Consider the following 47,164-nt stretch of genomic DNA (forward strand, 5'->3'; position numbering starts at 1 on the left):
CGCTTCTTCTTCTGATGCGGTGCGCAGATGGCGTGCCAGAACGCGTGACAGCGGTAATGAACGCTCACCGTTGTCGCGCAGAATATTAAAGAAACGGAACAGCGCGCTATCCGAATCGTGAGCGGCCACCACCGTTCCCTTGCCTTGATAACGAATAACCACGTTACTGCTGACCAGCTCATTCAACGCTTTGCGTAAAGTGCCAATACTGACGTTATAGGTTTCTGCCAGGCTCGCTTCACTGGGGATATAAGTGCCTGCGGGCCACTCACCAGAAGCGATTCGCTCCAGTAGTAGCTGGCTGATTTGCAAATAGAGGGGCTGAAAAATCGCAGACTTCACATCCGGTGACGCCGGTAATTCAGAATTCATGATTCACTCCTACAACATACATACGCGAAAATCATATTTATTTTACTATGACATATAGAGGAGTGTAGAACAGAAAAATCCCCACCAATACTCAATTTTGATGAGTTTTGTGAGGGATATCCAGTTTGCAACAAGGCTTAAACTCGGTAGCGGTATACTGGAGGGAATATTCTAAATGTCACATTGTATTGATTCATAGATTATTTTTTCATTTCCCTCGCTTGCCGTCGCGAATACAAAGAAATATTAACCGCCACTCCCCATGCTTCGCTCATCTATAGTGGGAAAATCATGACACCATTACTCATCACACTGGAATACCCTAGTCCTATAGAGGATGAGAGTGAGAACTTAATGTTAATAAGGCATTGCAGTTAAGCAATGCCCTAATCGGGTTTGTAGGCCACGATAGCTCGAAAACACTAAGAATTCTGGCCTTGAGGTGACAGTTTGCGCAAGCAGACCACACTAAAGGCCGACAACGTCATACTTTCATTAGCGGCAGCTACCTCGCCAAGAGAGAAATCCTCTATCCACTGTGAAGGCATGGCTTCAATACCCTGTTCTGCCGCACTGAGGTTGGCAATCAGGTGATAGCCTGGCTCCCCGGTGAACACCAATTGAACGATATTAGGATTGTCTAATCGTTCAAGGGTGAACGATTTACCCTGCTGGGCTGCCAGGAACTGAACCAGCTGCCATGCAGGATATTCGGTTACCGTGCCAGCGAAGATATCGCCCAATCCCAGGCTGCCAAACAGCCCCGCCGGACACCAATGGGTAATGTCCGCCCCACGCAACTGAGACAGATAACCTACCAGCCAACTGGCAAAAAAACGCCCACGCTGTCGGGGATCGCTGCGCGTCATGGTCATACGGATATTGTCGGGATTCTCGTAAACATCAGCACCATAGGGATTGCCGCGCATGCTGATCATTGAGGGACCTAAATGGTAGGTTTTCTCGCCACCAATGATCTCTCGCGTTGAGCGCGTGATGTAGGGCAATGACTCCAGTGTTTGCATCACCGCGCGGTCTGCTGCGTCATGCACAATCGGGCTGGTGGCATGGGTAACAAAATCCAGTAAGGCAACCGGCGGGCGTTTGCGATTAAGTTCAGTGAAGTAACTGATCATGCCGCCCCCTAATGTCATACCCGGGAAGATTTTTCGCGCCTCCGTAAAGATCGCTTCCAGCGGTGGACACCAGGGCCAGACGCTGCCTGGCGGCGTGGATTTTAGGTCTGTCGACGGTGAAATGATGATGCAGTCTGGCTGCAGTGACACCCTTTGTAGCTGGTCAGCCAGTTGCCTCAAATGCCCACTGAAATCCTCGGTTTTATCGATCGGTAATACGTATTCGAAATGCAGGGGACGTACCGCAGATTGCGCGAGGATATTGACCAGCGGCTGAAGCGAAGAATACCCATCACTATGCGGATCACAATGATAAATAACATATCCTGGGTCTAGTCTCTGGAGAGACGCTATCACAACCTCAGGCTTCAACAGCATTTCAGGTGTCAGCAGGATGCCCAGTGCTGGCATCTGCATCGTCGATGGCATGGCGATCAGTGTATCGCTTGCAATTACCGGGTTCCGGGATGGGGAGGCGGCTAATCGGACCGACTGGTTTTGTGGTTGGGTCACATCCACCGAGTAAGGCCACGGCTTCTCCAGCGGCCGGGAGTAGACTTTATAGGAACCGTCCATCCAGGCGCGCTGATCTTCCATTTCAAAGATGTCGCCAGCATATTCCGTTGCAACTTCAATGCCTGCCGCATGCTGGTACGTCAGCCGTTGAATGTCTTTAAACGGCTGCCAGGGTTCAATCAACACCGGGAAGGCTCCGTTTTCAATGCGGCCATCGCTATGTCTGACGCTAACCGGGGAACCCACCACTCCGTCCAGAGGATAGAGCACGGTAAAACCACAGCGCGCAGTAGAAAACTGACAATTACCCTGTAACTCAGCCTGAATACTCAGGCCTTCGTTACCGAGATGCAGGTTTCGCGTTAACGTTACCCGCTGACTCTCACTTAACTGGCACGTATTAATGATTTTGATCGCTACGCCCGAAGCATCACGATCAATCTCGATATCCATGAGTGTCAGTTCATGCGTTCCCCAATTTTCGTCACGCAGGATATAGCCGATTGAGCGGATGATCTCATTGCCATGGAAGCGAACCGCTTTCACATCGCCGCCAGTCAATTCTAATGACCAGTCACGCCATTCAATCGTTTCAGGCGTCACCAGTGGCTGGTCTGTTCCATAGCATTCCAGAAGTGGGTTCATCTTCACCCCGCCTGACGATCAAATTCTGCATCGATATCCTGACCGGCTTTGATCTCTTTCAAGAACAGCGTCGCCCACATCCCCAGCGAGCCGATGACGGCAACAATGACCCAGGTTGCTGAAGCATTATTGAAGGAGCTGGCGAGCGTCCATAACAAACTGCCCAGCACAAAGCCCAGTACCATCATCGATGAGAGGAAACCAATTGCAGTGCCGCGAACACGTGTCGGGAAGCTTTCGCTCTGGTAAACATATCCTGCCGAGGCCCAGATACCATTGGTGACCTGGAAGATTAAGAAATAGACCGCCACCACTAACCAGAAATTGTTACTCAGTAGCAAAATGACACTCAGTGGGGCTACGGAGAGAGCGGCATAGGTAATCACCTTCTTGCGACCAAATTTCTCGCCGAGCCAGCCTCCAAGGATGTAGAAGAAGAAGCCGATAAATCCACAATAGAGCATCAACTCACTCGCTTGATGGCCAGTGAATCCTTTACGCTGCGTCAGCCACCACGTGATGTAGAAATTGCTGGCAACATAACTGATGCCATAAGAGATCCAGCACACTGACATGGTGAGAATCCGCTTTTTAAGCAGCGGCGAGGCGAGAATTTCTCTGACAGGATTACTCTCAGTGCTTCCCGAGGTTTTTTCATGCTCAAAACGCGCAGATTCTTTAATGAAAACACGTCCAAGAATCACCACCGCGATGGGAATGGTGCCAAGCAAAAATACAACGCGCCAGCCCAGGTCACCAAAGGCCATATACACGCCGGAGGCAAAAAACACCCCCAGTGGCCAGCCACCCTGTACGATGGAATACAGCAAGCCGCGATTTTTTGCCGGGAGCTGTTCATTGACCAGGGTAATAGAAACGGCTAACTCTGAATAGGCCAGGCCGGAGGCTAATGCGCGAACGAGTACTAATTGCCAGAAATTTTCAACAAAATAGGTCGCTCCCGTAAATAATGCTGTTCCGCATAAACAGATCATCCACAGTACCTTGCGCCCGACCTTATCCATGCTGTAGCCAACAATCAGCGTAATGATGAATTGCGCACCGTAGACGAAGAAGCCCAATATTCCCAACATCTGCTCAGATATTTGCAACTCTTTGGACATCTCAGGCAATGCTAAAACCAATAGATTCACATCATAGGAGGCGAGCGACCAGCCGATACAAGCAATAAAGATCAGATAAATCGTGTAGTAACGTGCTGATAGGGGTGTTTTCTTAGCTAATTCCAGGTCCATAAACGTATCCCGTGTCAAAACATGTCAGATGTTGATTTTTTTGTATATATTCAGATAGTTATAGGAAGTTCAAAATCAAACCCACTATGAACAAATAATCACCTTGCGAACAAATGATATGATCTGATTCATCGTCATGTTAGAAAGAATCGATAAATACGGGATATTGATCACTAAATTTGGCTAATTTTTTAAAAAATAGCATAACTTATGTTTAGACAGTGAACATATGTTTGAAAATAATCAAAACCATGAACACAAGTACATGCAAAAATACGAATATATGAGGCTTTTCGTTGCCATCGGTGACAATACCAAGATGGTATTAGATCCATTTTCAATATTAGGATGCGATGTTTATTAAACTCCATTCGCTATGGATTTGTTTTTTAATGGGAGGAATCCTGACTTATATTTCTTATAATCCTCCGTAATCAACACCCTTGAATAATATAAGATCGAATACTAAACAGTCAGTTACGGCCTTAAGAACATAATAGTCGCCAGCCTGGTCGCATAACCGAAGACTTTGATTGCGAATTGAAAAAAGGGATCATGTTTGACTTAAGCTCGACTCTGTCGCTAATAATCGTATATCAGGCATAAATTCCCGGTATAACTTATTACTGACCAGACCCGCCCCTGGATTATCGACAGGAATCAGTCGACTTAAAAACACCGGATTGCGTCCGTTTTGGCTGAGGTCAATGGTGTTTATGAGGTGAGTTGTCAGGGGCGGGATGTTAAATCAGCTCTTCCTTTCCAAAGTGGGTTAGCGATTAACGTAAATTTAAACTCGGTTAACACCGGCATTGAGCTGTTTAATCCAGAATAACACTGAACTTCATGGAGAGATTTAGTCGTAAATACTGACAACATCCTTTAAAGTCAACCAAACACCCCTAATAAACAACACCCACTTCATGAAATGGATACAGGCGATGGATTTAAATGATGGATATGCTGCCAGACATCCCACTCTTCATAGGGGTCTGTTTTCTCTTTCCCTGCATAGAGAAATCGCTGGGGATTACGTGTCATTCTTCCCTTTAAAACAGCATGAAACCTGAACTTATCGAAACTTCCTGTCACAGGATTATAAATTTCAATATGAGTGCTGCTGCGGGATACTTTTTTAATAAAGGGTTGCTGGCCCTCGCTAAAAATGATGCAATCGTCCATATATCCTCCCGTTGATTACCCTTATTAAGTTTAATCTCTGTTTAATTAATGGCGATAGGGAATCATCCTATAATTTCACTGTCATAATGTATACAATGGACATTATTGAGCCACATGCACCTTCGCATCACCGCCTCGAATTTATAATTAACGTTCATGGAAAAGTCATTTATTAATGCCTTTCGTAACACTTTGTGAAATGTTATTTACTCACAAAAATTAACTATCGGCATTGACCTCAATATAAATATCTCTCCCCAACAGCTAATTCTCCCTATCACACCTCACAGAAGGTATCCCTTAACTCCCCTCCTCAAACGCCGATTTAACCGCCACCACAATCTTTTCCGCCCTTGCAGCATCTTCCAACTGTGGATACTCCTTCCTCAGCTTCCCCGACACCTGCCATCCATTTTCCTTCAATGACCGAATAATGCGATTTGCATCCTGATCCGGCATCTCCAGCACTTCTTTCAGTCTCTCCTGCGCCTGCTGGAAAATCGTCAACACTCTGGCTTCATCGGCCATTTCCACGCGCACGGTGTGCTCAATCACTTTAGCGGTGTACAGCACGTGCGAGGTTAAATCCGGATAGCGCCAGGCGAAACGGGCATCATCATAATCAGAGAAAGAGAAGTTGCTCGGTGTACCATCGTCATACATCACGATCTCACCGAAATGGCAGGAGGTCGCGTAGCGGCGCATCAGGCGTTTTGAAAACACTTCAAGCGTGCGGTCATAGCCCACGCGGAAATCCAGTGAGCTGGTGATACTGGCCGAGACCGGCAGAATAACGCCCTCAGGGATGGCGCCGTCGCGTATCAATACGTCATTAATCAGGAAGCGATGAATACGACCATTCCCGTCGCGCATCGGATGAATATAGACAAAGCCGAAAGCAATCACGCCCGCTCTTGCCAGGGGCTCGGCGCCACGCGTGGCGAGCTCAAATTCTTGTAATCCACGCATAAACTGCGGCAGGTCTTCAAATTGTGGCGCCACGTAATGCACGATGTCCTCGCGCATCGTGGCCTGTCCGACAAACACCGGCGAGCGACGCAGCCCTAAACCGAGGGCATCATGGCCGAGAATCCCTTTTTGCAGAATATGCAGGCTTTCGTCACTGAGTGGATCGTCGATTTGGCCGCAATATTGCGCGATCACATGCGCGAAACGCTGAATACGATCGGCCTGTTCTGCCTCTTTCTCAATCAAAAAGCTGGCCCGAGATTCCTTGAAGGTCAGCCAACTGGCGGTTCGCAGCAGAACATCTGCACCAAAGGTATCATCCAGTTCATGCAGTGCTGCCGTGACATCAAAGGCAATGGCATGCTCAACCTCAGACGTGCGGCGAATCACAGGACAAAAGTCAGGTGAGCCGGGTAAGTTATCGTTGATACGCCAGCGTTTATTCTTGATTGCTGCAGTTCGCGTCAGATAGTCCTTCGCGGAGATCGCCGCAGCATAGCCGCCGTTGGCCACATCAGGCACGTTGGTGAGCCTATTACCCGTCAGCCACTCATAGAGAAAGCCGGTGCGACGTGCGTACTGGCCAAAGGGTTCTCGCAGGCACCAGCTTTCAATCGGTTCAGGGCCGATGGCAGCGAAGAGGCGGGCAAAAAACTCCAGATGGATCTCTTCATATTTGAGGCCGAAAGCAAAATGGCCTGAGAAGCTATCATCAGGCTGATAGCTGGTAGGATAGCGCTTCTCGATGCGTCCCTGGTTCTCATGCGTGGCGCGAACCGTGCTAATAGATGATTCCACCCGCAGTGGCTGAACCAGTTCAATGTGATAGCGCTTACAGAGCGCCTTAAATCCCACCAGCATCAGCTGAATCCTTTAATTTCTAAGTGAAAACGATAATTTACACGCACTATAGCGCGAAAATAATAATTTCGCGATGCAACCTCGATAACGCCTGACTAAAAATGCTAATAAAACCTCAATTTCCGATGAAAACGATAATCCTCGGTCAGGAAGAATAGCAGGGCTGGCTCTAAATAAACTTTTGCTATAGTCATCACTTCCAATGATAAGTTTGATTTTCGCGCACACTCAGCGCTTAAAAACCAGGGAAGAGAGTGATGTTTCATCTGATTTTCAGCATACCGAGTTGGTATGTGATCGCACGTTTCGTTTTTCCATTAGCCATGCCATTAGTGTTAAAGATCATCTTATCTCTGGTGGTGTTACTGGCTTCACAATACTTGTTGATCAGCCGATTTACGCCGGGTGGCATCTTTTCCCCTGAAATGCCACGCGCGGTGATTATCCTGTTTAACTGGGCATTCGGAACGGTTTTGCTCCTCGCCTTTACCCAGTTCCTGATTGACGTTGTGACAGTGATTTCACTGTTGATCCGACACCCGCTGGTGATTACGCCCGGCGTGCGCTATCTGGCTGCGCTTTTTGCCATGGTGTTGTCCACCGTGGGCGTGCACCTGGCCATTCGTGTACCGCCGGTGAAAGAGGTGACGATTTACATCGACAACCTGCCTAAGGAGTTTGAAGGATATCAATTGCTTCAGCTCACTGATTTGCACATCACCAAACTCTTCAACGCCGCATGGACCACCGCCATGGTGAAAAAGGCGATGACGCTGGATGCTGACCTGATTCTGGTGACGGGCGATGTCATTGATGGCACCCTGGAAAATCGCAGAAATGACGTAGCGCCACTGAGGGGTTTGCATGCGCCAGACGGTGTTTATGCCATCACCGGTAATCATGAATATTTCTTTGAGCAGCAGCGCTGGACCGAACACCTCGCGACGTTGGGGCTACAACCTTTGCTCAATAGCCACACGATCATTAAGCGCGGAGACGCAGAGCTAGTGATTGCCGGTCTGCCCGATGTCTCAGCTTCCCGCAGAGAGGCTACTGGCCCCGATCTCGAGCAGGCGCTGGCAGGTGTTCCCGCTAATGCCCCGGTGATATTGATGGATCATCAACCGCGTAATGCGCGTCAGAACGCCACGCATAAAGTCGATTTGCAGCTCTCCGGTCATACGCACGGCGGACTGATCGTCGGATTTGATCGGTTGTTTGTGAAACCCAACGCGGGCTTTGTTTAAGGGCTTTATGATGTGGATGGCATGCAACTCTATGTCAATAACGGCACCGCGCTCTGGCCGGGAATGGCGATACGATTGGGACGACCTTCAGAACTCACGCGAATGACGCTGCAGCGAAAAGAGTAATGGAGAAGGGATGAGCGGGCTGTTCGATACAGAACGAATAGCCAGCATCATGAAGAACATGAAGCGCCATAAGTCTGATGTACAGGACTTATGGCTCTACTGGACGAGTCATGTTATCGATATGGCCAATACTCTGCGCTGTCACCACAAGCATTTTCAAAATGCTTATTTGGTGCCGCAGAGGGGGGTAGGCTTATAGCGGGTATTCAGTACCGAAACATCAACCGTTCTTGCTGCTCTATCCAGGTCATATGCCGCCTGAATGCGAAGCCACATTGCTGGTGTACTACCAATGACCGCCGACAATTTAATGGCCATCTCAGGTGTAATTGCTGTCACTCCAGAAACCATTCGTGATGCTGTAGAAGGGGCAATCGCCAAAGCACGTGCCAGCTCACGCACTCCAATATCGAGGTCTTCCATGATATCGGAAATGATTTCACCCGCGTGGGGGGGATTATGCATAGTCATCAGTGATAATCCTCATAATTAAGAATGTAAGCGTCACCATCTTTAAATTCAAAAGTAATACGCCAATTCCCCGTCACCGTGATTGACCAGATACCTTGTCTGTCACCTTTGAGAGGATGCAACCTGTAACCGCTGAGGTTCATATCCTCAATGTTCTCCGCCAGATCAATCACTCGAAGTCGTGTACGTAAACGTTTCTCATGAGCAGCGTTGATTTTTCGTGTCGAGCCGGTAGTGAAAAACTCTTCAAGCCCCTTATGTAGCCAGGTTTTAATCATCCTTGTATCTCACTGTTGCTTGATGTGGAACATCATAGCACATGTTCCACAGCATGCAACACCCCGCATAAAGGTTGTCGCTTCTACTTGCCTATACGCGGCTGGCCAACCCAAAGCGGCTTTGCAGCACGGCATCAATTTCCCCTTCCGCTAACTGCTGTTTTTCAACGCCATGCGCTGTGACCGTTTTCAACATATCGCCCAGCAGGATCAGCCGTCCCTCAGGGCGATGCTGCACGATAAGCAGTTTCTGCACAAAGATCGCATCAGGATGCGTAGAATTGAGGTAATTCGCCGGGGCAAAATCGATCCACTCCTGAGGTGACAAATCAAAGCCGTATTGATTGCACCACTCCCCCTCCACCTTCGCCTGCAACAGATACTCGCCATGCGCATCACGAGTGAGTTTGAAGGTGTCAAAATCCTGCTTAATGTCGCTATCAAGCTCATCTAACGCAATCGGTGCACGAATGCCGTAGCTGCCAAAGCCGAGATCGCACAACCACTCACGTCCATCAACTTCAGCCACCAGCGCCATATGGGTTTTCGGACGGCGTACCGGATAGAACATCGGTCTTGCTGCCACAAAACGATAACCGATGCCCAACGCTTCCAGCGCCATGGCGAACAGCCCGTTGACTTCATAACAGTAGCCGCCTCGCCCCTGGTACAGAATTTTTTCGCAAATGTCTTCGGGCACCAGCGAGACGATTTTCCCTGCCTGCACATCGAGATTCTCAAAAGGCACAGAGAACAGTTGATGACGCATGATGGCATGCAGCGTGTCGGAATGAGCGGTCGCAGGGCCGTTGTAATTGATACGGCGGAAATAGCGGGAAAGATCGAAGTTATCGCAATGCATAGTGCCTCCTTGTCTGGTTCATGTTCGACACTATAGATGGCACCCGACATCGTCTGTATAGTCAGATTCATCAAAAATCAGACTGTACAGATCGACATGTCCGTCCTGCGATTATCGTCCCCGCATTACCGCCGCATTGCTGAAAGTCTGCGACACACCCTTGCCTCCGGTGCGCTGCGACCCGGCGATCGCATGATCTCCGCACGCAGACTGGCTGATCGTGAGCAGGTTAGCCTGCCAACGGCGCTGGAAGCGCTGCGTTGTCTGGAAGCAGAAGGCTTGATTGTTGCGCGTCCACGCTCGGGTTACTTCGTCCGCCAGAGAGACATCTCACAGGAGATGCTGCCTGCGCGTGCACTGTCGGGGCCCGTGCCCGTGACCTTAGCAGCTGTCGCGCGTTCATTGTTCAGCAGTGCGGAAACCCGTTTGATACCGCTCGGCGCAGCGCTGCCCGATCCCCACTGGCTGCCGACGGATACACTGCAGCGAGCGCTGCAATCGGCAAGCCGTCGTCTGGATGCCCATGGCCAAAGTTACAGCCTGCCACCGGGCAGGGCCGATCTGCGCAATAAGATCGCCGCACGCGCGGCACAGTGGGGAGCATGCTTTGGCGCCGATGACCTGGTGATCACCGCTGGCGCGACCCAGGCACTTCGTCTGGCACTGCGTGCCGTGTGCCAGCCTGGCGATGCCGTTGCCATTGAGCAGCCAGCCTACTTCGGCACGCTCCTGCTGCTGGAGGATTTGGGCTTGAAGGCATTGCAAATCCCTACCGATCCGAAAGAAGGCTTGTTGCTGGCACCGCTCGCTGACGCCATTAAGCAGCATCGGCCCGCTGCCGTGCTGGCTTCTCCTACCGTGCAAAACCCGCTTGGCGCCAGTATGTCAGTCGCGCGCAAGCAGGAACTGGTCGCATTGCTTGAGCAGGCGGGCATCCCGTTAATTGAGGATGATGTGTATGGCGATCTGGCCGGTGAGGGACAGCGTCCACCTGCCTGCAAGGCCTTTGATCAGAGCGGCAATGTGATTTATTGCAGTTCATTGTCCAAAACCCTCGCGCCCGGCTGGCGAATCGGCTGGATAGCCGCCGGGCGCTACCACACCCAGGTATTACAGGCGCGCATGGCAGGCGACTGGGCGGGCGCGCCATTACTCGAAGCCGCCACCAGCGACGTCCTGGCCAGCGGGGACTACGATCGGCATCTGCGGCGCTTGAAAGTCCGGATTGCGGATGGCGTGCGCACCGTCATCGCACAAGTTCAAGCGAGCTTCCCGAAGGGTACGCGCGTCACTGCGCCAGAAGCGGGCTTTTTACTGTGGGTTGAACTCCCACCTGCGGTTGATGCGCTGGAAGTGCATCGTCGCGCGCTGGCGCTGGGCATCGGGGTGAGCCCTGGACCATTATTTTCACCTGGAGCGGCGCTACAGAACTTCCTGCGATTAAACTGTGCGAACCAACCAACGGCACTGCTGCTCAATGCCGTGGACCAGATCGGTGTGATTTGTCACGAGCTGTGTTGTGTTTAACTATTCACCACGATATGACGTTGAGGTTTCAGTTAATCTGACATTCGCAAGTTAAAGAACAATATTGAAAGCGATGGCGGCAGTTTAGGTAATGCCATTCAGGATCTATCAATACGGTTTGTTATCGCATTGAGCGTGGTTATCGGCTGTACGACGACATTCCTCTTTCTGCTCTTTTTTTCGTCCAGTGAAACTGTATTTTCTGGAGGAATAGCGTTGTTATGCGGGATAACAGTAGCCACTTTTGTACAATCCCCCTTATTGTCATATAAATCCTGGCGATATGCTCGAAGTAATAGGGGTTAATCCTGGCATTGATCCGTGGTGAGTAAATCAAATACGACTTTGGCCTGTTCAGTACCACCCAACACCTCAGAATTATCTTAATCATTGCTCGCTCCACTTCCCTGCATTAAAAGTTTCATAATGCGCACTTACTATTCCCCCATCCAATATATAAATGCTTTTCAGAGAGACATTGTCGTTTAACGCGCTGAATTTCATCCCTGTTTCGCATTGATGCTACTGAGCAATAAAGGAATAGTATGGATCGTGTTGTCATTGCCCACACGCCATTAGGAAGTGAGTTGCTGTTTAAAAAACTCCTCGGAAATGAACAGTTATCTGACTGTTATCAGCTCAATGTCGATATGCTTAGCACCAGTAACGCCATCAGTTTGCAGGATTTGCTGGGACAACAGTTAACCCTGGAATTACGGCCTAATCCCTTCACGCAACGATTTCTTAGCGGGATTATTACGCGCATGGAATTTGTCGGCCATGAAGTGCATCGGGAAGATTATTATCTATACCGCGCCACCGTGCGCCCGCACCTGTGGAACTTGACGCAAACGCGCGGCTTTCGCATTTGGCAAAATAAAACCGCAGAAGAAATCTTAGTTGAAGTTTTTCAGGATTATAACGTCGTTATTGATAATCAATTAGAAGGCGAATTTCGCTCGTGGGAATATTGCGTTCAATATCAAGAAAGCATGTATGACTTCATAAAAAGATTAATGGAACACGAAGGAATTTACTTCTATTTCAGTCATGCGATGGGGCAAGAAACGCTGGTGCTGTGTAATAATCCGAAATCGCATAAGCCCTTTGATAATTATGACACCATTGAATTCCATCAAACCGGTGCCGGCGGCTACGTTAATACCGAAGCGATTAATAGCTGGCAAGCCTCCGCATCGGTATCCGCCAGTCTGCACAGTCATGATGATTATAACTATTTGCAATCCAATGCAGACTTATCAGCCACTAAACAGGTCAGCCATTCCGGCGCACCTGACACTAATAAATTCATCGAATGGCCAGGCCGTTATCCGATTCAGGGCGATGGCAGCCACTACGCGCAGATCCGCCAACAGGAACACAGCGCAGGGCAAAAACAGATTACCGGCGTCGGCGATGCTTTTGGTCTGGCACCGGGTTACACGTTCACACTCTGCATGGCGCCGCGTGCGGAAGATGAAGGCCAGTCGTTCCTGATCACCGCTGTTGACTATCACCTGGAAGAAAATAGTTATGCCAGTAACGATCAGGACCACACGATCCACCGTTTTAGTTTCAGCGTCGTGCAGGCAACCGTGACATGGCGACCCGCGCGCGTTACACCCTGGCCGCGCACCTCTGGCCCGCAAACCGCGATGGTGATCAAAGCCGACGACGCCACTAAGGGCGACGGGGAGCATATCTCCACCGACACTTACGGTCGTGTGCGGGTGAAATTTTTGTGGTTCAAAGCTGTGGATGAAACCCAGCTCCACTCCTGCTGGCTGCGCGTTTCCAGCGCATGGGCGGGAAGTCAGTACGGGGCCTATCAAATTCCGCGCGTGGGTGAAGAGGTTGTCGTGGACTTCATCAATGGCGACCCGCACACGCCGGTGATTGTTGGACGCGTCTATAACGATTTGCAAACTCAACCGGTATCCGAAAGCAGTATCACTGAAAGCAGCACCAGTGAAATCTCCGATGGCGATCAAGTGGTTGCTGAGAGCGCCAGTGAATGGAGTTACGCCAAAAGCGGCTTCTGGACCCGCACCATCGGCAGCCAGGACGTTAATGATGGGAATTTCCTGTCGTTTGACGACACCGAAGGCGAACAATCCGTTGATCTGCATTCCGCCAAAAAAATGAACATTTCGGCCAAAGGTGCCGTGAAAATCTTCTCAGAGCAAACCGGTGAGGATGCCATCAAGGTCTGGTCGCCTGGTCAGGTCTACATTCAGAGCGCGGACACCCTGAGTACCTCAGCCCCCACGCAAAAGCAGGCCGTCAGAGGGACGTTTTACACGGTCACGGGGGCGAACTTCACCACCAACGGCATCGTGTTGACCATTAATGGCGTCAATGGCGCGATCACCGCCACGGAGTTCAGTGCTAAAGGCTTCGTGATGGAATACGGCCAGATAAAACACACGCGCAACCATTCTGAGTTCAAGAAGAACAACACTGAAATTAAGAGCGTCAACTACCAGCTCATTTTCGCGTCGCTGATTTCGATCCTGAACGGTGGCGGGGGTGGCGTGGGCGGCCAGGCAGACGGCGCGCTGCAAAACCAATTGCAGAAGCTAAAAGATAAAATGTCGCTGGGTAAAAAGAGCAGAACACCCGCGCGTGAGGAAGGCACACCACTGGAAGAGATACCACCCATGCCAACACGCCCGGCTCCTGCACCGCCCAGCACGGCTTCAGCCCGTTCATCAACCGACAGTTTTTCCACCGCGCGTGAATCGGTCGCCAGCACATCAAGTTCAGGCTCAGGCAGTTCCGGCGGAGCGGCCTGAGCCTGATTATGAAAATCATCAAACCACAACGCATCAGCCTGATTACGCGCCCCTATCGCTGGCAGCAACAGCATCACCTGGGCGTCACGCTGATGACAATGATCGATATGGGATCGCTGCCGCGTCTGCTGACCGAGCAAGCCCTGTGGGAGCTGGCAGCAGCCGAGTTACAAGCACCCGATGGCATATTGGATCTCGGGTTGCCCAAGCAGCATCCTGAGTTTCTCGCGAGTGGTTATGCGTTTGCACCCGCCAGTTCGCCTGCGCAATGCCAGGTGCGCATTCAGGTTGGTGACATCGCCAAAACGCTGCGGGTTTCCGGTGCTCGCGACTGGCAGGACGATGTGCCGAGCCAGCCGCAACCGTTTCAGCGCATCCCGCTCAACTGGCAGCACGCTTTTGGCGGTGCCGGTGAGACGGAGAATCCCTTCGGTATGCCGCTGCCGCAGGTGGAAACCCGCGAGCACCTCATCACACACCGCAGCCAACATCCGCATCCCGCCAGTTTCAACGCGGTGCCGTTTACCGCGCCTCGACGCTTCGCACGGCTGGGCAAGGAATTTGATGAACGCTGGATGAAAGGGGAGTATCCCGGGTTTGCCCGTGACACCGACTGGCGCGTCTTCAATCAAGCGGAAGCGGATCAATGGTGGCCGGACCGAGAGGCTTTACCGCCCGGCGCCGCCTGGCAAATCGAAAACATGCATCCGCAGCAACCGCTGCTACGGGGTGTGTTGCCGCTTTGGCAAGGTCGTTGTTTTATCACTCGCCTGACCGCTAACGAGGAAATTTTCGAGGAGATCGCTTTGCGGGCAACCACGCTGCATTTCTTCCCGCACTGTGAACGTATCATGATGATGTGGCAAGGGAGCGCCCGGATTCAGGAGGACGATGCGGCCGACGTCGATACCTTGCTGGCGGCGCTGGAACACTGCACTCAGCCACGTAGCCTGGCCTATTATCAGCAATTAGTGCAGCAGCGTAACGACCCTGAGCGGTCGGTATTACTCGCCCTGCGCGACAGCGAACTCTTGCCTGCCGGCAGCGTGATGGAAGATGACCAGAACGCGCAGCCGCTGAGTCCCATGGAAGAGAATCTGAATCGCTGGCAACGCATCCAGCGAGCGCAACAACGCGAGGAATTTGCTGCCAGCGGAATCGATATTGACGACATGGTGCCGGAACAGCAACGTCCTGCACCGGTGCCCATGGAAGATCTCCATGCTTATCTGGCCATGCAGGAGAGCAAGGCACAGCAGGTGATCAATCAATATGCCGATGCACAGCAGCAGCAGGATACCGATGCGGCTTTCGCGCCATCGCCCCCTGCTATTGAGCATTACCGCACCCAGCGAGCCAACTATGCGCAGGATGCTGACGCTCTGCACGCCAGCGACAAACAGCGCGCGTTTAACCAGCAGGCGATGTTTGACAGCTACCGCTTTACCGCACACCATTTGACGCCACCGCAGCGTATGACGCAGGCACAATCCACCCCGGCACGCCAGAGGGTGCAGGCTCGCCAGGGGGATTGCCGCAACATGGATTTGACCGGCACGGACCTTTCGCATCTCGATTTGCGCGGCACGGATTTCACTGGCGCGCTGCTGGAAAACGTCAACTTTTCACATTGCCAACTCGATGGCTGCATTTTCAGTGACGCGATCCTGACGCGTGCACAACTCTACGCCTGCTCAGCCACCGAATGCGCATTTGACAATACTGCTCTGGCGCTGGCGCACTGTTATCAATGCGATTTCACCGGATCGGTCTTCACACAAATTGAATGCAGCGAGTGGGTGCTGGAACACTGCATCATGTATCACACGCGGATTAGCGATGTGATGTTTAACCATGTCACTCTCGCGCACTGCCGCTTTCAACACGCGACGCTCGAATCCTGCCAGTTCACGGGGCTGGCCTTACAGGCACTGGACTTCACCGCGGCGACGCTAAACCAGCTCTACTTTGTTGAAAGCGACCTGTTCGCAATCTGCTTCCGCGAAGCCACGTTGACGGCCGTTGGCTGGGTGGAATGCCAGGCACCTGAGATCGACTTCCACAGCGCTTCGCTACAGACCTGTTTGTTTGTCTCTGGCACCTCGCTGCCACGCGCGGACTTCCGTTGCGCCACGCTGACACAGTGCAATTTGCGTGAGACAGCCCTGCCGCATGCGCAGTTTATTCAGGCAACACTCGTGACCAGCGACCTCAGTGAAGCAGATTGCACCCTGGCGGATATGCGTCAAATGCAGGCCAGCGAATGTCAGTTTGTGCGCACCTGCTTTAATCAGGCGCAGCTTAAAGACAGCAATTTCAGCGGGGCGTTTCTCGCCAAAGCGCAATTGCTGGGATGTGATTTGCGCGGTTGCAATCTGTTCCGTGCAGACCTTTCCCTGACCCTGCTGGATGGTGAAACCCGCTTTGATGATGCCTGGACCAATGAAATGAAAACTGTGCCGCAGCGCGTACAGGAGCATCCGTTATGAAGACGCCAGACGAGGTGCAACGCGCCATCAAACGCGGTGAGATTATTGAAGGGCTGACGTTGGAACAACATGATTTCAGTGGCCGGGATCTGTCTGGGGGCTGCTTTGTCGGTGTGAATCTGATCGGCGCGCGCTTCATTGATTGCAATTTGCATGAAACGCAATTCAGTGAGTGCGATTTACGCGGCTGCGATTTCAGCGGGCTGGCGATGCAGCAGACATTCTTTAATCAATGCACCATGACCGGCGCGCTGTTTAACCAGTGTGAACTGGCCGAATGCCTGTTCAATGATTGCCAACTGGATGAGAGCCAGTTCATTGCTAGCGTGCAGGTGCAGACGCAATTTATCAGCGGATCGCTTAATGACAGCAATTTCCACCAGGCAGGCATGGAGCAATGCGCCTTCACAGACGTCACACTGCGCAACGCACAGTTCAGCGCAACGCTGTGCGAGCAAATCACCTTTATGAACAGCGATCTGCGCAGTACGCAGTTCACGCAGGCGAAAATGACGTTGAGTACCTTTTACACCTGTAATTTGCATCTGCAAAATTTCGCCGAACTCGCTTTCCATCAGTGCCAGTTTACCGACAGCCAGCTCGCTGGCGTGAACTTCGATCGGGCAACGCTGACACAATGCAATTTCATCAATGCTGATCTTCATCAGGCCACGTTCACACACTGCAACGCCAGCCAGTCATTGTTCAACGCAGCAATGCTGACCGGCAGTGATTGTCGCTACAGTAACTTATCCCACGCCAATTTTACGGCCGCGACCCTGACCGGCTGCGATTTCAGCCACAGCAATTTGCGGTATGCCATTTTGCAACGTGCGAATGCCGTTCAGGCGCAATTTACAGAGTGCGCCCTTGAGTACGCCGATTGTTCTTACGCGCAACTGGATGAGGCGCAATTCAGTGATAGTGCGTTTAACCACACGCTGCTGCATCGTGCCAGTCTTGAACGGAGCCACTTCACTTCACGACACGGCATTATCGAAAAAGATGAGGCTTTATTTGAGGTTGAAGAGTGGAGTGCCAAACGCGCACCACCAACACAGGCGCGCAATCAATAGCCAGATCAAACCAGCACGTCGATAACTGAGAGATTTTACAATGAATGAAGCCAAACCTTTTTCTCTGCCGTTACATCCACCAGCGCAAGCTCAGGGTGAGATTGTGGCGATCCAACCTGAGGGGACATTTTGGGTGGCGATCGCCGGTCGACGTTGGCTGACGCAACGTGCAGCCAGCTGTTTACTGTCACCCGAAGTCGGCGATGTCGTACTGCTGTTTACGGTAGAACAACAGCTATGGATGCTTGCCGTGCTCACGCGCGCCCGTCCGACACAAGCGGCACACCTCCATTGCGACAGTGATTTGCATCTGTCTTCCGCCGGCACGCTACAACTTAAAAGCGCACAATTCAGACTTAACGCCGGGCAAGGTACCTGCGAAATCGACGAGCTTAAATACCATGGCAAGTCCGTTTCTGCATGGGTCAACATCGGGCGCATCTTTGGCAAACAGTGTGAAAGCATCTGGGAAAGCGTCAGCCAGTTCAGCCAGCGCCTGCTGCGCAAAACCGCTCAGTGCGAACAGGTGCGCGCCGGCCAGCTGGACGTAAAAACGGACGACTTCACCCGTTTGCATGCCAAAAACACGTTCATCAGCAGCAAAACGCTGACCCGAATGGACGCCAAACAAATTCATATGGGCTGACTGAGGAGTCGTTATGTTTGCTAATTGCCAGCGTGGCGGCATCGACCAGGCGGTCGGTGATGTGTGTAAAACGCCGCCTCCGGTTACGTTTGTCAATATTGGCAGCGGCGCGATGTCGGTCCCGACAGCACCCACCGTATTGTTTGCAGGAATGCCAGCCCACAACTTAACCACCATAACGCCGAAAACGCAGGGTGATGAAGCGGGCGTGTTAGGTGGCGTAATATCCAACGTGATTATGGGACCATCGCGCCATCTCACCGGCTGCACCACCGTGCTACTGCAAGGCGCACCCGCCACACGGATGACCAGTACGACCATGCAAAACCTGAATAACGCGCCAGGCGTGCGTATTGTACCCAGTCAGACCATTGTTTCGCTGCTGGCCCGCTAGCGCTGGCCGGTAAACGTTGGGCTCAGCTCGGTTTGCACCCTGCAAAGAATCTGCATAAACGTACACTCAATGGGTATTTGATGCCGCTTTTTTATTTAATCCAGGGGATAGCGTGCAGCCAGAAGAAATCGACATCCTCATGAAGGATAAAACAGATTTTAATAAGCGACTGAAGTTAATCGCAGTCTTGAAAGAGCAGAAAAGCGATCACAGCCTCGAGGCGCTGCAATATCTGTTGAATCATGATGTGGTTTATAAAGTGAGGCTGGCAGCCTGGCGGGCGTTGAATGAGAGAGGTGTTCAGTGCACCGAACCGGTTGCGCGCCCACGCTATGCTGTTGTTCTCGAGAAGACGATCGACAAGTTAAAACGTTTTGGCGTGTGGTTAATGGATATCTCCGAAGGTTTTAGATGAGGTGACCTTACTCACCTGCGCTGATTTTCCCTCTCTGATAACGAGATTTTTTAGTCATTTTGTATCGCAGTGTATCTGTCTGCTGAACGCATACACCCCGTTGCACAACCCACCATTCTGAACATTTCCCACATACATTGCCGTGTTCTTCTGTACGCATTCAACCGCTGCGTGGAGATAACCCAATGTTAACCCGACTACTGATTTCATCTTTCCTGATGGGCGCTTCAGCGACCTGTGCCTGGGCCGACAGGCGGGCGCTTCAGCGACCTGTGCCTGGGCCGACAGGCTCAACGGTCTGAGCGCCGGAGAGGTACTGGGCGCTGCCGCCGTTGCCCCACTCGATAATCCTCAACCACCGGCAAAATTGATTGTTGACGCGCCGTTAGCGGGTCCGCTGCGCAAGGGTGCGGTGTTCATTCAATATCGCGCTGAAAACCTGCGCATTGAGCCAGTTTTCGGCCCCGAGGCGCTGAAGGTGACACCTCGCATCGGCCATATCCACGTGATCGTTGATAACAACCCGTGGCATTGGGCGGATACCAGCGGTGAACCGATTATTTTGGTTGGACTGCCCGCAGGGCCGCACAAGGTGACGATTATCCTCGCCGATCCAACGCATAAGCCTATCGATAGCAAAATCATTAACTTCATCGTGCCTGCGCAAGCTGCACATCATTGATTATTTGAGGAAAACATCATGAAAAACATCTTCCGTCAATCTCTGCTGGCTGCGCTGGTGTTAACCGCCACAACCACTGCTTTTGCCGCTACTTCAACCGAAGCGGATTACGCTGCCGCCTTTAACACCATTCATCAAGTGAAAGCGGGCGTGCTGAATGTCGGTTACGTCGATATCGGCCCGCGCGATGGGCAGGCCATTATTCTGCTGCATGGCTGGCCGTATGACATCCAAAGCTATGCCAAGGTCGCACCGCAGTTGGCGGCTAAGGGCTATCGTGTCATCGTGCCTTATCTGCGCGGATATGGCAGTACGCGTTTCCTCTCCGATAAAACCCCGCGTAACGGCCAGCCTTCCGCATTGGCCGCCGATACCGTGGCGCTGATGGATGCGCTGGGCATCAAACAGGCGGTCTTCGGTGGCTTTGACTGGGGTGCGCGCACGGCGGATATTGTCGCCGCGTTGTGGCCGGAGCGCGTCAAATCGCTGGTGTCGGTGAGTGGCTATCTGATCAGCAGTCAGGATGTGGGTAAAAAAGCCTTACCGCCGCAGGCTGAGCTGCAATGGTGGTATCAATTCTACTTTGCCACAGCGCGTGGCGAGCAGGGCTATGCGAAAAACACCCATGATTTTGCCAAACTGATTTGGCAGCAAGCCTCGCCGGGCTGGAAATTTAGTGATGCCACGTTCAACGTGAGCGCTAAAGCACTGGATAATCCGGATCAGGTGGCAGTGACCATCAGCAACTATCGCTGGCGTCTTGGCCTGGAAAAAGGCGAGCAAAAGTATGATGCTTATGAGAAAAAGTTAGCCACACTGCCGGTGATTAGCGTCCCAACGATTACCATTGAAGGAGATAACAACGGTGCGCCACATCCGGCACCGCAAGCGTATCGCGCCAAATTCAGCGGCAAATATGAGCATCGTACTTTTACCGGCAATATTGGACATAACCCGCCAGCGGAAGATCCGCAGGAATTTGTTAAAGCAGTGGTCGATGCCGCTGCGCTGTAAGAACGATTTTTTAAGGACCGGCTCAATGATGCCGGTCTTTTTTGCGTAGGTTGAAAACAGGAGGTTGTTTTGGAGCACATTGATCACATTCTGGTCGTCGATGATGACCGGGATATCCGTGAACTGATTACCGATTACCTGATCAAATCAGGCTATCGCGCCACGGGCGCCGCCAATGGCCGTGAAATGCGCGCCATGTTATCGGCGAATGCTATCGACCTGGTGATCCTCGATATCATGATGCCAGGCGATGATGGCCTGACGCTGTGCCGCCAGCTACGCAGTGATACCCAGCGAAACCTGCCGATTCTGATGCTCACCGCCCGCAGCGAGGATACTGACCGCATTCTCGGCCTGGAGATGGGCGCGGATGATTATCTGATCAAACCCTTTGTCGCCCGCGAACTGCTGGCGCGCATCAAAGCCATTCTGCGCCGCACCCGCGCCTTGCCGCCTAATCTGCAAATTACTGAGGCCGGTCGCATTATCGCTTTTGGTGACTGGCAATTAGATACCTCAGCACGACATCTCATCGATCAAGAAGGGGTGATCGTGGCCTTGAGTGGGGCTGAATACCGCCTGCTGCGCGTGTTTCTCGATCACCCACAGCGGGTATTGAACCGAGACCAACTGTTGAATCTGACTCAGGGGCGCGATGCTGAGCTGTTCGAGCGCTCCATTGATCTGCTGGTCAGCCGCTTACGTCAGCGCCTGCGGGATGATGCGCGTGAGCCCGCCTACCTGAAAACGGTGCGCAGCGAAGGTTATGTGCTGGCGGCACCGGTGATCATTAAAGAGGCGCATGAATGAAGCTGTGGCCGCGATCGTTACTGGCGCGCCTGCTGATTATCGTACTGGGTGGTTTGTTGCTGGCGAATGCCACCACCTTAGTCAGCTTGATGATCGAGCGCATGAGCAGTGCCAAAACCGTGATGCTCGGCAACCTCGAATATGATGTGGCGACCAGCGTCGCCATTCTTGATCGTTTACCCGCAGCAGAACGCCCCGGTTGGCTGGCAAAACTGGAGCGCGGTAACTATCGCTACGAATTATCAAAAGGTTTACCTGGCCCTTATCCCAGTAGCTGGCGTGCGCGGGATGCCGTCCGTTCATTACAGGAGAGCCTGGGCGGACGCTATCAAATGAGTATTCACGCCATTCCAGGCCCGCGTGAGCATATTCAGGTGCATTTAACGTTACACGATGGCGCGCCGTTGACGCTCGATCTCTGGCCGCGTATGCCCGCCATTGCGCGCTGGCTACCGGTGGTATTGGTTGGCCAGCTACTGTTATTGCTCTGTTGTGCCTGGCTGGCGGTGCGTCAGGTCGTGCGGCCCTTTATGCGTTTTACTCAGGCAGTCGAGAGTTTAAAGCCGGCTTCTAACAGTGCACAACTGATGCCAGAAAGTGGTCCAGATGAAGTGCAGCAGGCGGCACGTGCGTTCAATGCGATGCAGACGCGCATCCAGGATCATCTCAAAGAGCGAGCCCAGATTCTGGCGGCGATCTCCCACGATCTGCAAACGCCGATTACCCGCATGAAGCTGCGCGTGGAGATGTCAGAACAGCCAGAGTTGCGCGATAAGCTACTGGGCGATCTCGATAATATGAGCCGCTTAGTACGAGAAGGCATTGCCTATGCTCGCTCATCGGAAGTGCTGGAGGAGGCGCGGCAGGTCGTCAGTCTGAATGCGTTTCTCGACAGTATTGCCTGCGACTATCAGGACATCGGCAAAGCCGTGACATTCAGCCCCTGTCATGGCAGAGACACTTTTGCCGTCAGGCCACAGGCGCTGCGCCGCATCATGACCAATCTGATTGATAATGCGCTGAAGTTTGGTAGCGAGGCTGGCATGGTGCTGAGCGCGCCGCAAGGGGATCGGGTAGAGATTCACGTGCTGGATAACGGCCTAGGTATTCCTGAAGCGGAGTTGCAGGCGGTGCTGGAACCCTTCTATCGCGTCGAGAGTTCGCGTAATCGTCACACCGGCGGCACCGGGCTGGGTTTGGCGATCGCCACGCAGCTGGTGAGTCAGATGTCTGGCACGCTGCATTTATCCAATCGGGCGGAAGGCGGGCTCGACGCGCACATCACTCTGCAGCAAACCGATTTGTAGCCTTTTGTATCTGCGCCGCCCGTACACATACAGACTGACAAAACGGGCGGTATCAGACACTTCGTGAACACATCAGCCTGGTTAAATGAGCGCACTGCTCAAGCACGCAGCCTTTTAACCACTGTCACGAGGTTCCTATGAAAACGTTGTCTCACCTCTTTTCCGCCACGCTGCTGGCACTCTCAGTTGCCCCTTTCGCGCAGGCTGAAAGTCTGCACTCGGTTGTGCTGGTCCACGGCGCATTTGCTGATGGCAGTAGCTGGAATCGTGTTATCTCGCAGCTGCAGGCCAAACATGATGAAGTGATTGCGGTACAGCTGCCACTTACCTCCCTGCAAGATGATGTCGCCGCCACGCAACGTGCCATTGCTCAGGCGCATGGCGACGTGGTGCTGGTCGGTCACTCCTGGGGAGGAACGGTGATCACCGAAGCCGGTCATGACAAAAAGGTCAAAGCGCTGGTGTATATCGCCGCCTTTGCGCCGGATAAGGGGCAATCTACGGCTGAGCTGGCGGATAGTTATCCGGCACCGGCTGGCAGCGCGGGGATCACCAAGACCCCGGATGGATTCCTGACATTATCGCCGGCGGCGGTGGCACAAGACTTCGCACCAGATGTTAAGCCCGCACAGCAACGGCTGCTCGCCGTAACGCAAGGTCCCATCCGTGCCGCCGCCTTTGGCGACAAAGTGACGCAAGCAGCCTGGGTGGAAAAGCCGACTTGGTATTTGGTCAGCCGCCAGGATCGCATGATCAACCCCGATCTAGAGCGGGCGATGGCGAAAAAAATTCATGCGCAAGTGAGTGAAGTCGCGGCGAGTCATGTGTCGATGTTAAGCCAGCCGGATAGCGTGGTACGTGTGATCACCGCTGCGGTTAACGCCCATTAAGGAGGCCCTATGTCTTTCATTATTGCTTTCTTTGCAGGCATGTTGACGTTACTCAGCCCTTGTACCTTGCCTGTAATTCCGTTTGTGTTTGCCAGCGTGCGCGGTCAAAAAGGGCAGTTGCTGGCACTGTTGAGCGGCATGGTGATGATGTTCACCGCCGTCGCACTGCTGGTGACAGTAGCCAGCCATTGGGTTGCCAGTGTTACGGCGGCTGGACGTGGGATCGCGTTGGCTTTCTTGGCGGTAACGGCGCTGACATTACTGTCAAAGCGTATTGCTCAGCATGTTACCCAACCCTTTGTGGCGTTGGGCAATCGCATCAATAATGCCAGCAATCGCCGTCGTGGTTTAGCGGCAGCCTTTTTGGCGGGGTTGGCGACCGGGATGTTGTGGTCACCCTGCGCGGGGCCGGTGCTGGGCGCGATTCTCAGCCTGGCCGTGGTGGGGAAAGATCCTGTCTCGGTTGGCCTTTTGCTGGGAGCCTATGGCAGCGGTGCAGCACTGATGTTGGCGTTGCTGTATGTGGCTGGACGCGGATTAGTCACACGATTACGGCCGGGTTTGGCATTCACCACGCGTTTGCGCCAGGTGGCGGGAGGCTTCATGCTGGCTGCGGTCGCGTTGATTGCCAGCGGGACACAAGGTCAGTTGCAGCGTGGCCCTGCGTTTGCGCAGCATCTTGAACAACGTCTGAGTGAATGGGCGCCACAGCCCACAACAACACCTCGCCTCGAACCTGTCGTGATGCCAAAAACGCGCAGCGATCTGCCCTCACTGGATGGCGGCACGGCATGGCTGAACGGTTCACCGGTGACGCCAGAAACGTTAAAAGGCAAAGTGGTGTTGGTGGATTTCTGGACCTACGACTGTATTAACTGTCAGCACACCTTGCCGCATGTGCGTGATTGGGCCAATAAATATCAATCTGAAGGTTTAGTGGTGGTAGGCGTTCACACTCCGGAATATCCGTGGGAAAGGGATGAGAAAGCGGTGAACCGTGCCATCAAACAGTGGCAACTGCCTTACACCGTGGTCGCGGACAATAATTACAGCATCTGGAATCGCTTTGGTAATCAGTACTGGCCTGCACATTATATTTTCGATGCGCAGGGTCAGTTGCGATACAGCGCATTTGGTGAAGGCAATTATGCGGAGCAGGAACAGGTGATTCAGCAGTTGCTCAAAGAGGTTAGGACGTAAACAGAGGCCGCCATGGATGGCAAGCTTGCTTTGCATTACCGCGATGTCACCGTGGCGACAGGAATTGATGCCGCAGAGCCGTGTGCAGCAAGGATCTTAATCCGCTCAATGCCCAGACGCACAGCACGCTGCGCGCGACCCACAAGCACCAACTTAATACGTATAAGCCCGGCCTGCTCCCACTCATCCGGTTCATGATCCTGCTCAGCAAAGCTCAGTGACGAAGGAGTGCCGGTCAGCCAGCCGCCCTACCCATCAGTAAGCTGATGTTCTGATGAGGCAAGCGTGTTTCACGCCCCCCAAATCCTCTCCCCTCACACCAATACGTAAGATAATTGTTAGTGTCATAGGCGCAAGATGTGACTAGTTGTGTGTAAATATGACAAAACCAGTTGCTTGCACAAAAGAAATGCCTATCATAACGATAATCATTATCAATTGAATGATGGGATTGGCTTATGGATCACCTCTTCCAAACAGCGGATGTTGAAACTGTTGGGCTGTGTTTACGCTATCGTGCGCATCCCGATGATGCTTTTCAGGCTGATGGCAGCCGGAAACTCAGAATCAACACCCTGCTCATCCCATTCCATGTTGAACACTTCATCGGAAGAAAATAAACAATGAAACAGCCTACTCTCTGGGTTTTAAAACCGTGCCTGCTCGCGATGCTCTCTTCCAGTGCCTGGGCTGAGGAGCCAAAGGACGATCAGATGGTGGTCTCCGCCAGCCGCACCCACCGCAGCGTCGCAGAGATGGCGCAAACCACGTGGATCATTGAACAGACTGAAATTGAGCAGCAGGTTCAGGGCGGCAAAGAGTTGAAGGAAGTGCTGGCACAACTGATTCCTGGCATGGACGTTAGCAGCCAGGGGCGAACCAACTACGGTATGAACATGCGTGGTCGTTCAATGATGGTAATGGTTGATGGCGTGCGCCTGAACTCATCACGCAGCGACAGCCGCCAGCTTGATTCCATCGATCCCTTCAACATTGAGCGCATTGAAGTCATTTCCGGCGCAACCTCGCTCTACGGCGGCGGCAGCACCGGTGGTCTGATTAACATCGTCACCAAAAAAGGGCAGGCAGGCACCGAGGTAGAGTTGCAAACCGGCGCTAAAAGCGGCTTCAACAGTCATAACGATCATGATGAAAACATCGCGGCGGGCGTAAGCGGAGGTAATGACAAAGCTTCCGGACGCCTGTCCGTGGCTTATCAGCGCTTTGGCGGCTGGTATGATGGCAAAGGCGATGAGGTGATCATTGATAATACCCAGACCGGGCTGCAGTATTCCGATCGTCTGGATGTGATGGGCACCGGAACGCTGAACATTGATGAAAGCCAGCAGTTGCAGCTGACAACGCAATATTTTAAGAGTGAATCAGATGGAAAGCATGGGCTGTATCTGGGCGATAACTTCTCGGCCGTGACCGGTTCAGCCAACGCCTACAACGCTGACAATCTCAATGCCGATCGCTTGCCTGGCACTGAGCGCCATCTGATTAACCTGCAGTATTCCAACACTGATTTTCTCGGTCAGGATCTGGTGGCACAGATTTACTATCGTGATGAAAACCTGACTTTCTACCCCTTCCCCACCCTCAGCGGCGGCCGGGTAACCAGTATTGGCGCTTCACAGCAGAAAACGGATTTCTACGGCGGTAAGTTGACCCTCAACAGCAAACCCGTCGATGCCTTAACGCTGACTTATGGCGTTGATGCTGAGCACGAAACGTTCGATGCCAACCAGCAGTTCTTTGACCTGAACACAGCGGCGCAAAGCGGCGGGATGACGCTGGAAAATGCCTATAATGTCGGGCGCTATCCGGGTTACAGCATCACCAATCTTGCCCCTTTCCTGCAGTCCAGTTATGACATTGATGCCATCACGCTGAGCGGTGGTGTGCGCTATCAGTACACAAAAAACAAAGTGGATGATTTCGTTGGCTACGCGCAGCAGCAGGCGATCGCAACCGGTCGGGCAACCTCAGCTGACGCCGTACCTGGCGGCTCAACCAGTTACAATAATTTGCTGTTCAACGCTGGCATCCTCGGCCGTATTACCGAGCGCCAGCAAGTGTGGTTTAACTTCTCACAAGGTTTTGAAATCCCGGATCTGGCGAAATATTACGGCTCAGGCACCTACCAGTTGGCTAACGGACATTACAACCTGCTCAACAGCGTCAACGTGAACGACTCCAAACTGGAGGGGATTAAAGTTGATGCCTACGAACTGGGCTGGCGTTACACCGGTGATAATCTGCGCACCCAGCTTGCGGCTTATTTTTCGCTTTCGGATAAAACCATCAGCATTAATAAAACCGACATGACCATTAATCTGGATGACGATAAGCGGCGGATCTATGGCGTTGAGGGCCAGGTCGACTATTTCTTCAACGACAGCGAGTGGAGTACCGGCTCGAATTTCAACATCATCAAATCAGAAACGCGCGTCGATGGAAAATGGGAGAAGCTGACCATCGACAGCGCCAGCCCGTCGAAAGTCAGTGCCTGGCTGAACTGGGCACCAGGAGACTGGAATCTGCGGGTACAAAGCACGCAAACCTTCGATGTATCTGATGCCGACGGCAAGAAAATTAATGGCTACAACACCGTGGATTTCCTGGGAAGTTATGCGTTGCCAGTTGGCAAACTCAGCTTTAGCGTCGAGAACTTGCTGGACAAGGATTACACCACCGCGTGGGGACAACGCGCGCCAGGGTTGTACAGCCCAACCTATGGTGATGCCGGGCTTTATACCTATAAAGGTCGTGGCCGGACATTTGGGTTGAATTACTCGGTGGTGTTCTAACCTCTAATGGGCATCTGCTCGGGCAGGTGCCGCCTCTTCCCCTCGCTTCATACTCACTGGCCCGTCAGGCTCTGTAAATCAGTTAATCCCCCTCTTGATTGACGAAGTTATGTCTCCAAAGAAGCGCGCATAGTGATATTTCCGCTTCTTTGAAATTCCGTAAGAATTCACGTATCCAAACGCCTAATAAAAATATTCAGATTGGGTATTTTCGTGCGGCGGTTTCACCTGCTAACTGAATAACCTGAACATAGGTAATACGATGCAAAACAAAGGTTCACTGCTTTTACTGACGCTGTCCGTTGCTGTCTTTGGCGTCATCACCACGGAAATTGGCATTATCGGCTTACTCCCCAAACTCATCTCACAGCTGCATGTCACCGCAACGCAGGTGGGTTACCTGGTCAGCATCTACGCTGTGATTGTGGCTGTCACTGGGCCCTTCATCACCTTGCTGCTATCGGGACTGAATAAGAAAACGGTGCTTCTCGCCATCTTGTTAGTGTTTGTCGTCTCTAACCTTATCTATGCCACAACAGACGTTTTTAACACCATGCTGATTTTCCGCGTGCTTCCGGCATTGACTCATGCGGTGTTTTTCTCCGTTGCGCTAGTGGTCGCGACTCAGTCCGTTCCGAAAGAAAAAAGTGCCAGTGCGGCAGCTAAAATCTTTGCAGGGGTGGCGATCGGACTTGTGCTCGGCGTACCGCTGAATACACTGCTGGCTGAACATATTTCGCTGGCTGCTGCCTTCTGGTTTGCAGCGGTGGCTTGCTTTATTGCTTTTCTCGGCATCCTGTTATTCGTTCCCTCCCTGCCAGCAAAAGCAAAGGTCTCCTTTGCCAGCCAACTCAGCGTGCTCCGCAACGGCAAGCTCTGGCTGACCATCATCACGGTGACGATGATTTTTGCGGCGATGTTTTCCAGTTTTAGCTACGTGGCCGATTACCTTGCTGGCATCACGCACCTGAATAACAACACTATCAGTGGGTTGCTACTGGTGTTTGGCATCTGCGGGTTTATTGGCAACTTTGTCTTTAGTAGCTTCCTGCAGAAAGATGTGGTGAAAACCACCCACCTGTATCCGCTGTTATTTGCACTGATATTGGTGCTGATCTGGATCACCGGCAGCTCCCTATTGGCCATGTGCCTGTTGACGGTTTTCTGGGGAGCATTCCACTCCTCTGGACTCGTGATCAGTCAGACATGGCTAATGCGAGAAGCCAGCCAGGCACCCGAGTTTGCCAATAGTCTTTACATGTCGTTTTCAAATCTCGGCATCACCATTGGATCTCTGGCTGGCGGCTGGTTTATTGCCGAGTTCGGCACGCATTCGGTGGTATTGAGCAGCATTATTTTTGCCGTGCTGGCGTTTATCAGCATCCTCATAAAACATCGAGCAGACAATGCAGGACACCGTTCCGGGGCCATATGCCCAGCCAGACAGAGTTAGGATTATAAGCTGCCGTTAGGTAGGGATAATTTCGCCTTCAGCAAAGAGAAGGCGAGATTATTTGCTTTCATTACATCAGTTGAATCAGTCCATTAAGCCCTCATCGGCAGCTTTAACCAGCGTGTCCACTATAAAGCGGATTTTAGGCAGTAGCTGACGGCTTTTCGGCCACAAGGCACTCACCGGCATTTCGCCTCCCGCATACCCACTCAACACCTCGACCAGTTCCCCACTGGCAAGATATTTCCCCACCAGCCAGAGCGGCAGCTGAGACAATCCGCACCCGGCGAGCACGGCCGCCAGCATCGCATCGCCATCGGCAAATTCATGGGTCGCCGGCGGCGTATAACGCGTTACCTGGCCAAGGCTGTTTTTCAGCAGCCAGATTTTCGGCTCATTGCGTCGCAGGCCGACAATACATTCATGCCGACTGATATCACCCGGTTCTCCAGGCACACCAGATCTTTGCAGGTAGTCGGGAGACGCACAGATAACCAGTTTCTGTGTTGTCAGGCGCCGGCCTATTAGTCCACTACTGTCAGCCAGCTCACCAATGCGGACGACCAGGTCTATCCCCTCTTCTATCGGATCGACAAAGCGTTCACTGAATGTCACTGTCATTGAGAGTTCCGGATACTGACGGAGCGTGCGCAGCAGATGAGGCAAAATACGCTGCCTGCCGAACGCTGCTGGCAGGTCTACTCTTAACCGTCCTGATGGCTCGGCAATATGCGATGTCAGCTCGGCTTCAGCTTGTTCCAGGATCTCGATAGCGCTCTGACTGCTTGCCAGGAACCGTTCACCATCCGGCGTCAGGCTGAGGCGTCGGGTCGAACGCAGGAAAAGTTCTACGCCAAGTCGTGTCTCTAATCGGCCAACACTTTTGGCGACAGCCGATTTGGTCAGGCCCAGTCGTTCTGCGGCAGCGGTGAAACTGCCGTGCTGTGCCGTCGCCACAAACGCCGTAATTCCCCCAAGATGGTCTGTTTTGCGCATGGGATAAGTTCCTGAATAATGTGCTGACTTCCGTTTGGGGAATATTCAGTCAGCAAGGCAACAGATGATGATTGTGGAATTAATGTATTCAATGGTGGGTTTGAATGCCAGTTAACCGCGAAAATCGAGCATGTTCTAAAATCTATTTTAAGTAAAACCTGATTTAGCCGATGAGTGCCGGCTCACTTCGTCGCAGGCAACACGATATGAAAGATTTCAAAGGAAACAAACAGTCCCTGCCCGTCCGCTATTGCAAACAGTGTCACAAGCCCATGACCTGGCGAAAAAAGTGGGAGAAATGCTGGGAAGAAGTGCAGTACTGCTCGGAGCGCTGCCGCCGTACGGAGAAAAGCCACACGGACAGCAGCGAGTAATAGCTGGATTTCAGGCGCTAGGCTGTTGGCGCAGTTTCATTAGGACTCTCGCCAAAATGTTCACGCATATGGGCTTCGATCTCCTCCAGCGATTTACCGCGAGTTTCCGGCAACATCACTGCGACAAACACCAACGATGCCACGTTGATGGCGGCAAAAATGAAGAAGGCATTATTCCCCACCAGCGACAGCAATGGCGGGAAAGCCAGGGCGACGAGGGCGTTACATATCCACTGAAAAGCCACGGCTGAACCCGTTAATACTCCGCGAAGTTTCATCGGGAACAATTCAGACATCAGCAGCCAATACACGGGCGAAATACACATCTGCATAAAGAACAGAAACACCAGGATGCAAGCTAACGCCAGCAGGCTCTGCGTCAAGCTGTGCGGCAACAGCACCAGCACAGCGCCCAGCGCCAGTTGCATGGCGATCACCACCGATAGCCCCGTCATCAGCATAGGACGGCGACCGAAATGGCTGATGGCTTTGATACCGGCAAAAGTTGCCAGCACCGACACCACGCCGTTGCCAATCGTGGCGGCGATCGACGCACTGGTTCCCAGACCGGTGCTTTTGAGAATGATAGGCGTGTAATACATAAAGGCGTTCACACCGGTGAATTGTGCAACGATCCCCATGCCGCAGCCCAAGAGCAGCAGTCGCACTATCCATTTTTCTTTCAGCAGTTCGCGAGCGGGCGGCCCCTGGCGGGCTTCGCGCGCGTTCTGCCGCATCTCCGCCATCTCTTTTTTAATTTCGCGCGGGTTCTCTCGCAATTTACGCAGGATACGCAGCGCCTCATTGACGCGCCCTTCGGCCACCATCCAATGCGGTGAGGCCGGGACAAAGAAGGTGCCAATAAACAGCAAAATGCCGGGAATCATCGCCAGCGAAAGCATATAACGCCACATACTCGGGTCATGCAGCAGCAGGCTCATAGCCGCACTGACGATATAAGCCAGCAACTGCCCTGAAACAATCATCAGCTCGTTACGGCTTACCAGAGGCGCACGACGTTTTGGACCCGCAATTTCAGCGATAAACACCGGAACCGTTGAGGATCCTCCCCCCACCGCAAATCCGAGGATAAAGCGCATCACCACCATGATTTCAAGATTAGGGGCGATGGTCGTGCCCAATGCACCCGCGACAAACACCACCGCAAGGCTGCGCAGCGTAATTCTGCGGCCAAAGCGGTCAGAGACATAGCCGCTAACGAAGGCTCCGATGGCTGAACCGAACGTGAGCGCGGAAGTGACCAGCCCTTCGGTAAAAGGCGTGAGATTCAGCCCACCCTGCGAGATCGGCAGAGTCATATAGGGCAGCGCACCCGAAATGATGCCGGTGTCGTAGCCGAACGCCAGAGCGCCCATGGTAGCCACTAACACCACAAAAAACAGACGTTGCTTAACAGTGAAATTCAGAGACCCGCCGTCATCAGACGGTGGCTGGGAAGGGTTTTGCATTTAAGCTTCCATGGGTTGCAAAAACACGGCCACAGGCCGTGTAAAGAAAGGTATGAGTATAGTCAAGATTTGAAAAATGAGATCTAAATCACGGTAATTCATTAAGCCGGTGTCTTTTTGGCGACAGTTTCACCGTCTGATTTCAATTCCTCATAGAAGCGTGACCATTGACGGCATGCACATCACACGAAAAGCGATGTATGCGCGACAGAGGACCTGCGAAGGTGATTAGGGCACTGGCTTAGAACAGTCGCATCAACCCTCAGGGGTTAATCCATTGGAAGGATGTCAGACTTCCCGATGGGGAATAATTCAAACTTGCCCTGCGGTTGTCATTTCGCTGTAACTGAAACCAATCCAGTGACTCCGCCTGAAAAACCAGCACACCAAAATGGCGCTGACCGTCTTCTCTGCCCTCCTCATCTTGAGCATGGCGAACAAGTTCGCGCTGAGACAGCAATGCATCTCCGGGGGGCCCGCCGGTATAACTCTTGCGCGTCCAGACTGACAGCCCTTGCCATGTTTGCTCGGCGAGAGTGCTTGCTGGTTCATATTGTTTAAAATGCCCCTGCAAACGTAACTGCAAGCGCGTTTGTGAGCAAAAACCCAATACCGTTGCGGCGGGGTTAATGGCTAACTCCTGCCATTTTGCACTGCGGATATCTGTGTGAAATTCCAGAAGTCGTTGGGAACTGTCAGTGCGCCTTAACACCATCATGCGGGCCTGCGGTTTCAGTTCACTATCGATGGTGCAGACATTCAGATAGCGAAACCCAGCATGGGGATCGTTTGCTGCAGCGTTGAGTTCCTGCCAGGCCATGGCATCAATATTTTCAGGTTCTGCTGTCAAAAGTCACCCCCTCTCATGTAAAGAAAGACGTTAAGTATAGGGACTCGGGCGCTTTCATTGAGGTATTGCGGGAATAGCTTTAAAAGGGGGGAAACACTGAAGACGCTGAACCCTCCGCACACAAGGTACGAAGGGTTCAGACAGCAGATTATGCCAGGGCCTTTCTCCGATGAGAATTCAGCCGGATCAGAATCGGTAGTTCGCCGAGATGGATACGTTACGCGGTTCGCCGTACACGGTGTTTCTGCCGACATCAATGTTGTAGGTTTTGTCGAACAGGTTGTTCAGGTTAGCCTGCACAGAGAGCTGTTTGGTGACCTGATAGCGACCGAACAGATCCACCAGCGCATAGCTGCCTTGTTCTGCATACAGCGTTGAAGTCCCGCCAGGACCTGCCACGTTATCCCAGGTGTGCGTCTGCCAGTTCACGCCGCCGCCCACGGTCAGATCCTGCAGCATCGGCAAACGATAGCTGGTGAACAACTTCAGTGAGGTACGAGGCTGCGTTGGGTTCAGCGCGGCATTATCGCCATCTTTCGCCACGTAACGTGTTGCACCAAAGGTCATTTGCAGGTTGTCGGTCACTGCGCCGTTGATCTCAAATTCAACGCCTTTGCTCACCGTACCGTTCTGCTCGTAATAGGCGTAATCGGTGCTGCCTGAAACCAGCGCATAATCCGTCGCGCCCAGGTGATCCTGCTCGATACGGAACACCGCCAGCGACGCGGTGACACGGCTGTTCATCCAGTCACCCTTGATCCCGGTTTCATAGCTTTTACCGGTGACAGGTGTGAGATAAGCACCCTGCGCGTTACGATAAGTCTGCGGTTTGAAAATCGAGGTGTAGCTGGCGTACGCGGAATAGGTGTCGTTGATGTCATACACCAGGCCCGCATACGGCGTGATGTTGTTCTTCTCCATATTCTGCGTCAGCGTTTTGGCGTTGTATTGCGTGTAACGGGCGCCAAGGATCAGATGCAGTGGATCGGCCAGTGAAATGCGCGTGGCTAAATAAGCGGATTTCTGACGGATCACATTATCCTGAGACAGTGCCTGGTCGTCCCAATCCGGTTCTGGATAATTACCCCAGTCATTAAAATCACCCACGTCTGCCGATGTAAAGCTGGTGGAAGCACCGACATAGCGATCGTGCTGACGGATATAAGTGACACCCGCCATTAACTCATGCTGGCGACCAAAGAGCTCATACGGCCCCGTGACATAGGCGTCTGCGGTATCTTCTTTGCGTTTTGCGGTGTTGTAGCCGGTGCCGCCTAACAAATCATAGCCTTCATAAGGGCCAATACCGATACCGGTCGATTTATCAAAGTAACCATCGATATACAGCAGCTTACTATCCATGGTCGCTTCAGTGTGCGAGCCGCTCAGGTTGAGCTCCCAGCCGTTATTAAATGTCTGCTTCAGGCTGGCGAACACCTTTTTGGAATCGCTGTTGTTATAGGCCCAATCTGGCGCGATGTTGGTGCTGCGGGAGTAATTGGTTTTGCTGCCGTCGAGGTAGAACGTCGGCAAGCCACCCCAGGTCGCACCTTGTATGTTGGTTTCCTGGTAATCGTAACCCAGTGTCAGTGTTGTGGAATCGGTGAGATCGGCCGCGACGGTGCCATACAGGAATTTCTTCTGTGTATGGTAGTGATCCAGCCAGCTGTCGCCATCCTGATAGCCCGCCACCACGCGACCCCGCACGTTTCCTGATTCGGTCAACGGACCCGAAAGATCGGCAACATAGCGTTGGGTGTCCCAGCTGCCATAGCTGGCTGAGAGATTACCCTGAAACGTTTTGCTGTCTGCCTGCTTGTGCACCATATTAACGGATGCCGCCGGGCTACCCGCGCCGGTCATCAGACCCGTTGCACCACGCACCACTTCAACGCGGTCATACACCGCGGTATCTGACAGGGTATCACCCAGGTTCCAGGCGCTATCAATCAGTGCTGACACACCATCGATTTGGTAGTTATCGATCATGAACCCGCGAGAGTAGAAGTTGCTGCGGTTGGCACCGGAGTTGAACTGACTGACGCCCGTGGTGTTGGTTAAGACGTCAGTTAACGTCTCCAGCTTCTGATCTTGCATACGCTGTTTGCTGATGACAGAAATCGATTGCGGCGTGTCGCGCGCGGTCAGCGCTAATTTAGTCGCTGCACGCGTAACAGGGACGTTGTAGTCCGTTTCCTGGCTGTTGTTACTGCTTCCGGCAGCCGCGGTGACTTCCAGCGTTTGCTCCTGAGTGTTGGTTTCAGCAGCGGAAACGTTCGGGCTGTGGAGTGCGGTGGCGATAACCAATGCCAGCAGTGAGAGTACAGGCAACGTTTGGATGCCACTGGCGTTATTATTCGCCTTTATTAACCTGGCCTGGCGTGAAGAACGAGACATTATCATCCTTTGAAATTTGTTATTAATGAGATGACTGGTGGGTGTTCAGATGCGCAAACGCCCAACTCCGTCAGGATTTGAGACAGAATTCCCTGTAAAACCTATTTTCAGATCCGACTACAGCAGGGAGCGCTTTCGCGTGAAAGAGACGCACAGCAACAGATTCCCCACCCGCCCAAGAAGGCGAATGAGAATTATAATTATTATGATTCACTGAGCAAGTTATTTACGGTAATGACGGAAAATAAACAGAATCCACGGAAAGTTATAACCTTTAGTGATTATCCCCAACAGCAATCGTAGAAATAAATCAGTCTTGGCATGGGAAATTATTTAATTCCCTCTCAGTCTAAAATATTAAAATAGTGTTGAAAGTCTTTAAAGGAGAGTGATTGAAGATCAATGAATGAAATGATTAATATCGAATCGATTGCCGTTTGCGCATTTAATCAATACTTCTGATCGATACAGAGGCAATATCGGCAATAACATGAATGACAACCTGAATAAAGACACTGTTATTCGCTGACACACTGGTGCCAGCGAATTTACGCCTGTCCAAAAGCCATTATGCTACCGACTGGCTATCCACGCTGGTAAAACGCCCCAGCTTCAGCTTCACTCAGCGCGAGTGTCTGCACCGAGCCGGTCTCCGATGAGCGCACAGCCGCTTCCAGCACCGCCATAACGGCAATGGCCTGGGCTGGAGAAACAGGATTAGCCTGCTTGCCTGCCAGCGCATCACGCACCTGAATGTAGTACTGACGCTGGTCGCCTTTGGGCGTTTTAACTGACGTGACTTGCAGATTGCTGTCGAAAACCATCAAATCATCCTGATCTTCGCCCCAGGTCGCAGAGCCCGGCACGATTCCGGCAAGGAGCTGTGCTTCCTGCTGGTCGGCTTTAGGTTTGACCACGCTGCCCTTATCCCCGTGAACGGTAAAGCGTGACACGCCACCCGCGGCGAGCATGCTGGCATGCAGGATCACTTTATGCTCCGGGTAGCTCAGTGTGACGTGCGCCCAGTCATTGCTTTTGCCGCCATGACGCAGGACGGCGATGTCACCAGCAACGGTTTCAGGCAGCCCAAACAGTTGCAGAGCCTGATCGATTACATGAGGGCCAATGTCGAACCATAAACCGCTACCAGGAATATCGTGCTCTCTCCAGCGATCGCGCACCTCTGGACGGAAGCGATCGATGTGAGACTCGAAATGTTTAACCTGACCAATCGCGCCAGAATCGATGACCTTCTTGACCCCCAGGTAGTCGGTATCCCAGCGGCGGTTTTGAAATACTGAAAGCAGTAATTTCTTCTCGCTGGCCAGTGCCGCCAGTTCTCTGGCCTCTTGCAGGTCCAGCGTGAAAGGTTTATCCACCACCACATGCTTGCCGGCGTTCAGCGCCATTTTAGCTAAAGGCGCATGAGTCGCATTGGGCGAGGCGATGACCACCAAATCAATATCTGTATGCTGGATGGCCGCTTCCGGGGAGTCGACAACGATGACATCAGGCAGATCCTTTTTAACCTTCTCCTCACTGCCGGATGAAACAACATGCAGTTTCAAACCGGGAACGGATTGAATTAAAGGGGCATGAAATGTTTTGCCGACAAATCCGTAGCCGATCAGTGCAACATTAATTTCTTTCTCAATACTCATCTCTGTCTCCTTGCCATTAAGATTGTGTGATGCTGACCTGCGTTGAACCGCTAACGTCAAACTCGTTCCAGGGCGCGTCAAGGAAGAGTTGATGAATATCGGTTAGCGGTGCGACCAAATAGGGCTCACAGCGGTTGAGCTTCATATGATCGGCCACCACCCAGTGTTCGCTGCTGGCTGCCAGCATGGCACGCTTCACTTCAGCATCACCCTCCTGGCTGGCACTCAGTCCAAAGCGGGCATGCAGCGCACAGGCACCCAGAATGGCGATGTCTGCACGATACTTCTCGAGCAGAGATAGCGTGGCGCTGCCGGAAAACAGCCGTTGCTGCTTGTCCCATTTGCCGCCCAAAAGAATGAGTTCGACTTCGGGTTTGTCGCTGAGGTGATGGGCGATATCCAGGGATGTGGTGATGACCGTTGCTGGGCCTTTTAGCAGCGTGGCGACAGCCAGCACTGTGCTGCCCGCATCCAGAAACAGCGTGGCACCTGCCGGTATTTTTTCCACCACTCGCCTGCCAAGTTCGATTTTGACGTCGGGAATCAGTGCGCTGCGCTGGTGGCGATTCATCGCAGACAGATCCAGTGCCACAGCTCCCCCATGGTTCTTTTGCGCCAGTCCTTGTTTTTCCAGATCGGCCAAATCGCGACGCACGGTGTCCGCAGAAACCTGCAGCTGCTCTACGAGCTGCCCAATTCCCACCTGCCCTTGCTCAAGAAGCAGTTCCATCAATAATTTTTGTCTGGCTGTTTTATGCATGCCAACCTCAAAGCCGCAAAATACTGCAATAGGCAGCAGAATACCGCAAAAAAGTTGCAGTTAATATCTTTTCTACAGCGCTGGAACGCTCGCTACATCAACAGCACTGGCGAGCGATTTAGGGATAACAATCGAAGGGATGAGAATTTAAGACACGGCACGGACGGGATTTGGAGTTCGGGTTAAGTACAAGCCATTAAATCTGCTGTTCTTACCGCCGCGACTGATGGCTTCCGGTGAATATGTTGAGGTGAACGCGACTGCACAACGACACTTACGATAACCGTAATAATGATGTGACCGCCTATGCGCTGCCGTATTGAACTTAATGAAATAATTAGCCGGGTTACGGGTGGCGTAATCCGGCTTAGAGTGCAGATAATCGGTTGCGTTCTACGTCTGCTACAAAGCCCTTAATGCTCCATATCCCAACTTTCCTGCCAGGCAGTCCAAAGCAGCGAATCCTCCATCTCAAGTGCATCAAGCTTGATAAGTTCACCTGCCGCCACATCGCGAGTCAGGACTTTATTGGAGAGCAAGTAGTAAGGGGCCACCTGCTCAGCGTCCGCTTTTGCTAACAGGCGTGCACTGACATCAGGAATAGTATGGTGATGTCCGCCCATTTCCAGCAGCTCACCCTTTTTCAAATCACGATCCGCATAACCCGCCATCACGGCATGTATTGCTTGTTGGGTCGATCCTGATGAACGCTGATGGAGTACGGCAGAGAAGATGGAGTGCGGTGATTCCAGACCCATAATATGGTACGGCAGATAAATACACGCGTATTTACGATTGCGTCCCACCACATGCCCTTTACCCGCGAGCATTTCCCAGGTGGCATCATCCTTACAGCGTACAATGATAAATACCCCGCCGCCGAAGCTGACTTCATCATCACGGCGCAGACAGTTGAAAACATCGACCACCCCGGTTTGCGTCAGAATGCCGCCCTCTTCCAGCGGGATGAAGACATCTGCCAGTTCACTGATGTGACAGAGCGGATAGTTCAACGCATCACAGGCGGGTACCAGCGCAGCTGAGTTTGCGACCACATTCATTTCGCAATAATCAGGTGTGGCACTCAAAGGAAGCATACTGAGCAGAGCTTTACGTTCAGCCAGCGTGTGTTTTACGTCCTCTCCGAGCGCCCAATGCCCGGCTAGCGCCTTCGCATCAACCTTGCGACCGCAGTAATCCAGCTCCCCGCTGGTTTGTGACCAGACATAGTCATATTCACTGGATTTACCCGCAGCGATAACGTCGAAGCCAAGGACGCGAGCCCAGGTGATGAGTCCCAATAAGTTGGCAGGCTGGTCACCATCCACTGTGGTATAAACGGCGTTATGTTTTAACGCCATGTTGTTCAGCCAGGGCCCTGCCACCGAGTCAGTCTCTTTGCTGACCATTCCCACATGCACACCGCGTTGTAATGCATTCACTGCAATCCGCACACTGATCTCAGGCTTACCTGTGGCCTCAATCACCATATCCAGCTCAAGGTTATCCAGCAGATTAAAATCAGCAACAATAGCTGTCTTCCCCTGCGCCTGGGCGTCCAGTGTGGAAGCAGCATCGTCACACACTGTGGCTTCTTTACCGTAGTTCAACTCCTGCAGCAGGTCCTGTGCACCCTGCGTGTTCAAATCGCACAATGCCACGATGTCCAATGACGGAATGTCACGGCACTGCACCAGCAGTGAGCGACCAAACCCGCCCGAAGCCCCTGTAACGGCAATGCGGATACGGCGCGATTTCAGTGCATCAAACAACAGTTCGTAATTCATGATGTTACCTCAGTATCAGAGCGATCATTCAGCCGACAAACATGTCGAGCAGAAGAACAAAAATCAGTCCCAGCAGGGAGATAAATGACACCAGCAGCGTCCAGCTTTTCAGTGTCTCGGCGACCGTGAGCTGGAAGTACTCTTTGAACAGCCAAAAACCAGAATCATTGACGTGGGAGAGCATCAATCCCCCGGTACTGGTTGCCAGCACCAGCAGTTCCAGATTGACGCCGCTGTGTGCGGCAAGCGGTGCCACGATTCCGGCAGTGGTGACCACCGCCACGGTTGCGGAGCCAATGGCAATGCGAATTAGCGCAGCGACCGACCAGGCAAGCACCAAGGGTGAGATGTTCCAGTGCAGCGCTGAATCGGCGATTAACTTGCTGACATTGGTTGCAAGCAGCATCTCTTTAAGCCCACCCCCTGCCCCCAGAATAAGGATGATGGCAGCACAGGGTCCAAGGCATTTACCGAGGATTTTTTGCAACTGCGCCATAGTGAGGCCGCTTTTGATACCCAGCGCCCAGATGGCAAACAGCACGGCAATCAGCAATGACACGATGGGATCGCCAATGGTATTCAATAACATTGATGCGTTACCGTCTGCCGCCAGATGTCCTTTTGCCAGTGTTTTTAGCATCATCAAAATCGGTGGCAGTAGGATCGTTAGCATTGACAGAAAAAATGTTGGCGAATGATGGCGCGCAGGATCTATAGCCTCGGGCTCGATATCCTGTTGTGAGAAATCCTGACGCCTGAGATCGGGGAACACCTTCAGCGCCCAGCGGGTAAACAAGGGCCCACACAGGATAATCATCGGCAGAGCGAGCAGGATGCCAAACAGCATGCACAGACCCGCATCAGCACCATAAGTCGTCATCGCCAGGGTGGGTGAAGGATGCGGTAACATCAGCCCATGAGCAATATACAGACCTGCCGCCAGAGGAATGCCAATACGCATCAGCTGGCTACGGGTGCGACGTGCAATCGCATACACCAGCGGTACCAGCATGACAAAACTGACATCAAACAAATGAGGAAGGCCAATGATCAATGCTGCGATGCAGATGGTCAGCGGGATCATGCGTACCGACCCTAGCCGGATAAAGGTGTTGGCGATTTTATCGGCCGCACCGGACTCCAGCATCAACCCTCCCAGCATGGTACCGAGGCCAACTACCAGCCCGGTTGAGCCCAATACACCACCAAAACCTTTTTCAAAACTTTTTATGGTTTGCGTTGGCGATAATCCCGCTGCAATACCGAGAAATCCTGCAGTGATAATGAGGGCAAGAAAAGGATGGAATTTAAACTTGCTGATTAAAATAATGAGCAATGCTATTGCGCAAAACAACGCAACAAACTGACTTATTTCAAAATGCATAAAACCTCCGGGCATGTCGTAAAAACACACCTCATATTTCTATTATTATTAACGTGAGTATCACGCCATGCAGGGTTCAGACCAATTGATTCACATGTTGACTCTCCTAATCGGCTACCGCAGAAGACACCTGGTGCAGGCGCAAATTTAATTCCTGCAGTTTTGGGATTATTTCAGTGGGCAGTTGGTTATCACATATTATGTCGTCCACTTGATCCAATGGGCTGATATGGAACATGCCATATTTGCCATATTTACTGCTGTCTGAAACCAGCACTTTACGACGTGAAGCCGCCAGTACAGCTTGCTTAACCAGCATCTTACCTTCATCCGGCGTTGAAATACCTCGCACTGCATCCCATGAGCTGGAGCTGATAAAGGCAATATCAATGTTATGCTGACGGATGAATTGCGCAGCGCTGTGTCCGACCGCAGAGCGGTTGCGTACATCAACCTGTCCGCCAGTATGAAACAACTCAATCATCGGTGAAGCCATCAGGAAATCTGCGATAGTAAAGTCATTGGTGATCACCGTGATTTTTTTTAACTTACTGGCAATAACCCTGGCGATTTCATAGGTTGTCGTTCCGGCATCTAAATAAATAACACTACCGGACTCAATTAATCGCTCAGCTACCTGACCAATATTTCGCTTCACAGCATGACGCAACATGGTTTTCTCGGTGTAAGGCAACTCCTGGATTAAGGCCTGATTAAGCTTTGCACCACCACTAATTAAAGCAACCTTACCTTCTTTTTCCATTTCTTTTAAATCCCGACGAATCGTCATATGAGAGACGTCGAGAAGTTTTACCAAATCACTGATGGCCGCATGAGCGTGCTGATGCAGATAGCTATAAATATAAACGCGGCGTTCATCAGGTAGCATCAATTATTCCTTAGCAATCCGTGGGGATTTTTTTCGTTCGGTAGACGGTTTGCAGTTCTGCTACCTGCTCTTCATTTAAAATCACCATGCCATGAGGTCGCAGGGTAAACCATAAGCGAGCCGTATCTTCCAACTCTTCCGCATTGAATACCGCATCTCTGAGCGTAGCACCGCCGATAACCGGACCGTGGTTCGCCAGCAGCATGGCATTGTAGTTTGGCGCCAGTTTTGCCACTTCATCCGCCAGTCCTGGGTGTCCTGGTCGCAGATATGGCACTAAGGGCAGTTTTCCCACACGCATCACAAAATAAGGGGTGATAGGCGGCAGGCAATCGAAAGGGTCTAAGCCTGGTAAGCAGGAAAGCGCAGTTAAAGACGGCGAATGCAAATGAACCACACCACCAATGTCTGCACGCTGACGATAAAAAGCCAAATGCATCAACGATTCTTTTGACGGTTTCTCACCCGAGACCCAGTTACCTGCTGCGTCCAGTTCACTTAAAGTCGCCGGATCAAGGGAACCAAAACTGGAGTTAGTGGGCGTCACAAGGAATCCCCCCTCTGGTAAGCGCGCACTAAGGTTCCCAGCCCCTCCACTGCTATACCCACGCATGAACATGGACTGCGCCAAAACCACCATCTGTTCACGTAAAGCTGACGCGCTCATGCAAAGATCTCCTGCGCTTTAAAAAAGAAGTTTTCGTCACCAAAATTGCCTGATTTCAATGCTAACCAGAGGGAGCGATGAACATCTTTTACCCAGGGGACGCCCGGGGTGATAGTATCGCCAATGGTAAACCCCTTAACACCCAGTTGTTGCACCAGCAGACTTGAAGTTTCTCCACCCGCCGCGATGATTTTGTTCACCCCGAGCTGGTTCAAGCGTACAGCCAAAGCAGCCAGCAGGTTTTCGATTGCCGATCCGACAACTTCCAAACCAAATCGAGCCTGCATAGCTTTAACTTCTTCTGCTGGACGGGTGGCATAGATAAGGGGCGCCCAATCCTTTGGCTGGGACTGATACCAGTCAGTAAGTTCTTGTAGGTATGCATCGCCCGCTTCAACGGCTCGCTCGACGTCAATGGCCTTAGCCGGTGCAGTCTGTCGATAGCGCGCGACCTGTTGATTGGTCATTAACGAGCAACTCCCCGCCAACACCACACTATTCCCTTCCCGCGCTGGTATCGCTTGATCTTCGCGCATTGGGTTGTGCGGTTGGCTTGCTGCGAGCGCACCTGCCAAACCGGATCCACCGGTTAACAGCACATCTTCAGGCAGTGAGGCGGCTAAAGTCATCAGATCTGCATTGGTCAGCGCATCCAGCACGGCATAGCGCTTACCAGCCTGTTGCAAGGCGAGCAGATGCGACTGAATGGCCTGTTTTCCCGCCTGAATGCAGCTCAGTGGGATCAGTCCGCACTCGCCTGAAGCTTGTTTTTCCATGACGCGCAGCAGATTTGCATCTGTCATCGGAGTTAAGGGATGATTCTGCATACCAGACTCATTCAATGGTTGCCCATGAACAAATAAATGCCCGTGCACCACTGTGCGGCCATTAATGGGCAAAGCAGGACAAAGCACGGCCAGATTTAAACCGGTTTCCGTCAATAACAGGTCGGTGACAGGCCCAATATTTCCCAGCGCTGTGGAATCAAACGTCGAACAATATTTAAAATACAGGCGCTTGCAATGCTGGTGATTTAACCACTTCATGGCCTGACGGCTTAATGCCTGCGCTTCAGCCACCGCACATGAACGACTTTTCAGTGAAATCACTACCGCATCAACGTTGGCGAGATCGACCTTATCATCAGGGATGCCATTCAACTGGATGACTTTCCATCCGGCGAGCGCAATAAAACTCGCGATGTCTGTCGCCCCTGTAAAATCGTCAGCAATTATGCCCAGTTTAGGCGCCATAACCCGTTCCAATCATGTTGTGAATATGTGAGATATTTTGAAGGGATTTGTTTCACAAATAGATGAGCAAACTCACAGTTTTCACACTAATAATTAGTAGGCTAAATTATTTATTTATCTGAAATTTAATGACTTTATCTTAAAACACTTTTTCACACTCCATTGTGAGGTTTTGTGATAATTGTTTGAATACCGGGATGGGTGTTGGTGTTGGTGTTGGTGTTGGTCAACGTACCGCGTCGCTCACCAGTGATAGGGTGGCGAAGGCACGAGCGGATTTGCATGTTAAATCATGATCAGGGAAGAATCAGCCACAGTCATACCTGCGCCTTGTCATGCACTGGCATGGCGTTTTTTCTGTCAGGAGTTGGTTTGCTTGTTAATGTGTGATAACTCTCAATGTTTCAATAACAGGGCTCGCTGTATTCCTAGACGACTGATATAAGTTGAGAGACGCTCTGCGTGTCTTTCAGCGGCCACCAGACCGATATAGCCGTCTGGCCGAATTAAGTAAGCCGTGTCTTTTTTGAATCCTCTTTTCTCAAATGCATCCTGCCAGGGAAAAACCTGCCAATCCACACTATGACGATCACACCAGTTCCTGACGTCTTCAGCGGCTGTTCCGTAAATGTGTATTTGCCAGACTATCTTTCTCAGTGATGCATAATTGTCAGTCTCACCCACGGCGACATACGGCAGGCGATCGCCCGCACTGATCTCTCCCGCTTTTCCCTCACTTAGGGGACTGTCCAAATAGCTCATCGTCGTTTGCGAGATTATCCGGAAAAGGTATTCGCGTACGCGTCCATATTGATAGGCTTGACTGGCGATCGCTGGTGCAATGTGCGTACGCACGAAATCGGCGAACCCGCCAGCGGCAGTGACAAAGGTGAATACCCGATCTGTGGTTTTCACCAGTTTGTGAGCGAAGGCTTTGCGCTCCGCTTCATAGCTGTCCAGTAAGGTTTCAGGGGCCTGAGCTTTAATCACCGCAGCCAATTTCCACGCCAGGTTTATCGCATCGGCAATGCCAGTATTCATCCCCTGCCCTCCTGCCGGGCTATGGACGTGCGCTGCATCACCCAGCAGAAATGCGCGGCCATCACGGAAATGATTGGTCACCCGGTGATGAACACGGTAAGTAGAAAACCAGTTAACCTGTTGGATGCTGAGCCCTAATCCACTGATGGCCCGTTGGCTGACATCGTCAAAAGCGTGCTGCTGCCTATCTCCTTTTTCACTCTCGACAGTGCCGATCAAACGATATTGATGTTCTGGTCCATAAGGCATAACTAAAACAAAATCTGACTTGTCGAAAGCGATATGTCCCTCATTCGCGGGTGTCACTCCACTGGCCAGCACATCGGCAACGTAGAAGAGGTGGTTATAAGTGCCGCCCTCGAAGTCACTACCCATTTGATGGCGCACCGAAGAATGCGATCCATCACAGCCTGCAAGGTAGGTGGCAGTGCAGATTTCGATTTGCCCTGTTGATGTCCTGATCGTAGCAACGACGTTATCGCCCTCTTCCCTGAACGACATGAATTCTGTTTGCCGTTCGACGTCGACACCTGCAGTCTTTAAGCGTGCGACCAGAAGTTTTTCATGTATGTCCTGGGGCAATACAAGCACAAACGGATAAGGTGAAATAGTTTTACCCGCATTCTGCAGGGGAATACGCGCCTTCGGTTCTCCCCTCGCCCACATATTCATCGCCGGCATTTTATAGCCTGCTGCTATAACCTCTTCAGCGATATCCAGCTGACGATAAAGCTCAAGCGTGCGAGCCTGAACAGCCATCGCTCGTGATGTTTCACCTGGTCCCTGACTCTTGTCGATGATTCGAACCGACACACCTTGCCGGGTGAGCCAGAGCGCCAGCACCAAACCGGTGGGCCCAGCTCCAACGATGAGAACGTCGATATTGTTCATAGGAGTATCCGACTGTGGCGCAAGTAATACATGCAACGCCATGGTAAACGCCTGAGGTTAGTTAGATTCGCACATCTTAATGCAAAGTATAATTGCACTTGATAGCGCCGGACGTGCTTTAGCTCACCGTCTTTCTAATACTCAGAATAAAGCATTCTTAGAGGCAGTAGATGAGTACCCTCCCCTTCCTGACTTGCGATCATGGATGCTAATGCTTAAAGCGTGAAATGACATTGTCACGTTTTCAGATAGATTTTCTCACCGGCCTGAAAACGCTATAAGGTAGTGTATTAGAAGAAAATTTCAGAAATTTTCAGGCTGAAAATCACCATGTTTTTTTGGTGAAGATGAAGAGACGGCAATGATAGCTATTGGGTTGTTTGGACTTTGCGTTTTGGACTCTACGTTTTGAATCCTGGTAAGGTATGTCGATGCATTCAGCGTGCCGTATTTTTGAATTGTTCATTTCTTTGAAACTGCTGGCTGGGCAAGTTTCTACAAGAGCGGAAATCCATCTAAGCGATATCGGCATCTCGTTATCATTCTACTTTGACGTGCACGAAGGCGTCATTGCCAAAAACAGCATACAAGCCTCATCCTGGATTCCGCCTTGCCTTTATCATCTCTAAGGTGTGATTAATGACTTTTGTTGGTTATGGAGATGGAATGATCGCATCTGATAAATGAAATGCTTTTGGTGCCAGCAATATTGGATTGGCCGGATAGGTTGAGTTGTTTGGATTGTATTGGACGCTGGACGCTGGACGCTGGACGCTGGACGCTGGACGCTGGACGCTGGACGCTGGACGCTGGACGCTGGACGCTGGACATTACATTATGGCACTACTGACTCAATGTCGCGTGAAATGACTTAGACTTCGTGATTTTTTCACCAGAAAATAAACTACTTAAGCAACTGAAAAATAATAATTAATCTCAATTTTTCAGGCTGAAAATCACCACATCTTCTGTCATTTTCATGCTCTATTTACGTGTTAGCTACGCGTCTCCTTGATTCTCACCCGGCTGATAGATGAACTCTATAAAGCGTCAGGTGATGGTTACGGGTTGGCACTTCGATAGCGAATAACAATCCCTGATATACATAAATCTTCTACTCTCTTGAATGAATCTACAGGGTCTCAATGTAGATGCTTAAAGCAACTTAAGTTCAGAGTTCTCATCCGCTGAAGTACAGCAGTTAATACATGTTTGAATCAAGACTTATTAATGTCCCTGACCTGCCCCCAGTATTAGATACAACCTTCAGTTAGTAATGTCGGTTGATTTTTCTTCATGCCTCCCGTTTCGCC

Annotated in this window: 38 protein-coding genes and 1 pseudogene (1 of these 39 only partly in view); 19 read left to right on the forward strand and 20 right to left on the reverse strand. The window is 51.8% G+C overall.

All coding sequences use genetic code 11. From position 1 onward, the window contains the following. From ACCW76_RS16560 to ACCW76_RS16580, 5 genes are all read right to left on the reverse strand, one after another. On the reverse strand, nucleotides 1-372 hold the 5' end (the start) of the coding sequence (locus ACCW76_RS16560) for a GntR family transcriptional regulator (RefSeq protein WP_436339268.1). Its footprint begins 375 nt before the window's first position; only the first 372 of its 747 coding nucleotides appear in the window; its start codon is at nucleotides 370-372; the stop codon falls past the left edge of the window. 422 nt (nucleotides 373-794) lie between these two features. Further along, nucleotides 795-2,669 (reverse strand): hypothetical protein, encoded by a 1,875-nt coding sequence (locus ACCW76_RS16565; protein WP_436339269.1) that lies wholly within the window; start codon nucleotides 2,667-2,669, stop codon nucleotides 795-797. A 2-nt stretch (nucleotides 2,670-2,671) separates the two neighbouring features. After that, nucleotides 2,672-3,925, reverse strand: coding sequence for an MFS transporter (locus tag ACCW76_RS16570; protein ID WP_436339270.1), 1,254 nt, complete (start codon nucleotides 3,923-3,925; stop codon nucleotides 2,672-2,674). A 921-nt stretch (nucleotides 3,926-4,846) separates the two neighbouring features. Beyond that, the gene (locus ACCW76_RS16575; RefSeq protein WP_436339272.1) at nucleotides 4,847-5,107 is read right to left on the reverse strand and encodes a hypothetical protein; all 261 of its coding nucleotides are present in this window, start codon (nucleotides 5,105-5,107) and stop codon (nucleotides 4,847-4,849) included. Between the two features lie 300 nt (nucleotides 5,108-5,407). After that, nucleotides 5,408-6,937: a Fic family protein gene (locus ACCW76_RS16580; RefSeq protein ID WP_436339274.1), complete on the reverse strand. Its 1,530-nt coding sequence runs from the start codon at nucleotides 6,935-6,937 to the stop codon at nucleotides 5,408-5,410. 257 nt (nucleotides 6,938-7,194) lie between these two features. Between ACCW76_RS16580 and ACCW76_RS16585 the strand changes: the two are divergent. Then, a pseudogene (locus tag ACCW76_RS16585) lies at nucleotides 7,195-8,310 on the forward strand (metallophosphoesterase). 165 nt (nucleotides 8,311-8,475) lie between these two features. Here ACCW76_RS16585 and ACCW76_RS16590 read toward each other — a convergent pair. The 3 genes from ACCW76_RS16590 to ACCW76_RS16600 all read right to left on the reverse strand — a co-directional run bounded on the left by ACCW76_RS16590 (nucleotide 8,476) and on the right by ACCW76_RS16600 (nucleotide 9,921). Then, nucleotides 8,476-8,781 (reverse strand): HigA family addiction module antitoxin, encoded by a 306-nt coding sequence (locus tag ACCW76_RS16590; protein WP_045832083.1) that lies wholly within the window; start codon nucleotides 8,779-8,781, stop codon nucleotides 8,476-8,478. Then, nucleotides 8,781-9,059 (reverse strand): type II toxin-antitoxin system RelE/ParE family toxin, encoded by a 279-nt coding sequence (locus tag ACCW76_RS16595; RefSeq protein ID WP_045832082.1) that lies wholly within the window; start codon nucleotides 9,057-9,059, stop codon nucleotides 8,781-8,783. Before ACCW76_RS16595 ends, ACCW76_RS16590 begins: the two co-directional genes overlap by 1 nt. Before the next feature lie 91 nt (nucleotides 9,060-9,150). After that, complete coding sequence (locus tag ACCW76_RS16600; protein ID WP_436339275.1) at nucleotides 9,151-9,921, reverse strand: arylamine N-acetyltransferase family protein; 771 nt, start codon at nucleotides 9,919-9,921, stop codon at nucleotides 9,151-9,153. Nucleotides 9,922-9,957: 36 nt separating this feature from the next. Between ACCW76_RS16600 and ACCW76_RS16605 the strand changes: the two genes are divergently transcribed. From ACCW76_RS16605 to ACCW76_RS16680, 16 genes are all read left to right on the forward strand, one after another. Next, on the forward strand, nucleotides 9,958-11,448 hold the full coding sequence (locus ACCW76_RS16605) for a PLP-dependent aminotransferase family protein (protein WP_436339276.1): 1,491 nt from the start codon (nucleotides 9,958-9,960) through the stop codon (nucleotides 11,446-11,448). Between the two features lie 545 nt (nucleotides 11,449-11,993). After that, a complete protein-coding gene (locus ACCW76_RS16610; protein WP_436339278.1) occupies nucleotides 11,994-14,243 on the forward strand; it encodes a type VI secretion system Vgr family protein in 2,250 nt (749 codons plus the stop codon). An 8-nt stretch (nucleotides 14,244-14,251) separates the two neighbouring features. Next, nucleotides 14,252-16,732 carry a DUF2169 family type VI secretion system accessory protein gene (locus ACCW76_RS16615; RefSeq protein WP_436339279.1) on the forward strand — a complete coding sequence of 827 codons (2,481 nt, stop codon included), beginning with the start codon at nucleotides 14,252-14,254 and terminating at the stop codon, nucleotides 16,730-16,732. Further along, a complete protein-coding gene (locus ACCW76_RS16620) occupies nucleotides 16,729-17,808 on the forward strand; it encodes a pentapeptide repeat-containing protein (protein ID WP_436339280.1) in 1,080 nt (359 codons plus the stop codon). The genes ACCW76_RS16615 and ACCW76_RS16620 overlap by 4 nt, the downstream gene beginning before the upstream one ends. A 40-nt stretch (nucleotides 17,809-17,848) precedes the next feature. Further along, a complete protein-coding gene (locus ACCW76_RS16625) occupies nucleotides 17,849-18,454 on the forward strand; it encodes a DUF3540 domain-containing protein (protein ID WP_436339281.1) in 606 nt (201 codons plus the stop codon). Nucleotides 18,455-18,467: 13 nt separating this feature from the next. Then, complete coding sequence (locus ACCW76_RS16630; RefSeq protein WP_436339282.1) at nucleotides 18,468-18,848, forward strand: DUF4150 domain-containing protein; 381 nt, start codon at nucleotides 18,468-18,470, stop codon at nucleotides 18,846-18,848. A 112-nt stretch (nucleotides 18,849-18,960) separates the two neighbouring features. Continuing rightward, the gene (locus ACCW76_RS16635; RefSeq protein WP_436339284.1) at nucleotides 18,961-19,263 is read left to right on the forward strand and encodes a hypothetical protein; all 303 of its coding nucleotides are present in this window, start codon (nucleotides 18,961-18,963) and stop codon (nucleotides 19,261-19,263) included. A 235-nt stretch (nucleotides 19,264-19,498) separates the two neighbouring features. Next, nucleotides 19,499-19,945 (forward strand): DUF6130 family protein, encoded by a 447-nt coding sequence (locus tag ACCW76_RS16640; RefSeq protein WP_436339321.1) that lies wholly within the window; start codon nucleotides 19,499-19,501, stop codon nucleotides 19,943-19,945. Nucleotides 19,946-19,963: 18 nt separating this feature from the next. After that, nucleotides 19,964-20,959: an alpha/beta fold hydrolase gene (locus tag ACCW76_RS16645; RefSeq protein ID WP_436339286.1), complete on the forward strand. Its 996-nt coding sequence runs from the start codon at nucleotides 19,964-19,966 to the stop codon at nucleotides 20,957-20,959. A gap of 69 nt (nucleotides 20,960-21,028) precedes the next feature. After that, nucleotides 21,029-21,769, forward strand: a complete 741-nt coding sequence (locus ACCW76_RS16650; RefSeq protein ID WP_436339288.1) for a response regulator — start codon at nucleotides 21,029-21,031, stop codon at nucleotides 21,767-21,769. Continuing rightward, nucleotides 21,766-23,076, forward strand: coding sequence for an ATP-binding protein (locus ACCW76_RS16655; protein ID WP_436339289.1), 1,311 nt, complete (start codon nucleotides 21,766-21,768; stop codon nucleotides 23,074-23,076). Before ACCW76_RS16650 ends, ACCW76_RS16655 begins: the two co-directional genes overlap by 4 nt. A 137-nt stretch (nucleotides 23,077-23,213) precedes the next feature. Further along, complete coding sequence (locus ACCW76_RS16660; RefSeq protein ID WP_436339290.1) at nucleotides 23,214-23,966, forward strand: alpha/beta fold hydrolase; 753 nt, start codon at nucleotides 23,214-23,216, stop codon at nucleotides 23,964-23,966. Between the two features lie 9 nt (nucleotides 23,967-23,975). Continuing rightward, nucleotides 23,976-25,166 carry a cytochrome c biogenesis protein/redoxin gene (locus ACCW76_RS16665; RefSeq protein WP_436339291.1) on the forward strand — a complete coding sequence of 397 codons (1,191 nt, stop codon included), beginning with the start codon at nucleotides 23,976-23,978 and terminating at the stop codon, nucleotides 25,164-25,166. Nucleotides 25,167-25,624: 458 nt separating this feature from the next. Further along, nucleotides 25,625-25,786 carry a hypothetical protein gene (locus ACCW76_RS16670; protein ID WP_436339292.1) on the forward strand — a complete coding sequence of 54 codons (162 nt, stop codon included), beginning with the start codon at nucleotides 25,625-25,627 and terminating at the stop codon, nucleotides 25,784-25,786. A 3-nt stretch (nucleotides 25,787-25,789) separates the two neighbouring features. Further along, the gene (locus tag ACCW76_RS16675) at nucleotides 25,790-27,979 is read left to right on the forward strand and encodes a TonB-dependent siderophore receptor (protein WP_436339293.1); all 2,190 of its coding nucleotides are present in this window, start codon (nucleotides 25,790-25,792) and stop codon (nucleotides 27,977-27,979) included. Between the two features lie 262 nt (nucleotides 27,980-28,241). Continuing rightward, nucleotides 28,242-29,432, forward strand: a complete 1,191-nt coding sequence (locus ACCW76_RS16680; RefSeq protein ID WP_436339294.1) for an MFS transporter — start codon at nucleotides 28,242-28,244, stop codon at nucleotides 29,430-29,432. A gap of 84 nt (nucleotides 29,433-29,516) precedes the next feature. On the opposite strand, the gene ACCW76_RS16685 is transcribed toward ACCW76_RS16680, so the two are convergent. Then, the gene (locus ACCW76_RS16685) at nucleotides 29,517-30,428 is read right to left on the reverse strand and encodes a LysR family transcriptional regulator (protein ID WP_436339296.1); all 912 of its coding nucleotides are present in this window, start codon (nucleotides 30,426-30,428) and stop codon (nucleotides 29,517-29,519) included. A gap of 206 nt (nucleotides 30,429-30,634) precedes the next feature. Between ACCW76_RS16685 and ACCW76_RS16690 the strand changes: the two genes are divergently transcribed. After that, nucleotides 30,635-30,802 (forward strand): DUF2256 domain-containing protein, encoded by a 168-nt coding sequence (locus tag ACCW76_RS16690; protein WP_436339298.1) that lies wholly within the window; start codon nucleotides 30,635-30,637, stop codon nucleotides 30,800-30,802. Between the two features lie 17 nt (nucleotides 30,803-30,819). Here the strand turns inward: ACCW76_RS16690 and ACCW76_RS16695 are convergent, their stop codons facing one another. The 11 genes from ACCW76_RS16695 to ACCW76_RS16745 form a co-directional block, all read right to left on the reverse strand. After that, entirely contained in the window at nucleotides 30,820-32,271 is a 1,452-nt protein-coding gene (locus ACCW76_RS16695) for a sugar porter family MFS transporter (protein WP_436339299.1), read from the reverse strand. Nucleotides 32,272-32,533: 262 nt separating this feature from the next. After that, entirely contained in the window at nucleotides 32,534-33,121 is a 588-nt protein-coding gene (locus ACCW76_RS16700) for a pyridoxamine 5'-phosphate oxidase family protein (protein WP_436339300.1), read from the reverse strand. 186 nt (nucleotides 33,122-33,307) lie between these two features. Next, nucleotides 33,308-35,518 carry a ferric-rhodotorulic acid/ferric-coprogen receptor FhuE gene (gene fhuE / locus ACCW76_RS16705; RefSeq protein WP_436339302.1) on the reverse strand — a complete coding sequence of 737 codons (2,211 nt, stop codon included), beginning with the start codon at nucleotides 35,516-35,518 and terminating at the stop codon, nucleotides 33,308-33,310. Between the two features lie 584 nt (nucleotides 35,519-36,102). Next, complete coding sequence (locus ACCW76_RS16710) at nucleotides 36,103-37,179, reverse strand: oxidoreductase (RefSeq protein WP_436339304.1); 1,077 nt, start codon at nucleotides 37,177-37,179, stop codon at nucleotides 36,103-36,105. Nucleotides 37,180-37,195: 16 nt separating this feature from the next. Then, nucleotides 37,196-37,939 (reverse strand): DeoR/GlpR family DNA-binding transcription regulator, encoded by a 744-nt coding sequence (locus tag ACCW76_RS16715; RefSeq protein WP_436339305.1) that lies wholly within the window; start codon nucleotides 37,937-37,939, stop codon nucleotides 37,196-37,198. A gap of 413 nt (nucleotides 37,940-38,352) precedes the next feature. Next, on the reverse strand, nucleotides 38,353-39,726 hold the full coding sequence (locus tag ACCW76_RS16720) for a hypothetical protein (protein WP_436339306.1): 1,374 nt from the start codon (nucleotides 39,724-39,726) through the stop codon (nucleotides 38,353-38,355). A gap of 28 nt (nucleotides 39,727-39,754) precedes the next feature. After that, on the reverse strand, nucleotides 39,755-41,110 hold the full coding sequence (locus ACCW76_RS16725; protein ID WP_436339307.1) for a gluconate:H+ symporter: 1,356 nt from the start codon (nucleotides 41,108-41,110) through the stop codon (nucleotides 39,755-39,757). A 106-nt stretch (nucleotides 41,111-41,216) separates the two neighbouring features. Continuing rightward, nucleotides 41,217-41,999, reverse strand: a complete 783-nt coding sequence (locus ACCW76_RS16730) for a DeoR/GlpR family DNA-binding transcription regulator (protein WP_436339308.1) — start codon at nucleotides 41,997-41,999, stop codon at nucleotides 41,217-41,219. Between the two features lie 10 nt (nucleotides 42,000-42,009). After that, a complete protein-coding gene (gene otnC / locus ACCW76_RS16735; RefSeq protein ID WP_436339309.1) occupies nucleotides 42,010-42,666 on the reverse strand; it encodes a 3-oxo-tetronate 4-phosphate decarboxylase in 657 nt (218 codons plus the stop codon). Then, nucleotides 42,663-43,919, reverse strand: coding sequence for a 3-oxo-tetronate kinase (otnK, locus tag ACCW76_RS16740; RefSeq protein ID WP_436339310.1), 1,257 nt, complete (start codon nucleotides 43,917-43,919; stop codon nucleotides 42,663-42,665). Before otnK ends, otnC begins: the two co-directional genes overlap by 4 nt. A 396-nt stretch (nucleotides 43,920-44,315) precedes the next feature. Beyond that, a complete protein-coding gene (locus ACCW76_RS16745) occupies nucleotides 44,316-45,851 on the reverse strand; it encodes an FAD-dependent oxidoreductase (protein ID WP_436339312.1) in 1,536 nt (511 codons plus the stop codon). 732 nt (nucleotides 45,852-46,583) lie between these two features. On the opposite strand from ACCW76_RS16745, the gene ACCW76_RS16750 reads away from it, so the two are divergent. Further along, nucleotides 46,584-46,721, forward strand: coding sequence for a hypothetical protein (locus ACCW76_RS16750; protein WP_436339313.1), 138 nt, complete (start codon nucleotides 46,584-46,586; stop codon nucleotides 46,719-46,721). Nucleotides 46,722-47,164: the final 443 nt, after the last annotated feature.

The organism is Pantoea sp. C8B4 (assembly GCF_051336905.1).
Taxonomy (GTDB): Bacteria; Pseudomonadota; Gammaproteobacteria; order Enterobacterales; family Enterobacteriaceae; genus Pantoea; species Pantoea rwandensis_B.

Bases quoted from the DNA above. Each gene is read 5' to 3' on its own strand.
- ACCW76_RS16730 (WP_436339308.1), bottom strand. From the start codon at position 41,999: ATGCTACCTGATGAACGCCGCGTTTATATTTATAGCTATCTGCATCAG.
- ACCW76_RS16690 (WP_436339298.1), top strand. From the start codon at position 30,635: ATGAAAGATTTCAAAGGAAACAAACAGTCCCTGCCCGTCCGCTATTGC.
- ACCW76_RS16670 (WP_436339292.1), top strand. From the start codon at position 25,625: ATGGATCACCTCTTCCAAACAGCGGATGTTGAAACTGTTGGGCTGTGT.
- otnK (WP_436339310.1), bottom strand. From the start codon at position 43,919: ATGGCGCCTAAACTGGGCATAATTGCTGACGATTTTACAGGGGCGACA.
- ACCW76_RS16580 (WP_436339274.1), bottom strand. From the start codon at position 6,937: ATGCTGGTGGGATTTAAGGCGCTCTGTAAGCGCTATCACATTGAACTG.
- ACCW76_RS16685 (WP_436339296.1), bottom strand. From the start codon at position 30,428: ATGCGCAAAACAGACCATCTTGGGGGAATTACGGCGTTTGTGGCGACG.
- ACCW76_RS16595 (WP_045832082.1), bottom strand. From the start codon at position 9,059: ATGATTAAAACCTGGCTACATAAGGGGCTTGAAGAGTTTTTCACTACC.
- ACCW76_RS16625 (WP_436339281.1), top strand. From the start codon at position 17,849: ATGAATGAAGCCAAACCTTTTTCTCTGCCGTTACATCCACCAGCGCAA.
- ACCW76_RS16680 (WP_436339294.1), top strand. From the start codon at position 28,242: ATGCAAAACAAAGGTTCACTGCTTTTACTGACGCTGTCCGTTGCTGTC.
- otnC (WP_436339309.1), bottom strand. From the start codon at position 42,666: ATGAGCGCGTCAGCTTTACGTGAACAGATGGTGGTTTTGGCGCAGTCC.
- ACCW76_RS16725 (WP_436339307.1), bottom strand. From the start codon at position 41,110: ATGCATTTTGAAATAAGTCAGTTTGTTGCGTTGTTTTGCGCAATAGCA.
- ACCW76_RS16600 (WP_436339275.1), bottom strand. From the start codon at position 9,921: ATGCATTGCGATAACTTCGATCTTTCCCGCTATTTCCGCCGTATCAAT.
- ACCW76_RS16695 (WP_436339299.1), bottom strand. From the start codon at position 32,271: ATGCAAAACCCTTCCCAGCCACCGTCTGATGACGGCGGGTCTCTGAAT.
- ACCW76_RS16710 (WP_436339304.1), bottom strand. From the start codon at position 37,179: ATGAGTATTGAGAAAGAAATTAATGTTGCACTGATCGGCTACGGATTT.
- ACCW76_RS16645 (WP_436339286.1), top strand. From the start codon at position 19,964: ATGAAAAACATCTTCCGTCAATCTCTGCTGGCTGCGCTGGTGTTAACC.
- ACCW76_RS16675 (WP_436339293.1), top strand. From the start codon at position 25,790: ATGAAACAGCCTACTCTCTGGGTTTTAAAACCGTGCCTGCTCGCGATG.
- ACCW76_RS16665 (WP_436339291.1), top strand. From the start codon at position 23,976: ATGTCTTTCATTATTGCTTTCTTTGCAGGCATGTTGACGTTACTCAGC.
- ACCW76_RS16630 (WP_436339282.1), top strand. From the start codon at position 18,468: ATGTTTGCTAATTGCCAGCGTGGCGGCATCGACCAGGCGGTCGGTGAT.
- ACCW76_RS16570 (WP_436339270.1), bottom strand. From the start codon at position 3,925: ATGGACCTGGAATTAGCTAAGAAAACACCCCTATCAGCACGTTACTAC.
- ACCW76_RS16605 (WP_436339276.1), top strand. From the start codon at position 9,958: ATGGCACCCGACATCGTCTGTATAGTCAGATTCATCAAAAATCAGACT.
- ACCW76_RS16565 (WP_436339269.1), bottom strand. From the start codon at position 2,669: ATGAACCCACTTCTGGAATGCTATGGAACAGACCAGCCACTGGTGACG.
- ACCW76_RS16745 (WP_436339312.1), bottom strand. From the start codon at position 45,851: ATGAACAATATCGACGTTCTCATCGTTGGAGCTGGGCCCACCGGTTTG.
- ACCW76_RS16575 (WP_436339272.1), bottom strand. From the start codon at position 5,107: ATGGACGATTGCATCATTTTTAGCGAGGGCCAGCAACCCTTTATTAAA.
- ACCW76_RS16620 (WP_436339280.1), top strand. From the start codon at position 16,729: ATGAAGACGCCAGACGAGGTGCAACGCGCCATCAAACGCGGTGAGATT.
- fhuE (WP_436339302.1), bottom strand. From the start codon at position 35,518: ATGTCTCGTTCTTCACGCCAGGCCAGGTTAATAAAGGCGAATAATAAC.
- ACCW76_RS16610 (WP_436339278.1), top strand. From the start codon at position 11,994: ATGGATCGTGTTGTCATTGCCCACACGCCATTAGGAAGTGAGTTGCTG.
- ACCW76_RS16715 (WP_436339305.1), bottom strand. From the start codon at position 37,939: ATGCATAAAACAGCCAGACAAAAATTATTGATGGAACTGCTTCTTGAG.
- ACCW76_RS16660 (WP_436339290.1), top strand. From the start codon at position 23,214: ATGAAAACGTTGTCTCACCTCTTTTCCGCCACGCTGCTGGCACTCTCA.
- ACCW76_RS16590 (WP_045832083.1), bottom strand. From the start codon at position 8,781: ATGACTATGCATAATCCCCCCCACGCGGGTGAAATCATTTCCGATATC.
- ACCW76_RS16720 (WP_436339306.1), bottom strand. From the start codon at position 39,726: ATGAATTACGAACTGTTGTTTGATGCACTGAAATCGCGCCGTATCCGC.
- ACCW76_RS16615 (WP_436339279.1), top strand. From the start codon at position 14,252: ATGAAAATCATCAAACCACAACGCATCAGCCTGATTACGCGCCCCTAT.
- ACCW76_RS16655 (WP_436339289.1), top strand. From the start codon at position 21,766: ATGAAGCTGTGGCCGCGATCGTTACTGGCGCGCCTGCTGATTATCGTA.